Annotated in this window: 36 protein-coding genes (2 of these 36 only partly in view); 11 read left to right on the top strand and 25 right to left on the bottom strand. The window is 34.5% G+C overall.

What is annotated here, in order from left to right:
• From E0F89_RS11820 to E0F89_RS11880, 13 genes are all read right to left on the bottom strand, one after another.
• Positions 1 to 244, bottom strand: the 5' end (the start) of a protein-coding gene (locus E0F89_RS11820; protein WP_131909981.1) for an RNA polymerase sigma factor. Its footprint begins 341 nt before the window's first position; the window shows 244 of its 585 coding nt (coding positions 1-244); the start codon lies at positions 242 to 244; its stop codon lies off the left edge, out of view.
• A 347-nt stretch (positions 245 to 591) separates the two neighbouring features.
• On the bottom strand, positions 592 to 1,347 hold the full coding sequence (locus E0F89_RS11825) for a glycoside hydrolase family 16 protein (RefSeq protein ID WP_131909982.1): 756 nt from the start codon (positions 1,345 to 1,347) through the stop codon (positions 592 to 594).
• A gap of 8 nt (positions 1,348 to 1,355) precedes the next feature.
• Positions 1,356 to 3,656, bottom strand: a complete 2,301-nt coding sequence (gene bglX, locus E0F89_RS11830; protein WP_131909983.1) for a beta-glucosidase BglX — start codon at positions 3,654 to 3,656, stop codon at positions 1,356 to 1,358.
• Between the two features lie 73 nt (positions 3,657 to 3,729).
• On the bottom strand, positions 3,730 to 5,373 hold the full coding sequence (locus E0F89_RS11835) for a family 16 glycosylhydrolase (protein WP_131909984.1): 1,644 nt from the start codon (positions 5,371 to 5,373) through the stop codon (positions 3,730 to 3,732).
• A gap of 90 nt (positions 5,374 to 5,463) precedes the next feature.
• Complete coding sequence (locus E0F89_RS11840; RefSeq protein ID WP_131909985.1) at positions 5,464 to 7,059, bottom strand: hypothetical protein; 1,596 nt, start codon at positions 7,057 to 7,059, stop codon at positions 5,464 to 5,466.
• A 19-nt stretch (positions 7,060 to 7,078) separates the two neighbouring features.
• A complete protein-coding gene (locus E0F89_RS11845; RefSeq protein WP_131909986.1) occupies positions 7,079 to 8,557 on the bottom strand; it encodes a RagB/SusD family nutrient uptake outer membrane protein in 1,479 nt (492 codons plus the stop codon).
• A gap of 11 nt (positions 8,558 to 8,568) precedes the next feature.
• Positions 8,569 to 11,628 (bottom strand): SusC/RagA family TonB-linked outer membrane protein, encoded by a 3,060-nt coding sequence (locus tag E0F89_RS11850; RefSeq protein WP_131909987.1) that lies wholly within the window; start codon positions 11,626 to 11,628, stop codon positions 8,569 to 8,571.
• Positions 11,629 to 12,924: 1,296 nt separating this feature from the next.
• On the bottom strand, positions 12,925 to 14,631 hold the full coding sequence (locus E0F89_RS11855; RefSeq protein ID WP_131909988.1) for a family 16 glycosylhydrolase: 1,707 nt from the start codon (positions 14,629 to 14,631) through the stop codon (positions 12,925 to 12,927).
• 218 nt (positions 14,632 to 14,849) lie between these two features.
• Complete coding sequence (locus tag E0F89_RS11860; RefSeq protein WP_131909989.1) at positions 14,850 to 16,712, bottom strand: carbohydrate binding domain-containing protein; 1,863 nt, start codon at positions 16,710 to 16,712, stop codon at positions 14,850 to 14,852.
• 25 nt (positions 16,713 to 16,737) lie between these two features.
• Positions 16,738 to 17,589 carry a glycoside hydrolase family 16 protein gene (locus E0F89_RS11865; protein WP_131909990.1) on the bottom strand — a complete coding sequence of 284 codons (852 nt, stop codon included), beginning with the start codon at positions 17,587 to 17,589 and terminating at the stop codon, positions 16,738 to 16,740.
• A gap of 32 nt (positions 17,590 to 17,621) precedes the next feature.
• Positions 17,622 to 19,058: a CIA30 family protein gene (locus tag E0F89_RS11870; protein ID WP_131909991.1), complete on the bottom strand. Its 1,437-nt coding sequence runs from the start codon at positions 19,056 to 19,058 to the stop codon at positions 17,622 to 17,624.
• 12 nt (positions 19,059 to 19,070) lie between these two features.
• Positions 19,071 to 22,196 (bottom strand): glycoside hydrolase family 2 TIM barrel-domain containing protein, encoded by a 3,126-nt coding sequence (locus tag E0F89_RS11875; RefSeq protein ID WP_131909992.1) that lies wholly within the window; start codon positions 22,194 to 22,196, stop codon positions 19,071 to 19,073.
• Positions 22,197 to 22,670: 474 nt separating this feature from the next.
• On the bottom strand, positions 22,671 to 25,472 hold the full coding sequence (locus E0F89_RS11880; RefSeq protein ID WP_317126098.1) for a triple tyrosine motif-containing protein: 2,802 nt from the start codon (positions 25,470 to 25,472) through the stop codon (positions 22,671 to 22,673).
• 185 nt (positions 25,473 to 25,657) lie between these two features.
• Between E0F89_RS11880 and uvrA the strand changes: the two genes are divergently transcribed.
• A complete protein-coding gene (gene uvrA, locus E0F89_RS11885) occupies positions 25,658 to 28,453 on the top strand; it encodes an excinuclease ABC subunit UvrA (protein ID WP_131909993.1) in 2,796 nt (931 codons plus the stop codon).
• A gap of 5 nt (positions 28,454 to 28,458) precedes the next feature.
• Here the strand turns inward: uvrA and E0F89_RS11890 are convergent, their stop codons facing one another.
• From E0F89_RS11890 to E0F89_RS11910, 5 genes are all read right to left on the bottom strand, one after another.
• Complete coding sequence (locus E0F89_RS11890) at positions 28,459 to 28,758, bottom strand: hypothetical protein (RefSeq protein ID WP_131909994.1); 300 nt, start codon at positions 28,756 to 28,758, stop codon at positions 28,459 to 28,461.
• A 203-nt stretch (positions 28,759 to 28,961) separates the two neighbouring features.
• The gene (locus E0F89_RS11895; RefSeq protein ID WP_131909995.1) at positions 28,962 to 30,422 is read right to left on the bottom strand and encodes a lipopolysaccharide biosynthesis protein; all 1,461 of its coding nucleotides are present in this window, start codon (positions 30,420 to 30,422) and stop codon (positions 28,962 to 28,964) included.
• A 41-nt stretch (positions 30,423 to 30,463) separates the two neighbouring features.
• On the bottom strand, positions 30,464 to 31,759 hold the full coding sequence (locus E0F89_RS11900; protein ID WP_131909996.1) for a glycosyltransferase family 4 protein: 1,296 nt from the start codon (positions 31,757 to 31,759) through the stop codon (positions 30,464 to 30,466).
• A 73-nt stretch (positions 31,760 to 31,832) separates the two neighbouring features.
• On the bottom strand, positions 31,833 to 34,241 hold the full coding sequence (locus tag E0F89_RS11905; RefSeq protein ID WP_131909997.1) for a YfhO family protein: 2,409 nt from the start codon (positions 34,239 to 34,241) through the stop codon (positions 31,833 to 31,835).
• A gap of 48 nt (positions 34,242 to 34,289) precedes the next feature.
• A complete protein-coding gene (locus tag E0F89_RS11910) occupies positions 34,290 to 34,571 on the bottom strand; it encodes a DUF4834 family protein (protein WP_131909998.1) in 282 nt (93 codons plus the stop codon).
• 127 nt (positions 34,572 to 34,698) lie between these two features.
• Here E0F89_RS11910 and E0F89_RS11915 point away from each other — a divergent pair, with 127 nt between their 5' ends.
• Complete coding sequence (locus E0F89_RS11915; RefSeq protein ID WP_165930018.1) at positions 34,699 to 35,637, top strand: transporter; 939 nt, start codon at positions 34,699 to 34,701, stop codon at positions 35,635 to 35,637.
• Between the two features lie 21 nt (positions 35,638 to 35,658).
• The gene (locus E0F89_RS11920) at positions 35,659 to 36,777 is read left to right on the top strand and encodes a GTP cyclohydrolase (protein ID WP_131909999.1); all 1,119 of its coding nucleotides are present in this window, start codon (positions 35,659 to 35,661) and stop codon (positions 36,775 to 36,777) included.
• A gap of 791 nt (positions 36,778 to 37,568) precedes the next feature.
• On the opposite strand, the gene E0F89_RS11925 is transcribed toward E0F89_RS11920, so the two are convergent.
• Positions 37,569 to 38,831, bottom strand: coding sequence for an aminotransferase class I/II-fold pyridoxal phosphate-dependent enzyme (locus E0F89_RS11925; RefSeq protein WP_131910000.1), 1,263 nt, complete (start codon positions 38,829 to 38,831; stop codon positions 37,569 to 37,571).
• Between the two features lie 251 nt (positions 38,832 to 39,082).
• On the opposite strand from E0F89_RS11925, the gene E0F89_RS11930 reads away from it, so the two are divergent.
• Entirely contained in the window at positions 39,083 to 39,868 is a 786-nt protein-coding gene (locus E0F89_RS11930) for an NYN domain-containing protein (RefSeq protein ID WP_131910001.1), read from the top strand.
• Here E0F89_RS11930 and E0F89_RS11935 read toward each other — a convergent pair.
• Complete coding sequence (locus tag E0F89_RS11935; protein ID WP_131910002.1) at positions 39,865 to 42,243, bottom strand: hybrid sensor histidine kinase/response regulator; 2,379 nt, start codon at positions 42,241 to 42,243, stop codon at positions 39,865 to 39,867. The two genes, E0F89_RS11930 and E0F89_RS11935, sit on opposite strands and share 4 nt — an antisense overlap.
• 2,666 nt (positions 42,244 to 44,909) lie before the next feature.
• Between E0F89_RS11935 and E0F89_RS11940 the strand changes: the two genes are divergently transcribed.
• From E0F89_RS11940 to E0F89_RS11950, 3 genes are all read left to right on the top strand, one after another.
• A complete protein-coding gene (locus E0F89_RS11940; protein ID WP_131910003.1) occupies positions 44,910 to 45,488 on the top strand; it encodes a non-canonical purine NTP diphosphatase in 579 nt (192 codons plus the stop codon).
• 198 nt (positions 45,489 to 45,686) lie between these two features.
• Positions 45,687 to 47,630, top strand: coding sequence for a DEAD/DEAH box helicase (locus tag E0F89_RS11945; RefSeq protein WP_131910004.1), 1,944 nt, complete (start codon positions 45,687 to 45,689; stop codon positions 47,628 to 47,630).
• An 88-nt stretch (positions 47,631 to 47,718) separates the two neighbouring features.
• A complete protein-coding gene (locus tag E0F89_RS11950; protein ID WP_131910005.1) occupies positions 47,719 to 48,486 on the top strand; it encodes a carboxypeptidase-like regulatory domain-containing protein in 768 nt (255 codons plus the stop codon).
• A 350-nt stretch (positions 48,487 to 48,836) separates the two neighbouring features.
• On the opposite strand, the gene E0F89_RS11960 is transcribed toward E0F89_RS11950, so the two are convergent.
• Positions 48,837 to 50,300, bottom strand: coding sequence for an aminoacyl-histidine dipeptidase (locus E0F89_RS11960; RefSeq protein WP_131910006.1), 1,464 nt, complete (start codon positions 50,298 to 50,300; stop codon positions 48,837 to 48,839).
• A gap of 110 nt (positions 50,301 to 50,410) precedes the next feature.
• On the opposite strand from E0F89_RS11960, the gene E0F89_RS11965 reads away from it, so the two are divergent.
• Positions 50,411 to 51,475 (top strand): DUF3810 domain-containing protein, encoded by a 1,065-nt coding sequence (locus tag E0F89_RS11965; protein ID WP_131910007.1) that lies wholly within the window; start codon positions 50,411 to 50,413, stop codon positions 51,473 to 51,475.
• Positions 51,476 to 51,510: 35 nt separating this feature from the next.
• Here E0F89_RS11965 and E0F89_RS11970 read toward each other — a convergent pair whose 3' ends face one another.
• Both E0F89_RS11970 and E0F89_RS11975 read right to left on the bottom strand, forming a co-directional pair.
• Positions 51,511 to 52,719: a 3-oxoacyl-[acyl-carrier-protein] synthase III C-terminal domain-containing protein gene (locus E0F89_RS11970; RefSeq protein WP_131910008.1), complete on the bottom strand. Its 1,209-nt coding sequence runs from the start codon at positions 52,717 to 52,719 to the stop codon at positions 51,511 to 51,513.
• Between the two features lie 270 nt (positions 52,720 to 52,989).
• Positions 52,990 to 54,294 carry an NAD(P)/FAD-dependent oxidoreductase gene (locus E0F89_RS11975; RefSeq protein ID WP_131910009.1) on the bottom strand — a complete coding sequence of 435 codons (1,305 nt, stop codon included), beginning with the start codon at positions 54,292 to 54,294 and terminating at the stop codon, positions 52,990 to 52,992.
• A gap of 305 nt (positions 54,295 to 54,599) precedes the next feature.
• Here E0F89_RS11975 and E0F89_RS11980 point away from each other — a divergent pair, with 305 nt between their 5' ends.
• Positions 54,600 to 55,103, top strand: a complete 504-nt coding sequence (locus E0F89_RS11980; protein WP_131910010.1) for an RNA polymerase sigma factor — start codon at positions 54,600 to 54,602, stop codon at positions 55,101 to 55,103.
• Positions 55,100 to 55,705 (top strand): hypothetical protein, encoded by a 606-nt coding sequence (locus E0F89_RS11985; RefSeq protein ID WP_131910011.1) that lies wholly within the window; start codon positions 55,100 to 55,102, stop codon positions 55,703 to 55,705. Before E0F89_RS11980 ends, E0F89_RS11985 begins: the two co-directional genes overlap by 4 nt.
• A gap of 55 nt (positions 55,706 to 55,760) precedes the next feature.
• Here E0F89_RS11985 and E0F89_RS11990 read toward each other — a convergent pair whose 3' ends face one another.
• Together E0F89_RS11990 and E0F89_RS11995 are read right to left on the bottom strand one after the other, a co-directional pair.
• The gene (locus tag E0F89_RS11990) at positions 55,761 to 56,570 is read right to left on the bottom strand and encodes a lysophospholipid acyltransferase family protein (protein ID WP_131910012.1); all 810 of its coding nucleotides are present in this window, start codon (positions 56,568 to 56,570) and stop codon (positions 55,761 to 55,763) included.
• Between the two features lie 137 nt (positions 56,571 to 56,707).
• Positions 56,708 to 57,349, bottom strand: a complete 642-nt coding sequence (locus E0F89_RS11995) for an NUDIX hydrolase (protein WP_131910013.1) — start codon at positions 57,347 to 57,349, stop codon at positions 56,708 to 56,710.
• A 92-nt stretch (positions 57,350 to 57,441) separates the two neighbouring features.
• On the opposite strand from E0F89_RS11995, the gene E0F89_RS12000 reads away from it, so the two are divergent.
• On the top strand, positions 57,442 to 57,671 hold the 5' portion of the coding sequence (locus E0F89_RS12000; protein WP_131910014.1) for a DUF4268 domain-containing protein. Its footprint extends 211 nt past the window's final position; the window shows 230 of its 441 coding nt (coding positions 1-230); its start codon is at positions 57,442 to 57,444; its stop codon lies off the right edge, out of view.

Consider the following 57,671-nt stretch of genomic DNA (forward strand, 5'->3'; position numbering starts at 1 on the left):
AGATACGCATAACCCAAGGTAAAAATTTACCTTCTTCGTTATAGGAGTTTGATTTTAAAGTTTTTATAACTTTAATAAAAGTGTCTTGAAAAATATCGTTGGTGATATCTCTATCAGGGATTTTAGAATAAATAAAACCATAAATTTTTGATTCATGCCTTTTTATTAGTTTAGCTAAGGCATCCTCATTACCTGCGACATAATCCTTTACTAACGACGCATCAGGGAGTTGTATATTAACCATAATAATACTTTTTAGTTTAATTAAAATTGAGAGGGGTCTCTAAAAAGTAGTTTTTTATTATAGGCTGATTTTATTTAGGTTTTTTTAAGTGGTCAAATTTAACTAATTATTATTTTAACATCCAAGTAAAATTAATAAAAATTAACATAAGAAGATTGAAATTTGTTAATTTATTTCTCCTTTTTTTCACATTTACCTTTCAAATAGCATGCCGTTGCAGTGAAAATAAAAGTTTATGTCAAGAAATTCTTAAAAATAAAAAAAAAACTAAAATAAAGACTGATTGTCAATGGATTACAATAACCTTTATTTTAGTTACATTCTGATATATTTATAAAATCAGATTATCATTGGTAAACTCTGATGTAATCAACGATGAAATCCTGAGGAAGTATGGTGTCGTCCACTTCGGGACCTCCAAAGTTTCCTCCTATCGCCATATTCACAATAAAGTAAAACGGCTGATTGTAAGGCCAGATTGCTTCTGTTTTATTTTCAGGCTGAAAAGTGTACACTAAAATGTCATCCACAAAAAAATCGATTTTGTCTTTCGTCCATTCCATCGCATAGATATGAAAGCCTTTCTCAATATTGTCAAATCTTGTTTTCTTTGTATTTATTGTATTTCCGTGGCTGTCTTGCGTATGCAGAGAAGTGAAAACCATATTGGGTTCTTTACCAACATATTCCAAAATATCGATTTCTCCGCATTTTGGCCATCCAACTTCACTGATATTCGAACCTAACATCCATAAAGCAGGCCACACTCCTTGACCAACAGGCAGTTTTGCTCTTGCCTCGAAACGACCATACTGAAACTCTTTTTTACCTTTTGTTGTAATCCTTGTCGACGAATATTTATTCCCTTCTTTCTTAGCGGTGATGACCAACTTATTTTTAGAAATCTTGTGATTTTGTTTTGTGTACAATTGTCTCTCATTGTTGCCCCAACCACAGTTAGGACAACCGTCACCAAGCTCAAAATTCCAATTCTTTTCGTTTAAAGTTTTACCTTTAAAATTTTCTTCCCACACCAGTTTTCGTTTATTCTGTTGTGCGAAAGAAAAATTGGCCACAAGAAGAAATATTATTATTTTTTTCATTTGAATTTTTAATTAGAATATTGAAAATCGCCTTCCAATTTTGTTACTGAACTACCTCCGAGGAATACTTTAAAGTCTCCAGTTTCTGCTTCCCACTTTCTATTGGCCGTAAAATATTCAATTGTTTTTTCGTCTATTGTAAATACTACTTTTTTGGTTTCATTAGGCTGTAATTCGATCATTTCAAATCCTTTCAGCTCTTTTACTGGACGTGTGACGCTGCCAATTAAATCTCTGATGTACAACTGAACAACCTCTTTTCCTGCAACTTTTCCAATATTTTTGATGTTTACAGAAACTTCAATTTTACCATTTTTAGCGAATGCATTGGAGGACAACTGTAAATTTGAGTATTCAAATTTAGAATAACTCAGACCGTGACCAAAAGGATATAAAGGCGTGTTCTCTTCGTCGATATAATGAGACCAAAATACACTTTCAGGCTCATTCATCACAGGTCTACCAGTGTTTTTATAATTGTAATAAATAGGAACCTGACCTACATTTCTGGGAAAAGTCATTGGTAATTTCCCACTTGGATTATAATCACCATACAAAACCTGCGCAATAGCGTTTCCACTTTGCGTTCCTAAATGCCAACCTTCAACAATTGCAGGAATGTTTTCATCTGCCCAAGGAATTGCTAATGGACGACCATTATTTAAAACCAAAACCACATTCGGATTGACTTTGTAAATTGCTTCCAATAATTCCTGTTGCACGCCCGGCAAACCAATATCAGTTCTACTTCTTCCCTCACCCGATTGCAAACCGTGTTCTCCCAAAACCATAACTACCACGTCAGCTTGTTTTGCAACGGCAATTGCTTCTGCAAATCCACTCTTGTCCGTCGTATTGATTTTAGTTTCCCAAATGAATTGGGTTCTTCCCTCGGTTACTTCAGCTCCTTTTGTATAAGTGAGCTGATTCCCAGAATACTTCTGCAAACCTTCTAAGACTGAAACAGCCGAATTATCGTCAGCAGCGATTCTCCAACTTCCCAACGGACTTGTTTTATCATTTGCCAATGCACCAATTAAGGCAATTTTCTGTCCTGATTTTTTAAGAGGCAATAATTCCTTTTCATTTTTCAAAAGCACAATCGATTTCTTTGCCATATCCAAAACTTCTTCTTGAAATTCCAGTTTTCCAACGGTTGCCAGTTCTCTATTTTCATCACAATATTTGTATGGATCGTCAAACAAACCCAATTCAAACTTTACTTTCAAAATCCTTCTTGCCGCATTGTCGATAATACTTTCTTTGACTTTGCCTTCCTTTACTAATGCCACCAAATGTTCCACATACGCACTAGATTCCATATCCATGTCTGAACCTGCATTGATGGCAATTTCAGCAGCATGTTTGCTGTCTTTAGCATAGCCATGCGGAATCATTTCATTGATCGAACCCCAATCCGAAACTACGAAGCCATCAAAGTTCCAGTCTCTTTTTAATACTTCTCTTTGCAAATATGCATTTCCTGTTGCTGGAATGCCATTCAATTCATTGAAAGAGTTCATAAATGTTCTTACACCTGCATCAACGACTGCTTTGAAAGGAGGAAAAATGGTATTTTGCAATACATTTTCGCTTACATCAACGGTATTGTAATCCCTTCCAGCTTCCGCAAAACCATAACCTGCAAAGTGTTTGGCACACGCCAAAATAGTATTTGTAGCGGCTAAATCTTCGCCTTGAAAACCTTGTACACGAGCTACGGCAATTTTACTTCCTAAAAATGAATCTTCGCCGGCTCCTTCCATAACACGTCCCCAACGGGCATCTCTGGAAATATCAATCATAGGAGCAAAAGTCCAGTTCAATCCTACGGCAGCTGCTTCTTCTGCCGCCATTGCAGCCGATTTTTTTATTGCTTCCAAATCCCAACTTGCTGCTTCTGCGAGTGGAATTGGACTGATTGTTTTATAACCGTGTATAACATCAAATCCAAAAAGCAACGGAATACCTAATCTTGTTTGTTCCACTGCTATTTTTTGCAATGCTTTTACGTCTTTTACCCCTTTTACATTTAACATTGAACCTACCAAGCCTTTCTTAAGATCTTCATATTTTTTGGCGGCCTGACCTTCCTTGGGAGTTGGACCGGTAATATCCCAAAAACCGTTATACTGATTCAGCTGCCCCACTTTTTCATCCAAAGTCATCAATTGCAGAACTGAATCAACTTTCGTATCAAAAATATTTTCTTTGGAGGAAGCAACAGGCAGTTTTAAAATTTTATTGCTGCAACTTGCAATTATTAGCGTTGCTATAGCAAATGATGCCAACAGGAATTTATTTTTCATTTTTGTCCTTTTTTTAACAATTAAAAGGCCGGAAAATAACCGACCTTTACATATTCATTACATGTTTTATGTTTTATTGGTAAATTCGAACGTAATCAATTTCCATGGATGATTGTGCAAAATTAGGATCAATTGTTCCTCCAAAAGTTCCTCCCATTGCCACATTCAATATCAAGAAAAAATCACTATTGAAAGGTACCGAAGAGCTATTAGCAAACGAATGAAATAATTTATCATCTACGTAAAACTGAATCAAAGTCGGACTCCAAATTGTTTTGTAAATATGAAACTCAGTAGAAGCATTTGCTATTGTAGTTGTTGCAGTGTTTGGGTTGCCACCAAAATTACCCGGATAATGTAAGGAACCGTGTATAACATTTTGATCATTTCCTCTGTGCTCCATAAAATCAATTTCACCACATTTAGGCCACTCGTTTGTTTTGTAATCTTGTCCTAAAGACCAAATTGCAGGCCAAGTTCCTCCACCAATTGGCAGTTTCGCTCTTACCTCAATTTTACCATAGGTAAATTCATACTTATCTTCTGTTTTTAATCTTGCAGAAGTGTAGCCTGTACCTGATTTTTTTGCAGTGATTTTAAGATTTCCACCTTGTACAATCACGTTATCAGCAGCACTAGTGTAGGTTTGGGCTTCTCCATTTCCCCAACCGCCAGCGCCTAGGTCATATCCCCATTTTGCAGCATCTGGAGCACCGTCGACATTAAATTCGTCAGCAAATTTCAAAACAGTATAATCAACCGTTGGTGTAGGAGTTACAGCTGATCCAGGAGCAGCTGTTGTAAAAGTATGATACCATGCCAAGAATGGATTTCCGGACTGAATCACTCGTACCACCATACGATTGTCGGTGATTGAAAGAATCTCATAGGAACTGGTTCCGACAAAATACCCCATAAAACCACCATCTGCAATATTTATCATAGTTCCCCTTGTTTGAGTAGCACTATCTGGATTCATGGTCACAAAAGATTCTGACTTGCTCAAAGTCACTGTTTTTGGGCCACTGGTATTTAAGTCATAACAAGCATCATCGCCGCCGCCTTTAAAGGCGCCATTGTAGTAGGTCTGTCCTTTGTTATCCAATTCAAATTTCATTTGATCTCCTACTAAAGAAAAAGTCATTACGCTATTGTACAAACAAGTAGCTGATTTTTCATTTGCTTTAGCAGCGTAGAAATCAGGGTAATAATTTTTTGTCCCAAAAGTAGGATCAGACCACGCTACGTTTGGACCAACGCCCAAATGCCCTTCTTCAGTTTGTGCCCAATACCATTTTCTGGCAGCACCACCGGTTAATAATTGTACGGCCTGCTCATCTTTAAAATTACTAAAAACAGTTACTTCAATCGTAACGTTAGTGGCAACTCCTCCCGCTCCAGAAGCGATAACAGTCACTGTATAAGTATTTACTCCTGGTTTTGCAAATGTATTTTCGAATACTCCGCTTGGGGAATTCTTTGAAGTCCCATCACTAAAAATGTACTTATACGAAATTGCATTTTCTGCCGTACTGGTAAATAAAACTTTTCCAGAACCATCCCCGTTTGGAAACGCTGCTGATTTACCTACTATTTCTGCCGTCACCTGAAGATTTGTTGGCGTGTCTAATGCTCCAAAACCCAAATTATCCTCCTGACAATTAACCATCAAAAGAAGGACAAAAACGGATACTATGTTTATTATTATTTTTTTCATTTTTACTCTTTTTTAAAAAATCTAGTTGTGATACTCGTTTTATACAAACTCATTTTAAATTCGTAATGTATTGATTTTATCTATTTTTTATTAATTATGAAAATAAACATTATCAACATAAACGGTGTTATTTCCAGCAGGTGCACCCACATAAATTAGCTGTGCAATGTGTGCTCGCGTTGTTAATCCTGTAAAAGAACTCAAAGGAATATCCAGACTTACCCAAGATCCTTTAGCCGGCGACGGAATAGTGATTTCATGCTCAACATCATCTCCTCCTCCAAAAGTTCCATTAGCTCCAAAATCGACTAATTTTATTTTGAATTCTGTAAAATCTGATGACCAAACATCAGTGTGAAAATGGGTCATTGCGGTAGCATTTATAGGAGTGGTAGTCGCTTCGATACCCACAAAATTCAATGCACTGTATTTTTTTGTCGCATTTCCATTAATACTTAAATCTGTAAGCGTAGCATCTGACCATGAAGTTCTCCAAGTGTCTACAGCTACATTGGTATAAGCATCACTGAACATAGAAATCACTTTGGAAGGTGCTACATTTGGTGTTGGTGCCGCTGTAATTGAACCTGCTTGATTGTAAAAGAAAACGTTATCCACATAAACCGTCGTATTTCCAGAAGGTGCACCAACAAAGATTATTTGAGCAATATGAGAACGAGTGGTCAGTCCGGTGAAGTCACTCAAAGGAAGATCTAAACTTACCCATTTTTCCTTATCAGGATTTGAAATCGTGATTTCATGTTCTTTATCATCTCCACCGCCAAAAGCTCCATTAGCTCCAAAATCGACTAATTTCACTTTAAATTCTGTCAAATCTGCTGACCAAATATCCACATGAAAAAAGGTCATTGCAGAGGCATTAATCGGTGTGGTAGTCGCTTCGATACCAACAAAATTTAAAGCACTGTATTTTTTAGTTTTGTTACCACTAATATCAATATCTTCCAAATTTGCCTGTGACCAAGAAGTTCTCCAAGTATCAACAGCTACATTTGTATAACTATCACTAAACATAGAAATCACGTTCGCAGCCGGGATTGTAGGAACTGGTGCGGCAAATAAATTAGTTACAGTAATAGCTTGCGTTTTCTCTGTTTTTGCAACTCCGCCGCTTAATGCAACCACTCTGACCTGATAGGTTCCCGGATTTGCATACGTATGTATGATCTCTTCACCTTCCATGAAATCCACAGGAACTTCATTAGCGACATCGCCGAAATACACTTGAAAGAACGTCTCTAATTCCGCTTTAGCAGTTACTTTAATCGACAGATTACTACCAATAGTAATCGTAGGTTCAAAACTTGTTGGTGCTAAAAAAGAAACGGTAACTTCTTGAATAGTTTCAGTTCTTTTACCATTGATGGTTGTTGCTACAATTTTTGCCTGAAATTTACCTTCTGAATATTTATGGGTAACTGTTCCGCCCGGATTTACAAAAGCAGGCGTTGTAGTTGCGTCACCAAAATAAATTTCAAATTGGGTGACCCCTTCCCCACGTGGCAGAAAAGTAACATTTCCTGAATTATCCTGCGTAATTGTAGTCAGTGCAGATACATTGGAAGGAGCGTTAACTCCATCCAGATCCACATCATTATTTTCGTCTGAACATCCCAAAAAGATAGTTAGAGCAAAAAGACTTAGTATTAATTTTAAGTTTTTCATATTTAAATAATATTAGTTTTTAGTATCCAGGATTTTGTTGCCAATTTCCATTTGCGAATTGAATTTCCTCGATAGGGATTGGAAACAATTCATTTTTGTTGATAGTAAACCCAGTAATTTCCTGCGCTGCTTTACCTGTTCTTACTAAATCGAAAAAACGGTGTCCTTCGCCTACTAATTCCACTCTTCTTTCTGCCAAAATAAAGTCAGTCAAAGCTGGTCCAGAAGAAGAAATATCATGATTCAAATCACCAAAAGCGCGTCTTCTAACCTGGTTTAGATAACCTCTTGCTTTAGCATCGTCTATTCCGCCGCGATTGTAAGCCTCCGCGGCCATTAATAGCACATCTGCATAACGAATGGCTCTGTAATTATTTGGATTTGTAAGATTTAAATCTCCTTGTGCATCGGCTCTTCTTTTTCTTGGAATATATTTTCTGTTGAAAAAACCGGTGTGTTCGTATCCTTTTCCAAAAGTGGCACCTGTAGCTGCTGCCCAAGCTTCGATATCCAATATCGCCACTGCTTCTCTGCTGTCTCCTGCTTCAAATGCGTTTACAACTTTCTGAGTTGGAACATTAAAACTAAAACCTGACGTAAATAAATCGCCTGAATAATTTCTTGGTCCACTAAAACCAACCGCTACATTTCCTTCACTACATTGGAGACAACCAAAACCTGCACCTTCCACATCCGTGTACTGCACTTCGAAAACTGATTCTGGGCCATTTTCTCCAGCATTTTCAAAAATACTATTGTAATCCGAAACCAATGAATAGGAAGAAGTCGTAATTAGACTTTCAAGGGTTGATGCTGCTTGCGGGTATTTATTTTGGTACAAATATGCTTTTCCCAATAATGCCAAAGCAGCGCCTTTAGTTGCTCTTCCTTTTTGTGCTGCTGTTGCAGACAAATTTTCAGAAGCAAAAATTAAATCAGCTTCAATCGAAGCATATACTTCTGAAACGGATGAACGCGGAATTATTTTATCGTCACCAGAGCTGAATCTTGCATCCCCTTTCAATGGGATTCCACCAAACCATTTTACTAATTCAAAGTGATAATAGGCTCTAAGAAAACGAGCTTCACCAATCACTTGATTTTTACCTTCAAAATCTGTTTTGTCTTTGAATTCTAAAATGTAATTGGTTCTTTGAACTCCTGCGAACATCCAGTCCCACAAGTTTTTTAGATTACTGTTCACAGGCGTGTGAATCATATCATCAATTTGCTGAAAACCTGGAGTATCCGACTGGCTTTCGCCTCCGGCCAAAGTATTATCTGAGGCAATTTCGCCCAATAATGCATTTAGATACGTGGTTTGTAGCAAATCATATGCTGCAATTAGCGCATTGTCATAATCTGATTTTGAATTAAAATAATTCTCAGAATCAATCGAATATTCGATAGGTCGGTCAACAAAATCATCAGTACAAGAAATAGTTACAGTTGAAAATATTGTTATCGTTATAAGGGTAATAAATAGATACTTTTTCATTTTAATATGAATTAAAAATTAATGTTTAAACCTAACAAATAGGTTCTTGGGATTGGATAAAAACCATAGTCAATTCCGCCGCCAATTGGAGCTCCATTAGAAGCGCCCGGATCAAAACCTTTGTATTTTGTAAATGTGTACAGATTATTTACACCCGCATACAATCGTAGTTTTGTGATGCCTGCCTTTTCAGAATATTTAGAATTTACTGAATATCCCAATTGCATATTTTGTATTCTTAAATAAGAAGCATCTTCAACAAAATAGCTCGAAAAAGTAGAATTTCCCGTAGCACTTGTGGTCACTCTTGGAGTAGAATTAGTACTTCCTTCGCCAGTCCATCTGTCCAAAACATAATTTAGACGATTGACATCCGTAAGGTTTCTTTCGTAATTTCTAACCATGTCATTCCCTACAGAAGCAAAAGTATAAACTGCAAAATCAAAGTCTTTATAATTCATTTGTAAATTGAAACCCATTGTTGCAGCTGGAATAGGATCTCCAATATTCGTTCTGTCATTAGCATCCAATATTCCATCTCCATTTACATCAACAAAACGAAGATCTCCGGGATTGGCTTCAGCACCTAAAGCTAATTGAGAAGGATGCGCATCAACTTCTGTTTGATTTTGAAAAATTCCGTCTGTTTGATATCCATAAAAATAACCAATTGGCTTACCCACTTCCATTCTTGAAGGTGCTTGTTGGCCTACGCCAAATGAACCACCTTCAATATATCCTATACCATTGTCAACGGCTAAAACTTTGTTTTTAAGAAACGTCACATTGTATCCCGCACTCATCGAAAAATTTTCTGAGAATTGGTTTTTGTAATCTATCGCAAACTCTAACCCTGAATTCCTAATCGTTCCTGCATTTATCGTTGGAGAACCTGCGCCTGGGGCTGCAGTTCCGTTGATCCCGGAAACTGGAATAAATGGGATTAACAAGTCGGCTCTCGTATCAATAAAATAATCCGCAACAATCGAAACTTTATTTTCAAATAACTTAAGGTCTAATCCAACATCAAATTTTCTGGCTTCCTCCCATTTTAAATTTGGATTTGGAACTTGTCCCGTTGCTAAACCATTCACCAAAGCATCATCAAAAACATAAGTAGCTTCTCCGTTTAACTGGGAAACATAACCATTATTTGGAATTTGGTCATTACCTAAAGTACCATAACTCCCTCTCAATTTCATGAAATTTACAAATTTGTCTTCTCCAAAAAAACCTTCGTCAGAAATTATCCAACCTGCTGTAAAGGATGGAAAATAACCTACTTTGTTTCCAGGTCCGAATTTTGTCGAAGCATCACGGCGAATCATCGCAGAAAAAAGATATTTCCCTTTGTAATCGTATTGTCCTCTTGCAAAATAAGAAAGCCTTCTTTCGTCATAATTGTAGGAACCGTTAGGTACGAATTCAGAAACTCCTCTGGTCAATGAAATGTCTGCAAATTCCCATGAATTGTACGGAACATCAAATCCAGTTGCAAACAATCCATTTCCGTATTGTTTGAAAATAGTATTTCCCACTGTAGCTACTACATTATGATCATCTGCAATTTTCTTCGTGTAAGTTCCAAATAAATCAAATGAATAATCATTATCATTAATGGCACTTTGGGAAACTGAACTTCTCAAAACATCAAATACTTTATCTGAAGGATTTATCCAATACAAAATTTGCTTTGCAAACGATTTGGACTCGCTATTTGACGTATTGAAACCAATAGAACTAGAAATCGTAAAATCTTTGAAAACCTTGTAATCCAATCCAAAATTACCGTTTACTTTTTTGAAGTTATAGTCATTATAGGTATTGGCCATTTGAGCTAATGGATTTATAATTTCTATTCCCAATCCTGTATTTGTTGGCACTTTTGTAAAATCACCGTTTGCATCGTAAGGTGCAAGCGTTGACGGCGTATTCAAAGCATTGAACAAAACAGAACCCAAACCACTTTCGTTCAATGATTTTCTATTAAAATAAGTATAGATTACGTTTGTTTTCAGTTTCAATTTATCGGTAACATCCGCCCCTACAGAAACTCTTGCTGTATTTCTTAAAAATCCAGATTTACTTTCTCCAATAATTCCTTCTTGATCCAAATGAGAACCACTCACCGCGTAGGTAATTTTATCAGATCCACCAGAAAATGAGATGTCATGATTGATAATAGGAACACTAGTACTGAAAACTTCATTTTGCCAGTTTGTACCTTTACCTAAACCTGAAACATTAGGAAAAGGAATTGGATTCCCGCCATTTGCATAGCTTTCATTCAATAATAAAGCATATTCCGTAGCATTCAACATTGGTAATGTTCTCGATGTTTCCTGAAAACCAGTATACGTATTGTAACTAATTTGTGATTTGGAATTCTTTTTACCCGATTTTGTCGTGATAAGAATAATTCCATTAGCACCGATAGTTCCGTAAATAGCCGCCTGAGCATCTTTCAAAACGGTGATAGACTCAACATCATTTGGATTCAATAATCCAAGTTCTCCTATATATCCATCGATAATTGTTGTAGGTCTATTTTCACCATTAGTTGCAATACCCCTGATACGAATATCCAAAGCAGCACCCGGAGCACCTGAAGTAGTCGTAACATTAACCCCAGAAACAGTTCCTTGTAGGGCTTGTTCAATTTTTACTGGTTTTAAAGCTTCCAAAGTTTTGCTGTCCACAACAGAAACTGCTCCTGTTACTTCTCGCTTTCTCTGAGTACCATATCCAATAACTACAACTTCGTCTAATACTTTAGAATCTTCCTGTAATGAAATAGAAAGAGTATTACTACTGGAAACTACTTGATATTCTAAACTTTTAAAGCCTAGATATGAAAAAACTAAAGTCGAACCGGATGAAACTCCTTTTAGAGAAAAACGACCATCCATATCCGACGCGGTTCCAATAGTTGAATTTTTGACTTGAACATTTACTCCTGGTATCGGTAACCCAGAACCTGCTTCTTTAACGACTCCTCCAACATCATATCCTTGGGCATAGCCAATAGAGGATAGAAAGAGAAAAAGGATTAGTAGATAGTTTGACTTCATAATTTGTGTTTTTTGTGAAGGATAAAATTAGTAGGAAGAAGTAATAATAAATCAAAAAGAACCTCAACAAAAAACATACACTGCAAAAATTTACATATAAAATCTACAATTCTGAAAAAAGGATTGAAAATTAAGAAGAAATTAAGAAAATCTGCTTCTCTAAAAAATTAAAAAATCACAACAATAACGTTAATGTTGTGGTAATGTATGGTTCAAAGTGTCTAATTCATACAAAACTATACAGCTAAAAGGTACTCAACAAATCCCTGTTAGCGCAGTAATTCCATTTTTCTACGCAAACGATATCGTTTTATCTCAACGCTTCGGACAGAGTTATTGAGTAAAGGTGCGACCTCTTTCGAAGAAAGGTTTAATCTAAATTTGCACATATTCTCTGATTTTTGGCGTCAGCGCTGGATGAGTTGATCTTATTTAATTCCACCTTCCACAAAACGCATACTTTTCAAAAAACTTAAAAATGGGACTTAGAAAGCATGAATTTTATTGATTTATAAAGATTTAAATCTTGCTATACATTCAAGTTTAAAAATCGAAGCTAATCAGTTTATTCTTTACAATCTGTGTACCGATTATCTGGATTTAAAAATTAAAGTTGATGAAATTAGTGGATATCCATACAAAAAATGACATTATTATGTAGTGCCTATAGTTCTATAAAACTTTGCAATAATGAAAAAATCGGACTAAATCTGAAAGGATTCAGCCCGATACAATATAGTGATATTATTATCGAAAATAATTATAACATTATCTAACCTTTTGGGTGTAGTTTATTCGCCCATCAACAGCATTTTTTCGCAATGCTTTTCCATCTGTAATGCCTTTTCCGTTGACTATAAAACCCACCAATCCCTTTTAAAATCATTGTGTCTTTTAGCTGCCTGACCATCTTTTGGAGTTGATCAGTTTATTACGAATCCCACTGTACTGATTGAGCTGTCCCCCTTTTTTCAAGTCGATACTTGCACCTTCGACTTCTTTGTTCTAATGGTTAATTTTTGTCCATTCGTAAGTTGTTTTTATTTAGTCATAATTGCTGCAAATTGCCGAAATAAAACAGAATCATCCAAATTTTTTTAATGACATTGAATATTGATAAATTACTATTAATCAGCATAATAGCTGATATTCACTATTTTTAGTTTGCGCGATTTTCAGTAAATTTTTAGAATTTCAGAAGACGAAAAGTCTTTAAGGCATTAGTTTTATTGACACTTTACTATTTCTGAATCATTCCCTTGAGGATTTAAAATGTAACTGATTTTAGTCAAATAATTATTTCTTTAAAATTTTAAAATTTTGTATCCCATGTGAGTTCTCTACTTTTAAAAAGTAGATTCCCGATTTAAAAGGACTTAAATCTAATGAATGGGATGATTTTACGGTATCTTCAACTAGTTTCTGTCCTAAAATATTTGTCAAAACGATATGGTTTGTATCATCTAATAGCTGTAAGTTCAATTTATTTTCTACCGGATTCGGATAGAAAAATTGCGTTAATTCAAGTGGAACTTGTGTTCCTAATGTACAATTGCTTCCTACTACATAAGAAAAGTATTTAGTAACCGACAATCCGCCTGCATAAGCAAATTTCACAGCATAATTAATGGTTGATCCAATAGTTTGCCCAGTAATAGTTTTAGTAAAAATATTTCCTGAGACATTTGACATTTGCGATTCTGAAAAAGGAGTTTGTTTCCATAAATAAGCAACAACTCCCACTTTGTCTTTATCTAATAATTCAAAAGTGATTTTAACATCTGTACCAGTAGTTTGAAAAGCATACTTGTAACCAACAGAGAATGCATTTTGCGATGCCTCCGAAGAAGTTCCAGCACATTCCGTGGTAGTATTTTCCGTAGTTGTAGCTTTTATAGTAATTGGATTATTTAGATAAGCATTGCCTGAAGCATCTTTGGCTAAAACATCAAAGCTATAGTTTGTATTAGGCGATAATCCCTGAATAATTATTGATTTTTGTACCCCAGAAGGGAATGAAGTTGAAGTTGTACCAGACCCATAATCAACAATATAAGTCACCGTACCTGAGTTATCATTAGCATTTAACAATAATTCAACAGAAGTTCCCGTAATTGCTCCAACTGTGGCAGTGAAATTTGTTGGGGCTTGAGTATCTACGGTCGTGTTTTGATAGACTCTGACATAATCAATTACCATTGAAGTTTTTGTAAAATTAGATGCTATTGGCCCAGCTACACCTCCCATGGCAATATTCAACAAGAGATATTGTTCTTTGTCAAATGGCCAGGTGCTTGCATTTTTGACCGCTGGGTTGTAGGTATAGTAAATTTCATCATCTAGTAGAAATGAAATTTCATTTGGTGACCAATTCATTGAGTAAACATGATAATTACTGTCTATGTTAGAGCGAGCCTCAATACCACCTATATCCTTTGTATTTCCATAAGAAGAAGGCGTGTGCATGGCACTTTGAATATAATTGATAGGATGTGATCGCGTTATTCCATGTTCCATAATATCAATTTCTCCGCATGCCGGCCAATTACTTGTACCATATGCCGCATCAAAATAACCGCCATCTTCATTTATGTTTTTGCCCAACATCCATAATGCCGGCCAAGTCCCTAATTCAACAGGTACTTTTGCCCGAATATCTATGCGACCATATTTAAAAGCAAATTTAGAGTTTAACCTTGCCGAAGTATATCCTTTTGTTACTCCTTGATCCGTGAAATTTTCTTTTATTGCCACTATGTTTAACGAGCCCGCATCAACAAAAGAGTTTTTTTCTAAATTGGTATAATGTTGTAGTTCATTATTATACCAATTACCTCCAGCAGGCAACTGAGTTTGATGAAACCAATTAGTGCTATTTAAAGCTCCATTAGAATCAAATTCATCTGACCAAACCAAATCTTTATAAACGACATCAACTTGTCCAAAACAACATTGAGCTGCCAGAAAAAATGCAAATAAAATTTGAAGAATATTTTTATTCATTATATTATTTTTATTACGACTACTTTTAATTTTGAATTACTGATTTTGATTTTTTTTTCAAAAGTTAACCAAAGTTCCTCTTCTACCAATTGACAGCCCTCCTATTGATAAAAAAAAGGTTAACTAATATAAAATATTATTATGTTAACCTTTTTTTTTATCATCAATAAAATAACTGGCTAAAAGCCTATTCCAATGGCGTTAGCCAGTTTATAAAACTATGGATTTATTATTACCGAAACATTATCTATGTAAAGAGTTGAACTACAGCCTTGTACACCACCACAGATAGCTACAAATTCTAATGTAATACCTCCACTTACATCGCCAGCAGCTACCGTGTAAGTTGTAGTAAAGGTTTGCCATGTAGCTGTTGGGGTAACTGCAATATTTACGACTTGGTTAACCCCATTTGCAGCCTCTACAAAAGATTGTATAGAATAAGCACCACTTATACCTGTTAATGATCCCAAATAGTCAAAGGTAATTTTAACCTTATCTCCTACTTTAATTCCACCTGCCCCTTTTCTTTCTTGTTTAAGAGTTGGGTTTAATCCTGATGGACTAGCAAATAATTTAGCCGAATAAGTTCCCGTTTTACTTTGTGTGTTATCGACCTCAATAACACCACCATTTTTATAAACAGCCCAACCAGTAAAGTCTCCTGTTTCAAAACCACCATTAGCAGCAATATCCCCTGTAGCTGGAGTTCCTCCGCCTGTTCCTCCGCCAGAACCACTACCTGTTCCATAAAATGTAAGGTCATCAAAATAATAAGTGTCAGAATCTTTATTTTCAAGATCAAAGAAAATAACTATTTTATTAAACTTACCACTTGCACTACTTGGAAAAGGAATTGATAGTTCTTCCCACTCATTTGTTTTAGTTCTTGCAACCCCTACCTCTGTGCTATTCCCTGAATTTCCTATCTCTTCTAATTTTATAGTCACTTTAGTTCCCGCTTTGGCAGAGTAAACTTTAATTTTCAAACCAGAATGAGTGGTGAAATCTAATTTTGCATCTAAATCAATTTGGATATTATCCCAAGGTGCAATACCTAAATTGGTTACTTTTCCAACTTTGCATGAAGTATTGATACCGGTATCGGATTTTGGGTTTGTTTCATAAGCAAAAGTAGTTCCGTCATTTTTAATTTTTGCAGTTTGGTCAGATTTAAAAGTCACGTTTAAACTTGCTGCACTCATGGATTCGACAGTTTCTGTCGTACATGCAGCAGTACCGCCACCACCAGTTCCATAAAGTGCAAGGTCATCAAAATAATACGTATTAGTATTTTTTGTTGCCAAATCGAAAATTAATACTATTTTATCATATTTACCAGTTTGAGAACTTGCAAAAGGGAAACTTAACTCTTCCCATTCATTGGTTTTAGTGGTTGCAACTTCTAATTCTGTATTGGTTCCAGCATTTGCTTTGTCCTCTAATTTTATTATAAGTTTAAATCCAGGTACAGCTGAAAATACTTTTATTTTTAACCCTGTATTAGAGTTAAAATTTAATTTTGCATCTAAATTAAATTGAACGTTATCCCACGGGTTAGTTCCTGTCTTAGTAACCTTTCCAACATAACATGAAGTATTGATACCAGCATCAGTTTTTGGATTAGCGACCCATTGAAAACCAGCACCATCACTAATAACTTTTGAAGTTTGGTCAGTTTTAAAGGTCACATTTAAGCTTGCCGCACTCATGGATTCAACCGTCTCCGAAGTACATGCAGGACCAGTAGTAGTTCCATCGATTACAATAGTGTCCTCATACGTATCAGTTGCTCCTGCTACATTTGTAATTTTTAATGTTACTGTGTATGTACCTTTAGCATAAGTTTTTATAGGATTAATTTCCGTAGAAGTCGTTCCGTCACCAAAAGTCCATAAGTAATATCTAACTTCTGTTGACGTGTTGATAAATGTTACCGTTCCAGTACTTGCATTTATAGTGTGCGTAAATCCTGCAAAAATTTCGGGTAAATTATCATCGTTATTTTCGCATCCGCTAAATGACACAAGCAAGATCAGTATCGCAATAATGGCCTTAACATTTTTTTGTAATTGTTTCATAATTTTTATTTATTAGATTATTCTACTATTTTTTATACACTCTCACATAGTCAACCAACATGGTTTGTGGGAAAACTGTTTCGCTATTTGGAGCACCTACAAAATTACCTCCAACAGCAAGATTAATAATGATATAGAAAGGATGGTCAAAGACCCACTCTCCCTTAACATTAGATGGTGTTATCTGATTATATAAAACATCATCCACATAGTAATTGATATAGTCTGGACCCCATTCAATCCCAAATATGTGAAAGCCCGTATCAAAACGATCATTTAATAAGCTATAGCTTTTTGTGATTGCATTTGCACCAGAATATCCAGGACCGTGCACAGAACCTAGCACTGTTGTAGGTTCCTGCCCGCGATATTCCATAATGTCTATTTCACCGCATTGAGGCCAAGCAACTTCGTCGCAATTAGCACCTAGTAGCCAAAACGCAGGCCAAATTCCTTGACCATAAGGCACTCTTATGCGAGCTTCGAATCGTCCGTAAGCTTGCTCAAATAGACCTTTCGTTGTTAATCTTGCAGAAGTATAAGATGCTCCATTGAACGACTCTTTTTTAGCGGTAATTAACAAATATCCGTTTTCAACCTTTACATTTTCGGTGCGATTTGTATAGGATTGGAGCTCATTATTACCCCAGCCTGCTCCAGTATCACTGTTACCGGTTCCTAAGTCATAAGTCCAGATAGTACTATTTGGAGCACCGTCTGTAGTAAACTCATCTTGCATTACTAGTTCAGTAAATTGTGCTACCGTTTGCTTTTCATCAGATGAACAACTAGAAATTACAAATAATGGCAGTGCCAAAAAGAGAGACTTAAAACCTAGTCCTTTTATTAGCATTAAATTTATATTTATTTTTTTCATTTTTTTTCGTTTTAATATTTTCTCCATTACTATTACTCTTTATAGAAATACATATTATCTACATAAATAGTTTTAACGTTAGAAGATTTTATATTTTCAATAATGATTAAATTGACACCAGTTTTGTCTAGTGAAGTTTCTGAGGTTGGTCTAATTGGAATTTTTATCGTTGACCATACTCCTGCTTTAAAATTAGCACTTGGATAAACCACTGGAGCTCTTGGGTCTAGTTGATAACTTTGACCTATACGGTTCTGTTGAAAAGTAGTAGCAGCACTATTTTCATTTTTAAATGTGAGAAGAAGATCAATATCAGTAGGTAATTCTAGCATCATGATATCAACACTGAAATGTGTCATCTCTGAAATATTTAATGGAGTAGTAAGCTGAGTACCCACAAAATTAAATTCGGTATAGTTTAGTACATTTTGGCCGTCAATAATTGCTTGCTCACCTCTAGTAGTCTGGAAAGGAGCCCAATAGCCATTATAATAATTTACGGGTACGTTTGTATATTTGTCACTAAATATTGAAATCACCTTATTTTGATCCAAAGTAGGGACAGGAGCAACAGGAAAAGATCCAGGAACATTAACCGTTAAAGATCCAGTTGCTTTAACACCACCTATAGAAGCTGTTATTTTAGATGTACCCCTACCAACAAGAGTTACAATTCCTATATCACTAACTCTAGCCACTTCAATATTAGATGATTTAAAAGAAAAATAAGCGGGGGCTGCAGTAACTGTTTGATTTACTCCAGATTCCAAATTAAATGTTTGTGTCAATCCATAATCAGCCATACTTATTGAATTTCCTAAGAACTGAATTTCTACTTTATCCTCGCCTTTTAAAATAGATGGTCGAGGTTGTGCAATAGTTCCTAACTTTTCAAATTTCAATTCGTCAATCCAAAAAGTGTACCCTTTACCGTTTTCTGGTCCTTCAGCATACCAAAACATTCCTCTTTCTGCGATTAATTTAGTAGCGTCAGGAATTGGAATTATATATTTTTTCCAACCTGTAGTGAGTAGTAAATCTGTGGTTACTAAGTACTTGTTTTCTCCAAAATCTTGACCAAAGCCAATTTCGTTAATTAAACCTGCTTGAGTTCCCTTTGCCCAAAACGTCAATGCATCGTAACCCGATAAGTCACGCGCTGTTTCTGTACGAAAAATAGCACCTGCATAAGCGCCCAATGGATCACCCACGTTAGGCACGTCAAATCGCATAGCAGAAGTCCCCTTGTATTTTGTTTCTTGATCAACAGTAAAAGCCTGAAAATAAGAACCTTCAAACGGGAAGTAGTTTAATCCACCGGTAAAGCCGTCCATAAAAACTTCTGGAGAGTTTGGAAAAGTTGCAAACTGAACTTCATCGGAAATTTCTCTATCGCAACTTACAGAAGCGGCAAAAAACAATCCTAAAACGAAGCTGTTTTTTAAATATATATACTTTCTATTTTTCATTTTGTATCTTTTTTATTTTCCAATATTAATATGTACATATGTTCTAATTTCCCATTCATTTCCATTCGGAAATCCTATAGGACTTAAAATAGGCGATGTTGCAAATGGAAGTGTTTCATTAGGAGAATAACGTGGTGAATATTGATCAAGAGTACGCCACGTTCCACGAATACCAATTTTAGTGTCTGGTAATATAAACCAATTAGGCTTTCCTACTGAAGTAGATAAATCCAGCATTAACTGCATAGGATACGTCAAGTTGAAATCTCGATGGTAATCAAATGGACCCCAATCGTTAACTTTTACAGAACTTACTAATTTAGTCTTATTATAGACAACTCTGATATCACCTCCCAAACGCTCCACTAATCTAGCATCACCACCATTTGCTTGGGCATTACCAAAGTAAAAATTACCTATTAATCCAAAATATGGTGTTAATTTAGATACTATCCGTGTATTTGATTCCCATAAGTCATGTGCAGGAGCTGAATTAGGAAAAGCAAATGTTTGTCGCCCATCGGCAAGAATTCCAACAGCAGCATCTTGAGCAGTAGGTAAATGACGAAATACAAACCCACTACTGATGGCAAACTTAGCGTCCTCCGTCATGTCATTATCCCAATCATACATCCAAGTAGCAGGTGTTGGATCATAAGTCAATAATAATTCTCCTGCCAATGTTTCTCTATTCCCTCTTACAGCAAATGGATCATCCTGTATATTCCGCAATCTTCCTGGCGCTTGCACATCATTTGGCATAGCCGCTACAATAGGTTTTTGCCATAAAAAGTTTGGAGCAATTTGGAAATTACCAGTACTAAAGGTAAAACCGGAAAGAACATTAACCTGATTTCCACTTCCACTGTCTTTTAATCTCCACCCGGTAAATGTTTGAGTATAATCAGCACCACCATTAGCAACTAATCCCATAGCTGCAGCTTGTGAATACCAGTTAAATGAACCTTTGGAGTATGTTATTTTTGCTTTCCCCCCCCAATTATCTGTTGAATTAACCTTATCAGTAAAAATTACATAATTTCCTGATTGTCCTTCAGTGAATTGAAATACTCTTCCATTTAACGGTTGCCCACCCCATATAGCGCCAAGCTCAATTCCTAAATCTCCAAATTTTGTTTTTGAATAAATTGACAGTCTTCTTGTTTTAGGTAACGGAACTGCAATTGATGAAACAGCTCGCTGAGCATCAGCAATATCTTCATGATAAACACTTGCAAAATCGAACTTACCAATCTTTGTCGCGTATTTCAATAGAACTGCAGGGTTTGCTCCCCACCACAATTGTGGCCCAAAAGCAGCTTTAAAGCCTTTTAATGCTCTTTTACCATCAACTTCAAAACCAGAGGTTTCTCCATTATAAATATCTAAATTTGGTCCATAGTTAGCCTCAGGATATAACCCAAAAAAATCACCTTCATATCCCCAATGATAATGACCCGTCCTGTAGAAACCTCTTAATTCAAAATCTTTTGCATCCCAAGTGTAACTTGCATTATAAACTTTAACTCTATTAATGTCATCTAATAAAAGGGGACCGTTATCAGTTAAGACAGTTCTACTGCGGCCACGGTTTTCATAAAAAACTTCATCAATTGGATTTTCAGCAACATTGCCAAGTATACTGAAATTGACATTAGCACGCATGTTTGAAGATGGATTGCCTTCAACGCCTACAAAAAAGGACTGCATGTGGTCAAATCCAAGTTTATTAGGATAAACAGTCGATTCAGGATCTGCAGTTTTCGGGGTAGTAATTAAACTTCCACCGGTATTGAATGTAGTAAACTCAGCTCTCATATTACTGATACGAATTTTTTCGCTGCCGCTACCCAATAGCGCCGCTTTATCTCCACGAGCTTTTAAAACAGCATCCATTAACTGGATATTTGCAAAAGAATTTTGTATGCTCTCAAGATTTTCGCCTGGAGCGTATGGATTAACATTATGCGCTTGTTTCAATGCATAATAAGCTGCACGTGGATAAAGATCATATAAACCACGTTCATTTGTTGGTCCTTTGGCACAAATACCAAACCACTCTTCATTCATATTATTATTAGTACCCTCTAAATCATAGGAATATCCTCCATTTGACCAAGAAGCATTAGTATCATGAATGTCAAGATTTTTAGTTTGACCATATTTCCACCAGCCATCACTAAATTGAAATGTAAAACCTCCAAGTGAATTTCCTGCTTTACCAATTCCTGCTGCATTTTCATAAATTTCTTTCCAGTTTCCTACCATGTAATATGCTTGAGATTTTTGGTCCTCACTATTATTAATGGTATTAAATGCATCAGCACCAAATTCTGTAAACAAAATAGGCTTATTTATTTCATTTTTAACCTTTGTAAAAGCATCCCCAAAGGAAACACCACGATACATATTAGTTCCTAAAATATCAATGTCTGGACATTCCGTTTTAATGATATCTAAAAATAATAAATCTCCATTACAAATCGCTATTGGATGCGAGGCATCGATTTGTTTCATTTCTAAGGTTGCCTCATTGAAGAGCTTGTATAACGAACGTGCTCTGGCAGTAGATTTTCGATCCTCTAACGGAATGTTTTCCGTTTCAGCACCATCCCAAAAAAGACCATAGTTATTTTCATTTCCTAATAAAAATAATAAAAGTCCGGGAGTATTTTTATATTCTTGAACCATATCTCTTGTTTCTTTCAGAAGTAATTCACGAGTTCGGGAATCAGAATATTCGGTATTAGGCACCCAATTCCCATTTAGAGTTAGTCCGTAACGTCCAAAAGAATGGTTAAGCATAGTATAAATACCATATTTTTCATAAATGTATTGAACCCACTTTGGTTGTACACCGGTGTACTGCCGAATTACATTAACTCCCATGTTTTTCAACAAACCCATTTCAGCGTCAAGTGCAGCTTTAATAACGTCATCTGGCTGTTTCCATAAACTATAGGAAAAATTAGTCCCAATAGGGTAGTAATCCCAGTTCATACCGTTGATCATAAAATCTTTTCCATCAACAACTAATTTCATTCCCTTCTCGTTAGAAACGACCGAGACTTTATTAGGCTGTGCAAAAACAGTTGTTGTTATTAAGAAAAATAGTAATCTTAGAATATTCATTTTCATATTTTAATAAATTTAATTTGATTCTTTCAAAAGTTATTGAACAGTAATTATTTAAATGAGCTTAGCAGTTCGAGTTAAAATCTTTGTTGCTTATGGATTCTTATTTCCCTTTTCATTTTAATCTAAATTGCGAAAAGTCTTCAGTAATGCAATACTCCCCTTAGATTATAGTTTATGAAGACAATAGCTTGTCGTCAAGAATAAGTAAGTAGTGATGTAAATTGGTTTCTTTATTTTTTTTTGGTGATTTTTGATTTTATAAAATTAACAGAAACCACTATTAATAATTCAAAAAGAACCTCTACAAAAAACATACATTGCAAAAAATTATCTGTTTAATTTCCAATAATCAAAAAAAGTATTGAAAATTAAGAAGAAATTATGGAACCCGCTTTTTCTGTAAAACAAAAAAACCACAACAATAACGTTAATGTTGTGGTAATGTATGGTTTTATTTTACGGAATTAAAGTAAACTATACAGCTAAAATGTACTCAACAAGTCCTTGTTCGTGCAGTAATTCCATTTTTTTACGCAAACGATATCTTTTTATCTCAACGCTTCGGACAGAAATATTGAGTAAAGGTGCAACCTCTTTCGATGAAAGGTTTAATCTTAAATAGGCACACAATCTCAAATCGTTTGGCGTCAAAGATGGATGAGCCTGTTTCATTTTTTTCAAAAAGTCTTTGTCCGCATTATCAAAAGCTTCTTTGAAAACACTCCAACTATCACCTTCTGTTATGTTTTTATTAATTGTAGAGATGACTGATTTTATACTTCTGTTACCATCATCAGGAGTTTTCTTCAAGTCGGCTTTTATAAAAGCTAACAATTCATTTTTACTATTTAAAGTCATCGTGGAAACGGCTAATTCTCTGTTTTTAGTATCCACATCTTGAGAAAGTTGTTCGTTTCTAACTCGCATTAATTCTTGCTCATTTTCGAGCTCTTTAATCTCTAACAAAAGATTATTCTCGTCTATCAATTTCTCTTTTTGCTTTTGATAATAATTATTATAAGTTTTGTGAATAAATCGAGCTAAAACAATTAAAAAAATGAAGTACACAAAGAGAGCAATATTGGCTAAATACCAAGGTTTCGTTACCGTGAAAGAATATACAGCTGCATCCTCCAAAATAGAATTTGCAAATTTAGCTCTCACCCTGAATGTATAATCTCCTGGAGGCAAGTTTTTAAAATTTACCGTTGATTTGGCACTCCATTCGCTCCAATCGTCCTGAAATCCTTCTAATAAATATTGAAATTCAGCATTAATGTATTTATTAAACTCGGGAACCGTATAATTGATAGTTATATTGTTTTCATCATATTTAAAACTGCCTTCTTCCAGAATAGAACGGTTTACAGAACTTTCATTCAGCTTATTTGTTGAAATCTCCGATATTGAAACACTATGGTTGTTAAAACTCAAATCATTAAGATTTAAAATATAATATCCATCGGTGGTTCCTATCAAATAATTAGAATTAGAAATTTGAGTAATGTTTTCATAACCCAACATCGAATTAGTCAATGAAGCGGGAATAGGAATCACATTTTGTTTCAGTTGATTGCTTAATTTACTCAGTGAAAAATAATGAATGTAGTTTTTTGAAAAGAGCCATATTCTATTGGAGTTGTCGACAATCAATTTTCCTGAAGTGTATTCGTCTTTTTCGAAAACGGAACTTAATAAATCATCTTTGCTGAATTGTTTTGTCTTCTCATTCAGTTTAAAGATGCCTTCTTTATTCGCATAATAAATGATGTTATTAAACTTTGTTAAACTGGCATTTTTACCTTTTGTGGGCGTTTTATAGGTAACAAAAGGTTTTGTTTTCAATAAATTACTGTCTAATTCCAGTCTGTAAACGCCTTTGTATTCATGGCTTACGAACACATTCAAGTTGTTTGTAATTTCAAAATATTTAGAAGAATAATCAAATCCGGCTATTTTATTTCTAAAACCCCACTGATTATTCGTTTTTTCCAAAACTGAAATTCCGTAATAATTTCCTTGAAGCAAAAGTCCTTTTTTGTTAGGCACTGTTTCAAATTTCCATGTTCCTGATGCTGAAAATATATTTTTTGCGACAGCATTTTCAATGACAAATGTTCCCGAATCATGACCACAAAAAAGTGTCCCATCGTGCTCAAACAAAGACCAAACCTGTCCTTTCGTTCCCGTGACAAATTTGAATTCATCATTAGTCAGGTAATTTTTATAAAACAAACCTTGATTGGTGCCCACATACAAATTGCCATTATATAGTTTTGAAGTGTAAACTGTCCCAAGAATTCCGGTGTCATCAACAAAGTTTTGTATTGGTGACTGCAGGTTTATACAATTGATTCCGTTGTCCAACCCTACCCAAAGATTTTTTTCGACATCTTCATACAACGACAACGCCGTATTGTTACTCAATCCTTTGTTTTGAGTAATGTGATATTTAATTTTTCCGCTACTATCAATTATGAAAATCCCATTAGAAACAGTTCCCAAAGCAAAACTTCCATCCGAAAGCAACTGGCTGCTGTAAACACTACTGGCAGCCAATTGCGAATCAACTTCAGTAGAAAATTTAGTCAAAACACTTCCTATAAGCTTATAAAAACCATTCTGCTGTGTTTGGATTAAAAGTCCTTCATCAATGGCAAAAACATTGACAATTTTATTGCTTTGTAAAGTTGGATTGTTAGAAACCAAACGTCCTTTTCCACTTTCTATTTCAAAAAGTCCTTCATTGATTGTTTGAAAATAAATCGCATTTTTTGTTCGGAACGATTTGGTGATATTGTTTTTAGGAGCAATAATTTTGAAACCTCCAGTTTTAGTGTCGTAAATATAGATTCTATTAAGGGATTGAAAAATTACCCATTGATCATAATTTAATATGTTCCAAAACTGTTCATCATCAAGAATCTTATTTTTTAATGTTTTGCTTAGAGAAGTGTATTTTAATTTTCCATTTGCTTGTCGGGTCCAAAAACCAAATTCCATGTAGCAACCCGTAAAAATCTTATTTCCAATCACTTTAACAGAGCGAACAATAGTTTCATTTGGCGATGGATATAACTCCCAATCAGATCCATTAAATTCTAATAATCCTTCATTGTTTGCAAAGAAAACATAATGATTTTGATCTTGCGCAATCATCCAGTTCTGATTTCCTGCTCCATAAGTGTTAGACGTGTATTTTACAATTGGCGGTAACTCTTGCGAAAATGCACAGAAAGACATTAATAAAAGAAAAATGTATAGTTTTGTTTTCAATGGAATGATGATGTTAATTTTTTCAAAAATAAAACTAAAATAGTATTTATTTATTGGATAAAAAACATAAAAACTATACAATGATAAAAATCAATTTTCGACAGCGCTTTTAATGATTATTTGTGAGTTGTTCATTCCGTTTTCTCTGTTGAAAATTGATTACTTTTGTAAAAATTATAATTTTTATGCAAGTTGACCTTTCGAAATTAGATCCAAAGAAAAATATCATCATAAAAGGCGCTCAAGTTCACAACCTAAAAAATGTAGATGTCGCCATCCCCCGAAATAAATTAGTGGTTATTACCGGACTTTCTGGTTCTGGTAAATCAAGTTTGGCTTTTGATACTTTATATGCCGAAGGCCAACGCCGATATGTCGAAAGTTTATCCTCGTATGCTAGACAATTTCTTGGACGATTGGACAAACCAAAAGTGGAATATATTAAGGGAATTGCTCCAGCGATTGCTATCGAACAAAAGGTGAATACAACAAATGCGCGATCTACAGTAGGAACCTCTACCGAAATATACGATTATGTGAAATTGCTTTTTGCCAGAATTGGACGAACTTATTCCCCTGTTTCTGGTCGTGAAGTCAAAAAAAACACTGTTACAGATGTCGTTTCTGATGTGAAAACTTTTGAATTGGACAGCAAATGGTTACTGCTTGCTCCGATTCATTTGGAAGAGGGACGAAAACTGGAAGACAAACTAAAAGTACTTTTACAACAGGGATTTGCCCGAATATTGGTTAATAATGAAATGGTCCGTTTGGACGATTTACCGGATTCATTAGATAAAAAACAAATCTTTTTAATCGTTGATAGAATTGTAATTAATCACGACACTTCTGGCGAAGAAGAATTTTATAATCGCTTGGCCGATGCGGTACAAACTGCTTTCTTTGAAGGAAAAGGAATTTGCCATTTGCAGGAATTGAACTCCGATAAAAAGTATTCCTATTCTAATAATTTTGAATTAGACGGCATTACATTTCTGGAACCAAACGTTCATTTATTCAGTTTTAATAATCCATACGGAGCATGTCCAGTTTGCGAAGGCTATGGCAACATTATTGGGATTGATGCCGAATTAGTCGTTCCAAATACCACTTTATCCGTTTTTGAAAATGCTATTTTCCCTTGGCGAGGGGAAAGCATGAGTTGGTACAAAGATGAACTGGTTAACAAGGCATATAAATTTGATTTTCCAATACACAAACCATATTACCAACTATCGGAAGATCAAAAAGAGCTAATCTGGAATGGAAATAGCTATTTTCAAGGTTTGAATGATTTCTTCAAAGAGCTAGAACAAAAGAATTATAAAATACAAAACAGAGTGATGCTTTCTCGTTATAGAGGCAAAACCAAATGTCATTCCTGCAAAGGAAAACGTTTAAGGATTGAAGCTTCCTATGTGAAAATCAATGAAAAAACAGTTTCGGATTTAGTAGACTTACCGATAAAACATTTGGTTACATTTTTCAAAAACATTGATTTAGATGTATATGAAAAACAAATTGCGAAACGATTATTGGTGGAAATCAACAACCGTTTGGCCTTTTTAACCGAAGTAGGATTGGATTATCTGACATTAAACAGGAATTCAGCAACGCTTTCCGGAGGAGAATCGCAGCGTATCAATTTAGCGACTTCACTCGGAAGCAGTTTAGTGGGTTCTATGTATATTCTGGATGAACCAAGCATTGGTTTACACCCAAAGGATACAGAACGACTGATAAAAGTATTGCTTTCCTTACGCGATTTAGGAAATACGGTAATCGTGGTAGAACACGATGAAGACATCATGAAAGCCGCTGATATGATTATAGATATTGGACCGGAAGCGGGAACTTTAGGCGGACATTTAGTCGCTCAGGGAACCTACGACGAGATCTTAAAATCAACTTCACTTACAGCGAAATATTTGAACGGAGATTTAGAAATTACCGTCCCTAAAAAAAGAAGATTATTTAAGAATTTTATCGAAATAAAAGGAGCCAGAGAAAATAATCTTCAAAATATTGATGTTACTTTCCCCTTAGATGTATTAACGGTAATTACCGGAGTTTCGGGAAGTGGAAAAAGTACGCTTGTTAAGAAAATCCTTTTTCCGGCCATGCAAAAAAAGCTGGAAAATGTTGGTGAAAAAGCAGGACAATTTACTGAAATGAGTGGTTCATTCGCTCAAATTAAACACATCGAATATGTAGATCAAAACCCAATAGGAAGAAGTTCCCGTTCTAATCCTGTAACATATATTAAAGCATATGATGACATTCGGGAATTGTATGCCAAAGAAAAACTATCAAAAATAAGAGGATACCAGGCCAAACATTTTTCTTTTAATGTTGATGGCGGAAGATGTGAAACCTGTAAAGGAGAAGGTTCCATCAACGTAGAAATGGTTTTCATGGCCGATGTGCAATTGCCTTGTGAAACCTGTAATGGAAAACGATTTAAAAAAGAAGTTTTGGAAGTCGCTTTTGAAGGTAAAAACATTCATGATATTCTAACGATGACCATTGATGATGCCATTGCCTTTTTTATAGATAATAAACAAACTAAAATCACTCAGAAATTACAGCCTTTGCAAGATGTTGGATTGGGTTACGTGCAATTAGGACAATCGTCTTCTACACTTTCCGGTGGAGAAGCACAGCGCATAAAACTAGCTTCCTTCCTGGTAAAAGGAGCGACAAAAGATAAGGCTTTGTTTGTTTTTGATGAACCTACAACGGGATTGCATTTTCATGACATCAAGAAACTATTGGCTTCCTTTGATGCATTAATTGACAAAGGCCATTCGATTATTGTTATTGAACACAACCTTGATTTAATAAAGTGTGCCGATTGGATTATAGATTTGGGTCCCGAAGGCGGAGAAAATGGTGGAAAATTATTAGCAGTAGGAACTCCGGAACAAGTCGTGAAAATAAAAGAATCTGTTACTGGGATCTATCTGAAAGATAAATTATAACAAAATTAACCCATATAGCATTTTTCTTCAAAAGGATTTCCGTCTTCATCAATTGCTATTAAAATCTTTTTAGCTTTTGACGAAACTTGTGTAATGTAAATCCAAGCTATTGACCAAAGTCCAAGGGTAGCACAAAAGATCCAAAAATTAAAAAGATGATCCACCTTTTTTTTCTTTTTTAATAAAACGGCATACGGTAATTTATCATTTCGTTCTAAAACTATAAATCCGTTATTTGTTTTATCTTTTAAAATAGATGAAAATTTTATCAAATTGTCATTATTTATATTCGTTTTGCTTTTCATAATTATTGGAGGTTAATCATCTTAACTAATTGGCTTCGTAGTCAAGTAGAATAATTATGGCAAAAATAATGTCATTTTTAAAACAATGCAATACCCACTTTTAGTGATATTTTATAACCTAATAATTATCGTTTATGAATTTAAAAATATGCTGAAAAAGATTTTATTTGAAATAAATTTATCTCAAAAAAACAAAAAACTAGCTACTTTAACCTTTTTAAAACAGTATCGATGGCTTGATTTATTTCGACAGAAATAACAAATCTGTAATTCACATAAACGTATAACAGCGCAATTAATACTGATTTCAAAATAATATTAATTGTAGGGCTAAAAGGAAATTCCCAGAAATAAAACAGTAGAAATAATATTAATGTTATTCCCAGGGAATATAAAGTCTGATTAGTAAATGGATATAAATGCAAACGCTTTACCACAAAAAGCAATTTGGCAATGCTGTAAAAAGTTATCGATAATAATGTTGCAAAAGCAGAGCCCATGATTCCGTACAAAGGAATAAAAATCATATTCAGACCAATGGCTACAATTACTAAAAACACACCTAAAAACAGCACAGCTCTGTAATATTTCGTATTAAAGATAATAGCATTGTTATTGCCTAATATCAAATCAAAATATTTAGACAATCCGATCATAAACACAACTAAAATTCCACCACTATATTCTTTTGGAATGATTTCATACAACTGGTTGATGTTGACAAAAATTCCCAACATCACGAAACCACCCACTACTTGCAGGTTAATGGAAGTTTTTTTATACAAAGCATTTAATTCATCATGCTTATTATCATGCATCAGTCTGGCTGTAATGGGATAGACAATTTGGTGCATGGCGCGACTGGGAACTGAAATTACCAAAGCAATAAATGTGGCAATCGAATAATAGGCAATGTTTTCAATAACCATATACTGGTTTAGCATAATTTTATCTCCATCCAGCAACAAATTAGCCACACTTCCTGATAATATAATATAAAAAGTATACTCCATTATACCTTTTACATTAAGTGGTATCGCAAACTGAAAACGTGGTCTTTTGATATAAAACGCATATCCCATCGTGATAATTAGAGCTAAAAAATATATTCCGGCAGTAATATAAACAAAATCGACAACGGTTATCCATCCATAATAGACGCCAATCAACGCAAACAGAGAAAACAACCTGAGTCCTACTTCTTTGATAAAATTTCCAAAAACGGAATGCATATGCACTCGCGCCCAAGCGTAAAAAATTTCGAAATAAGCCATGCACAATCCTATAAATGGAATAAGCCAAATAAAATCCTTAACTACTGGGTTTTTCTTTGACACAAAAAATATAATATCATCAAAGAAAATAAAACCAATAAAAATTAAAGGAATGGATAAAAGCAAAGGGAACAATACTGTAAAGGATAAAAATCGGGATCTTTCTTCATCATTTTCACATTGGGAATAAAATTTTACTAATGTATTTTGCATCCCGATTGCAAATAATGGCATGATTACATTAGCAACAGAAAGTATATAATTGGTTACTGCGTAATAAGTGGCCCCAAGAAAAATTGGATATAAATAAAGCGTGTTAATTGCACCTATACCAAAACCAAAATAGGTTATTATTGTATTCTTTAAAGATTGATTTAATACTATTCCCATTATTTTATCATTGCGAGGCATAAAGCAGTCTCACTTTTAATTTACATTTTGTTAAGCAATTGAACTAAATCTTTCGTCAAGTTTTTTCTGGAATAGTTTTGCAAGCCAACTCCATTTGATTGTAATTTTCCTTCCAAAAATTGATTATAAAAATCCAAAATTACACTTTTAAGTTTCATTTTTTCTGAATAATCAAAAAATACGCCTGTGTTGGTATTCGTAATAATTTCGGAAAAGTCAGAATCTTTGGGTCCAATTGCAATTATAGGTCTGTTTGAAACCATATATTCGAATAATTTTCCCGGAATAATGCTTTTAGTATCTTCTGAATTAATTTCAATAAGCAATAAAACCTGGGACTTTCGTTGGTGCGCAATCGCTTCTCTATGCGAGACATAACCCAAATTATTCAAGTAGGAATTAAGTCCAAATTGAGAAATGGTTTCCAAAACTTCCTGACTAACGGCTCCGATAAGTTTTATTTCTAAATGCGATTTGAAGTCTGCAATTTCTTCAATCAATTCAACTAGACTCTCCCATAAAATCAAAGGATTTCGCTCCGAAAGAAAAGAACCTATATGTGCTAAAGAAAATTTAGAATCTAGAGTTTGTTTTTCAACTTCTTCCGTATCATAACCATTGGTGATAACTTCAATAGGTTTATTGGTAATCTCCTGAAATTCGGTTTTGGTAGTTTTGCTCGTTACAATAATGGTATCGGCTGTATTCAAAACCTGATGTTCTAAAGCTTTGTGTTTTTTGGCAGCAAAACTGGACAATCGCAAAGATTTGTGATAGCCAATTGTCGTCCATGGATCACGGAAATCAGCAAACCATTTTAAATCTAATTTTTGTTTTAATTTTAATCCAATAAGGTGCAAACTATGCGGCGGTCCAGAAGTTATAATCGTATCAATATTATTATCCAAAATGTATTTCTCCAAAAAAGCAACCGATGGTTTTACCCAAAAAACACGTGCATCGGGAATAAAAAGATTTCCTCGAATCCAAAGGAAAGTTTTATCCAGAAAAGATTGTTTTTTCTGATTGGGAATAATTCCTGAACTGATTTTTTTAGTTTTGTTTTTCGAAAGAAAAGAAGCCAGTTGATACGGTTCAAAAATGGTCTGTTTCACAATAATCGCTTTATCCGAAACTTCTTTAACTAAATTTTCATCCACAATTGGATACGTAGGATTCTCCGGAATATAAACTATCGGCTGAACGCCAAAATCCGGCAAATACTTGACAAACTTAAGCCAACGTTGCACTCCAGGTCCTCCAGCAGGCGGCCAATAATAGGTAATTATTAAAGTTTTTTTGGGTTCTGGTTTCAATTTAATTGTTTTATGATAGAGACGCACTGTAAAGACGCACTGCAGTGCGTCTCTACAGTGCGTCTCTACCTAATTACACGGATTTTTTCCTTTCAAAATAAATCCCACCAATCAAAAGCAACAGCATTCCTATGGAACTAATTAACGTTATCGTACTTCCGGTTTTTACGACTTGAGGCTCAAACTTGAATTCTATTTTATGTTTTCCTGCCGGAATTTGCAATCCCCGTAAAACATAATTAACTCTAATGTGATCCACAATTTTTCCATCGACATAAGCATTCCATCCTTTTCCATAATACATTTCTGAGAAAACGGCTAATCCTTCCAGTGAATTGTTGGATGTATATGTCAAGTGATTAGGTTTATAATTTTCTAAAGTTACAGTCGCTGAACTGTCTTTGGCGAAAGCCGTCTTTTTAATTTCAAAATCTTTAGTATTTACGATTGCCACATTTTTAGAATCCAAACTATCTAGCGCTTTCATCTCTTCATCAGCAGAATTCACCAATTTTACTTGACTTACAAACCAAGCATTGCCGTTAGCATTAGGATTAGACGTTGGAAATTCTTGTCCTTCTTTATCGGTTTGAATCACGTACTTCACATCAAGCATATTCAGTATTTCCATATTGCTATTCGCGATTTGGTAATCAAATAACTGTTGCATTCTTCGTGGTTTCACTGCGCTATAACCGCCAATTGATTTATGAAAATAAGATGCTCTGGCACTGGACAAATTCCCTGAAACTTCGAAAACTCTGTAATGCGTAGTATCTTTTAAAATTTCAACATCGGAAGGAGATTCTTGAAAAGGAACTTCTACATCTCTGCCGCTGACGAAATCTTTTCCTGAAACATAATTTTTATCCACAAAAAACAAATCGGAAACCATTAACAATCCTACGATTATAATAGCCGTATTTTGCGCAAATCGATCTTTAATAGCCATCCACAAAACGCCTGCTGTTATTAGGATAAAGAAGCCAGATCGCAATAAATCAGCACTGTACAAAGTCATCCTGTCTTGTTTCAATGCATTTACAAAATCCGGACCGTACGTTTGTTGGAAATAAGCATCATTTCCACCTGAGAAACTGAATAAGCTTTTGCTTAAAAACAAAATCACAATAATTCCAAGACCCAAAATTGCCGATTCATACAACGCTTTCCATTGCAGTTTTTTATCCAATTGGAAAAAAGTCTGCAATCCCATAATCGCCAACACAGGGAAACACAATTCAAGAATAACTTGTATCGAAGAAACTGCTCGGAATTTATTATACATTGGAACATAATCAATAAAAAAGTCTGTCAGTAAAGGGAAGTTTTTCCCCCATGAAAGTACTAATGCAACCACAGCTCCCGAAAGGAATACATATTTTATTTTACGTTTATCGATGAACAAAGCCATAATTCCTAAAAAGAAAACCACAACACCTATGTACGCAGGAGCGGCAACAATAGGCTGGTCTCCCCAATAGGTTGGCATTCCGGAAACAAAATCAGTTGCCTGATCTTCCGGCACACCCTGACCAATCATGAATTCAAACATATTGCTGTCTTTTCCAACCGCTTCATTATTTGAACCACCAAAAAGTCTAGGTGCAATCAGATTGAAACTTTCGGTAATTCCGTAACTGTATTCCGTGATGTAGTCGTGAGTCAGCGCACTGCTACTGGTGTTTTTTGAACCATCGGGATTATAAGTCAATTCGCTTTTTCCACGCGTACTGAAATCTGCATATTCGACTGTTGCCAGTAAATTGGTTGCATTTGCACCAAGAGCAAAAATTCCGGCTACCGCCAAAATCCCGAAAGAATAAAGCATTGATCTATAATCCTTTTCTTTGATTTGCTGATAGATAAAATACCCAGAAAGAAGTAATAGAAAAATCAATAAATAATACGTCATTTGGAAGTGATTCGCATTGATTTCCAGTGCTGTCGCAAAAAGCGTAATCAAACCTCCCAGAATATATTTTTTTTGAAAAACCAGAATAAATCCGGCAATAACCAGCGGCATATAAGCGATTGCATGTGCTTTGGCATTATGACCAACGCCAAGAATGATAATTAAATAGGTAGATAAACCAAAGGCTAACGCTCCAAAAAATGCTTTTAAAGGATCTACTTTTAAAACAAGCATCAAACCGTAAAATCCAAGAAAATATAAAAATAAATAATCTGCAGGACGCGGTAAAAATCGCAACGCATCATCTAAAGCACCAATGTAATCATGTGGATATTTAGCACCTAATTGATAGGTTGGCATTCCTCCAAACGCTGAATTTGTCCAATAAGGTTCCGCATTTTGCGTGTTTCTAAAGTCATTTTGCTCTTTAGCCATTCCGGTATATTGAACAATATCAGACTGGAAAATTTGTTTTCCTTGAAGTACAGGATAAAAATAGATTAAAGAAACGAGCACAAAACCAAGTATTGCCAGCGCGTGTGGGTAGAACTTATTTATTATTTTCAATTTAAAAAAGTTTGGATTAGAGTAAAAAGCTTGTTAATTACGACAAATTTAATCTATTTCTTCGTAATCAACATACTCTCCCACTTTTTTGGTTTCGCGCGGATTTTTGGTGTTCGCTGTATTATAAATTACTTCATCTTTGGCAGTCGTTTTATTCCAGGGATTTTCCTGAGAATGTTGCTGTTGTTGCTGAAATTTTTGCCCAGCTTTTTCAACTACTTTTTTTACCAATAACGGTAAAAATAATTTTGCTAAAAATCGAAAAATATAGTAGAAAGCAATCATATAAAAAATTGCTTTTAGAATACCAGTAAAAGAAGCTGCTTGCATAAATGTATAATTTTTTTCAAAATTAATAAATCAACGGTTCAAAATTAAAATATCTCTCTTAAATAAATAATAAAATATAGTACATTTGAAAAAACGTTATTACTTTTTAACCGAAAAAAAAAATAAGATGTTCAAAATCAAAAACGTAATTGCCACAGTTCTTTTGATGATTCCTTGTGTTCATTATGGCCAACATACGGATCAAATTAATTCTAACAGACCCGGTGAAACTATGTCGGCTTTTGCAGTCGGAAAGTCTGTAATTCAAATAGAAACAGGAATTTATGGCATCAAGCAAAACCACAGTTTATTGAAATATGACGCCAATGGTTTTGGTGTAGATGCAACATTGCGCTGGGGATTGTTCATGGAAAAGTTAGAGTTGATAGCCGATATACAATACCAAAATGAAGAATACACTCAATTATTCACTAAAACAAAGCGAGCGGACTTCAAGCAAACTGTTTTAGGAGCCAAATATTTAATTTACGATCCTTTTAAAAATTACGAGAAAAAGGTTAATATATACAGTTGGAAAGCCAATCGTAGTTTTAACTGGCGACAATTAGTACCTGCCGTTTCGGTATTTGCAGGAGCTAATTTTACAATGGCAGATAATCCGTATTCTTTTTCTCGGGAATCCAGCATTTCTCCCAAGATTATGTTGATTACACAAAACCATTTAGGTGACGGAAGTTGGGTTTTCGTAACCAATATAATAGGAGATTATGTAACGACTGATTTTCCAAGTTATGGTTATGTATTGACTTTAACTAAAGGAATCAGTGATAAATGGTCCGGATTTATAGAGAATCAGGGTTTCAAAAGTGATTTTTACAGTGATGCCATTGTTCGCGGAGGCGCTGCTTTTTTGATAAATAAAGACATGCAAATAGATGCATCAGTAAGTACAAGCCTAAAAAACACACCGTCAATTCTCTACGGCGGAATAGGAGTTTCATGGCGTTATGACGCAAATTATGAAGAAGTGCGGGTAAATATCGACTCTGGCGGAGATTCCGGAAAAAAAGCAGACAAAAGAGCGAAAAAGACAAAAAAAGGATAAACATAGAATTTCAAAAACAGAATGATTACAATTCAAGAAGCCAAAACTAAAAGTGAATTAACCGATTTCATTAAATTCCCTTTTTCTTTATATAAAAACAATAAAAACTGGGTTCCTCCATTAATTGCAGATGAACTGGAGAGCTTTGACAAAACAAAAAATCCTGCTTTCGAAAAGGCAGAAGCCTATTTTTATATCGCAAAAAGAAACAATGAAATTGTCGGAAGGATCACTGCAATTATCAATTGGAGTGAAGTAAATGAACAGCAAAAAAAGAAAGTCCGTTTTGGTTGGTTTGATGTAATCGACGATATTGAGGTTACCAGAGTACTTTTAGAAAAAGTATATGAATTAGGAAGAAAAAATAATTTAGAATATGTTGAAGGTCCTATGGGGTTTTCAAATCTGGACAAAGTTGGAGTACTTACCGAGGGCTTTGACGAGATGGGAACCATGATTACTTGGTACAATAATCCATATTACGCGACACATTTTGAACAATTGGGTTACGTTAAAGAAAAAGAATACATTGAAAGTAAATTTCCTTTTTCAAACGTAAAACCGGAATTTTTTGAAAAGGCAAATGATCTGGTAAAAAGAAGATACCAATTATCACCTTTAAATTTCAAAACAACCAAAGAAGTAATGCCACATGTGGATAAAATGTTTGATTTATTCAATGAATCGTATGCTTCATTATCCTCTTTTGTCGCCATTTCAGACACCGAAAAAGAATATTTCAAGAAAAAATATATCAGTTTCATCAATCCTGAATATATTAAATTTGTAGAAGACAAAGACCATAATATTGTCGCTTTTAGCATTGTGATGCCTTCTTTTTCTGAAGCGATGAAAAAAGCAAAAGGAAAATTATTCCCTTTTGGTTTTCTTCATTTACTTCTAGCTAAAAAACATACTAAAGACGTTATTTTCTATTTGATAGGCGTGCATCCGGATTATCAAAATAAGGCAGTAACGGCAATCATTTTTAAAGAATATTACGAGACTTTTAAAGAGAAAGGCATTATCAATTGCTTTAGAACACCCGAACTGGCAGATAATGCAGCCAGTATTAATTTATGGAAACATTTTGATACTGTTGTACATAAAAGACGGTGTACTTATCGCATCGATTTATAAAAAAAACGGCTCATTTCTGAGCCGTTTTCGATTTAAATTTCACAATCCTCTTTTAACAAAACCACATTTCCATCAAATTCTTATTGTTTTTCTATCTTTAAAAAATCGTTTTCCCTTTATTGTAATCAATCAAATCACAAAAACCTTCAACTTAAGAATCACCTTTTTTCAACAAAGCAACCTCGCCAGCAGATGAATTGCCTTCGGAGATGAAAGCATGATTCGCGTAAATCGTGTCTCCTTTTATTTCTCACTCTGGTGTTCCTATACTTTTATCTTTCTCAAAAAAATTATAGCTCAAATTTCCTGAGGAAAGCTGACCCTTTTTTATATTCAAAATCCATGAAATACAGTCCTTTTTAAGGATTGTCCGGTAATATTCTTTAAATTCTCGTTCTTCTACAATATTTTTTTTCTGAAGCAGCAGAAACTTTTTCCTTTTCTTTTTTACAAGAAGCAAAAGCACTTATAAAAATGACACCCAATAATATTACTTTTTTAATAAATTTTCTATTTAATTAGCTAGAAAGATATATTGTCGCGATTATTAAAAAGTTTTTTTGCCAGTGTTTGTGCGGATTAAAAAGATTTTTAAAGTTAAGTGACGAATTATTCTGTGCTAATCTGTGAAATCTATGGCAAAGAAATTTAATGCTTTATTAAAATACGGCATTAAATTTTAACCATTGCTTAGTTTTATAAATACACTATTTCCTAGAACACTAAAATTCAAAAAAAAAAATCCATCATTCCGAAGAATGATGGATTAATATGTAAAACTTTATTACTTATTATGCATCTAAATCAACCGTAGTTCTAGCAGCTATCTCTTTATATGTTCCATTTTCTAGTTTCTCACGAATCGCTTCAAAAGCAGTTAATGTTTCTTCAACATCTGATAAAGTATGAGACGTAGTAGGAATCATTCTCAATAAAATGATGCCTTTTGGAATAACAGGATAAATCACAATCGATAAGAAAATCCCATAATTTTCTCTTAAATCGTTTACCATAATCATTGCTTCCGGCACACTTCCTTCAAGATATACTGGAGTCACACAAGTGTTCGTGTCACCAATATTAAAATTACGCTCTCTTAATCCGTTTTGCAACGCATTTACATTTTCCCACAATTTATCTTTCAATTCCGGGTGGTTACGCAATAATTCCAATCGTTTTAAGGAACCGATTGTTTGTATCATTGGCAAAGCTTTCGCAAACATTTGAGAACGCAAGTTGTATTTCAAATAATCAATAATGTCTTTGTCAGCGGCTATAAAAGCACCAATATTAGCCATCGATTTTGCAAAAGTAGAGAAATATACATCAATTCCGTCTTGACAACCTTGCTCCTCACCTGCTCCGGCACCTGTTTTTCCTAGTGTTCCAAAACCATGTGCATCATCAACCAACAAACGGAAATTAAATCTTTCCTTCATGGCAACAATTTCCTTCAATTTTCCTTGTTGTCCGCGCATTCCAAAAACACCTTCGGTAATAAAAAGAATTCCTCCTCCTGTTACTTCCGCTAACTTTGTAGCACGCTCCAAGTTTTTTTCCATACTTGCAAGATCATTGTGACGGTATGTAAAACGTTTGCCCATGTGCAATCGAACGCCATCAATAATACAAGCATGTGCATCAACATCATATACAATTACGTCATTTTTTGTAACCAAAGCGTCAATTGTTGACATAATTCCCTGGTATCCAAAATTCAACAAATATGCCGATTCTTTCATTACAAAAGCTGCCAATTCATTCTCTAATTGCTCATGATATTTAGTGTGACCACTCATCATACGCGCTCCCATCGGGTAAGCGGCACCATATTGTGCTGCTGCCTCCGTATCTGCCTGACGCACTTCCGGGTGATTAGCAAGACCTAAATAGTCATTCAAACTCCAGTTCAAAATATCTTTTCCACCAAACTGCATTCTTGGACCCAACTCACCTTCCAATTTAGGAAAAACAAAGTAACCTTCTGCTTGTGAAGCCCATTTTCCTAAAGGTCCTTTATTGTTTTGAATCCTTTCGAATAAATCTTTTACCATAATATATCAAGTAATAATTTTAATTTTAAGAAGTTGCAAAAATAATTATTTAAATTTTATAAAGGACTTGAAAGTAAATTTATTTTTCAAGCATTAACTTAATGATTATTTGCAGCTATCTCCTGCTCTACACTATATCTTTTGCGCCGAAGAAAAATCGGCGCAAAAGGATGCCGTTTCGATCAGGTCTAAAAAACATATTCAGGAATAAACTTTGTATATTTGAATAAATATTTCAACATTAGAAATTTATGTCACAAGATACAAAAGAATTAAAATTAGCCGTTCTCATTGATGCTGACAATGTTCCGTACAGCAATGTAAAAGGAATGATGGAAGAAATTGCTAAATTTGGAACACCCACCACCAAACGTATTTATGCCGACTGGACTAAACCGAATGCCGGAGGCTGGAAAAGTGTTTTATTAGAACATGCGATTACTCCAATTCAACAATACAGTTATACGGTTGGTAAAAACTCTTCCGATTCAGCGATGATTATTGATGCCATGGATTTATTGTACTCCGATAAAGTGGATGGTTTTTGTATCGTATCCAGTGATTCTGATTTTACACGTTTAGCTATACGACTGAGAGAATCGGGAATGAAAGTCATTGGAATCGGTGAACAAAAAACGCCAAACTCATTCATTGTAGCTTGCGACCGTTTCATTTATATCGAAGTTTTGGATGGCGCTATTAAGAAAAAAGCAAAAAAACGAACATCAGACAGTAAGAAACCCGTTGAAAAACCAATTGAAAAACCAACTGAGAAATCATTAAATAAAATTGATGTACAGACAATAGAACTTATTGAAACCACGATAGAAGATATTTGTGATGATGACGGCTGGGCTTTTCTTGGTGATGTAGGAAACTTTATCGTTAAGAGAAAACCTGAATTTGACCCTAGAAATTATGGCTTTTCAAAACTAACTCCTATGCTGAAATCGCTGACTGATATACTTGAAATCGATGAAAGAGAATCGGATAAAAAAGGTATTAAACACGTTTATGTTCGTTTGCGTTACAGTTAAACTAATTTTTTAACCGCCTCATATAACGTTTCTTTCTTTATTGGTTTAGACAAATAATCATTCATTCCTATTTCCTTGGCACGCTCTTTTGTGGTTTCCATCACATCGGCGGTTACTGCAATAATGGGAATGTTACTGTTTTGCGCTCCAGCTTCGCCATTTCTAATGGCAATTGTTGCCTCATACCCATCCATGATTGGCATTTGCAGATCCATTAATACGATATCAAATTGATTTGTTTTAAATGCATCCAGTGCTTCCTCACCATTATTAGCATAAATTACAGTAGTGTTTAACCATTTTTTTGTTATCATTTTTATCACCATTTGGTTGATTGGATTATCCTCTACCACTAAAATGGATTTTCCTGCCAAATCATCAATAACAGCTTTAGGGGAAGCTTCCAGCTTTCTCTTTTCTGTTGAAATGTCAAAATCAATTGTAATAACGCAAGTCGTCCCTTCGTTTATTTTACTTTCCATTTGGATGGTTCCGTTTTGCATATCGACTAAAGTTTTGACGATATAAAGCCCCAAACCAAGTCCACCAAATTTTCGCTTATTATCAATATTATTTTGAGAAAAGGAATCAAAAATACTTTCCATTTTATCTTTTGGAATACCTACACCGGAATCTGAAACAGTCAAAATCAACCTGGCTTTATTTCCACCTTTCAACTGGCAATCCACATGAAATTTGACAAATCCTTTTGTTGTAAATTTGATGGCATTATTTAGTACATTATTTACTATCTGAACCAATCGATTAACATCCCCGATTATTAAATCCGGAAAAGTACCTGATTTAGAAAACTGAAATGTTAATCCTTTATCTTCGGCCCTGTTAATGGCATTATTCTTTAAATTTTCAAAAACCTGAACGGGATCAAATTGATTCTTTTCGAGCTTTAATTCTCCTTTTTCGATTTTAGAAAAGTCTAAAATATCATTCACCGAGCTCAATAAACTATGAGAAGAGTACTTTATAATTTGGCAATTTTTTCTGATTTTATCATCCTGTACCTCATTAGAGATAGAATCAATTAAATTCATAATCGCATTCAACGGTGTCCGCAATTCATGACTGATATTCGATAAGAAATAGGATTTTAAATCATTCATTTCTTCCGAGCGAATCAAAGCCAGTCGATTGAGTTCATTTTTCTCATTTTTTAAATTCCGAATCAAATTCGACATCGAAAGTGAAAGAAAAACAACTTCTAATCCAGTCCCTAATTTTGAACTGTTTTGAGTAAAAAAAGTATTCGGTAATAATCCGAAATTATATAATATAAAAATTCCGAATCCGATGATCAGAAACGAAATACCAGCTGTGAAAAAGGGATCTATGGATTTTTTTTTATAGTATAAATAAATTATCGAGCAGACAATTAACATCAAAAACACCAGCGTAAGAACATTTACTAAAACGTAGGAAAATAATAAAGTCGAGGGAATAAAAATGATACAAAATAATAATAAAAACAGTAATGCGTAAGCTATATTAAACAGAATATAAATTTTCTTACTGTTCGTTTTAATCTTCAAAAATAATTCACTGTATTTTCCCGACAAAAAAACGGCAATTATCGCAATAAATAATACACTATGATTTGAAAACCATCCTGCATGCGGTGTGATGTACTTGTAGAAAAAACCATCTAAAGCAAATTGTAGTAAACCAACAAATAAAACGTACAAACTATAGTATAAAAATATTTTTTCATTTAAAGCAAAAAAGAAGAAAAAATAGATAATAGCTGTGATAGACAAAATGCCATAAAAAATTCCAAAAAATAATTGCTCGTCTGAAATCATTTGGATAAACCTTTCCGACGAATAGAGCAGCATGGGAATTTTTATTACCTCACCGTCACTCTTCAAATGCATAAACAACTGCAGATTGGATTTTGGTGCTATTTCAATTTCAAAAATAGTTTTGCGATTATCAAAACTCCGTTTGGAATAGAGCAGATTATCCCCACTAATCTTGGTAGTTATTTTTCCAGAGGCATCAACAATAAATAATTCTACTAAATCTGTTATAGGACGTGCTGTTTCCAAATAAAAATTCAGTTTTGAATTTGTTAGATTTTTAATTTCTGTTTTTGACCAAAAATGATTTTGTGTAAATCCTAAATCATCATTTTCACTAAGAAGTTTTTTCGGACGCAAAGTGTTATAATTAGCAACAACATAGTCGATTTCCAGTTCTCTCTGTCCAACATCTGCAATTATGGTGTGATTATGCAAAGAAATTTCTTTAGGAATTGTATCACTGCTAAAGACATATTGTGAATAAGTGTTTGAAAAAAACAAGATAAAAAATAGTAATTTCAAAATAACCGAAAATTGTAGTTGCTTTTTTTTATCCATGTTTAGTAAATTACTTTCAAATCTATATACCTACGAAATAAAGAGTTTCTTAGTTTTAAAAAACCCTTTTCAAATCATGTTTTTCTATTTTTTTAAATAAAACATTTCATTTTAAAAAAAGTACGGAAAGTATAAAAAATTTATTGATCTGTTTGGGTAATTACTAGAACTTTTGCGATAATAATAAAAAATATATCAGAAATTACGTTTTGATTTTAATTCTAAATTCTATTCATTAAAACTGAAACTACATAAAAAAAGGAGGCCTTTTAAAGGACCTCCTATGTAATTCTGAATTACCGATATTAACTCTTACCGTTACTGGTATAGTCTATTGTGAGTAATCAATCTCATTATAAGATTGACATTCCCAAGTATTCAATCAGAATCACACCTAAAGGTATTATTTATTTTAATATTAATCAATTGTAAATCAGCATTTAACCAATATTTAACGCCATTCGACCGTTTTAAAAATCTCAGCCATATCTATTTAATGCCGTTAATAGTAGTTTCGCAATCTGTAATATTTAATGGGAGAGATTACCCAAAAAAATGCATTAAAAAAACAAAATTATAAAAGTGCCATATTTGTGTTATGCCCAAAAAAAAAGGAGGTCTTTTTATAGACCTCCAGTTTAGATTTTGATTTGTTGTTATCAGATTTTATCTTTCGATAAAACTAATTATCAAATACGCTACTCTTTGCAGATGGCAATATTCAAGAACAAAGCGAAATCATACTCAAAGATACCACTAATTTCATTTTGAAAAACTCTAAAAAAGCACTTTAACCAATATTTAACTAATTGATCATTAGAGTATTAAAACAATTGTCCAATGATTAATCTAACTCTTTTGTGCCGCCCGATTACTTAAATTTAAAATGAATTGAAATTCCTAAAACGGACCAAAACATCCGTTAAGTTCCACTTGCATAACCCACAAAAAAGGAGGCCTTTTAAAGGGCCTCCGATTCAGATTTTGATTTGTTATTATCAACTTATATCTTTCGATACAACTAACTATCAAATACGCTACTCTTTGCAGATGGCCATATTCAAGAACAAAGCAAAATCATACTCAAAGATACCAATAATTTCATTTTAAAAAACTCTAAAAAAGCACTTTAACCAATATTTAACTAATTGATCGTTAGAGTATTAAAACAATTGTCCAATGATTAATCTAACTCTTTTGTGACGCCCGATTACTTAAATTTAAAATGAATTGAAATTCCTAAAACGGACCAAAACATCCGTTAAGCTCCACTTAGCATAACCCACAAAAAAGGAGGCCTTTGAAAGGGCCTCCGATTTAGATTTTGATTTGTTATTATTAACTTATATCTTTCGATACAACTAACTATCAAATACGCTACTCTTTGCAGATGGGCATATTCAAGAAGAAAGCAAAATTATACTCAAAGATACCACTAATTTCATTTTAAAAAACTCTAAAAAAGCACTTTAACCAATATTTAACTAATTGATCATTAGAGTATTAAAACAATTGCCCAATGATTAATCTAACTCTTTTGTGCCGCCCGATTACTTAATTTTAGAATAACTTGAAATTCTTAAAACGGACCATTATGTTCATTAGGTTCCATTTGGGATAATCCACAAAAAAGGAGGCCTTTTAAAGGGCCTCCGATTTAGATTTTGATTTGTTATTATCAACTTATATCTTTCGATACAACTAACTATCAAATACGCTACTCTTTGCAGATGGCCATATTCAAGAACAAAGCAAAATCATACTCAAAGATACCACTAATTTCATTTTAAGCAACTCTAAAAAAACACTTTAACCAATATTTAACTAATTGATCATTAGCTTATTAAAATATTTGTATGTTACTTAAACTAACTCTTTTATGCCGATCCAATTGCTTAATTTTAGAATAACTTGAAATTCGTAAAACGGACCATTATCTTCATTAGGTTCCATTTGGGATAAGCCACAAAAAAAGGAGGCCTTTTTAAAGGGCCTCCGATTTAGATTTTGATTTGTTATTATCAACTTATATCTTTCGATACAGCTAACTATCAAATACGCTACTCTTTGCAGATGGCCATATTCAAGAACAAAGCAAAATCATACTCAAAGATACCACTAGTTTAATTTTAAACAACTCTAAAAAAGCACTTTAACCAATAATTAACTAATTGATCATTAGCTTATTAAAATATTTGTATGTTACTTAAACTAACTCTTTTGTGCCGACCGATTACTTAAATTTAAAATGACTTGAAATTCTTAAAATGGACCAAAACATCCGTCAAAGTCCACATAGTATAAGCCATAAAAAAGGAGGCCTTTTTAAAGGGCCTCCGATTGTAGATTCTGATTTATCATTTATCAATTCATACCGTTCAGCATGAAATGACTATTTGAATAAGTTTCTCCTTGCAGATGAATTTACTCAAGTGATTAATCAAAACCACATGATAAAGATACAACTTATGTTGGTTAAAAAAATAGAATTGAACATTTTAACTATTAATTAACCTATTGTTTTATAGTTATTTACAGTCTATTTTTCTTGAAATTGATAAATAAGATACAATAAAGAAAAAAGGCACTTGTCCTAGTTTTGTCACCTCACATGACAGAGTATTATAAAAAATGTATCTTTGAAAAATCAAATTAAAACCGACTAAATGCAACTTGTTTTCGCCTCTAATAACAAAAATAAAATTCTGGAAATACAAAGTATGCTTCCTGAAATCATTAAGATCCTAAGCCTGGAAGATATTGGATGTCTGGAAGACATTCCAGAAACTGCCGATACCATTGAAGGAAATGCTATTTTAAAAGCCAACTATGTAACCCAGAGATATGGTTTCGATTGTTTTGCCGATGATACCGGATTAGAAGTAGCCTTTTTAAATGGAGATCCTGGTGTTTACTCCGCAAGATATGCAGGAGAACAGCGCAGTGCCGATGACAATATGGATAAATTATTGAGCGCCTTGTCCGATCAAAACAATAGAAATGCACAGTTTAAAACGGTAATTGCATTAAATATAAAGGGCACACAACATCTTTTTACCGGAATTGCAAAAGGTGAAATCACTTCACAAAAAACAGGAAATAAAGGTTTTGGCTACGACCCAATCTTCCAGCCCATTGGATACAAAGAAACATTCGCTGAATTATCATTAGAAATTAAAAATAAAATCAGTCATAGAGGAAAAGCAACACAAGAATTAATCAACTATTTATTAAAGAACTCTTAATTTAGATTCCATTTTATTAACAAAAAATGGAATTGAACATCCTGCTTTAAGCCTTAATTATTTAATTTGAAATTCCAGATTTCAAACTAATTCTATAACATTCTGACAGTCAAATGGTAATAAATCATTAAATCTCAAAATAGCATTAGTTTATATGGATTATAAACAGTAGTTTTGCACCCTATTTTAAAAATACATATGAATAAATTTGAACAATTAGGATTGAGTGAATCGTTACTGAAGGCGATTTTAGATCTAGGATTTGAAAATCCGACCGAAGTACAGGAGAAAGCGATTCCCCTATTATTGGAAAAAGACACAGATATGGTTGCGTTGGCTCAGACAGGGACAGGGAAAACGGCAGCTTTTGGTTTTCCAGTTATTCAGAAAATTGATGCCAACAACAGAAACACACAAGCATTAATTTTATCTCCAACACGCGAACTTTGTTTGCAGATTACCAACGAAATTAAAAACTACTCTAAATACGAAAAAGGTATTAATGTGGTAGCAGTTTACGGTGGAGCTAGCATAACAGACCAAGCGAGAGACATAAAGAGAGGCGCACAAATTATCGTGGCCACTCCGGGAAGGATGCAAGATATGATTAATAGAGGTTTGGTAAACATTTCTCAAATCAACTATTGTATTCTTGACGAAGCTGACGAAATGTTGAACATGGGTTTCTACGAAGATATCGTAAACATCCTTTCAACCACGCCAGACGAAAAAAACACATGGTTATTCTCTGCAACAATGCCTGCTGAAGTAGCACGTATTGGAAAACAATTCATGACCGACCCAATTGAAATTACAGTTGGAGCTAAAAACTCAGGATCTGCTACAGTTTCTCACGAATTTTACCTTGTAAATGCACGTGACCGTTACGAAGCTTTGAAACGTTTAGCAGATGCTAATCCAGACATTTTCTCGGTAGTTTTCTGTCGTACAAAAAGAGACACACAAGCTGTTGCTGAAAAACTAGTTGAAGATGGATACAGCGCTGCTGCATTGCACGGAGATTTATCTCAAGCGCAACGTGATGGTGTAATGAAATCTTTCCGCGGAAGACAAATTCAAATGCTTGTGGCTACTGACGTTGCCGCACGTGGAATTGACGTTGATAACATTACTCACGTAGTAAACTATCAATTACCTGATGAAATCGAAACTTACAATCACCGTTCAGGTCGTACTGGTCGTGCTGGTAAATTAGGTACATCTATTGTAATTGTTACTAAAAGTGAATTGCGTAAGATTTCTTCAATCGAAAGAATCATCAAACAAAAATTCGAAGAAAAAACGATTCCTTCCGGAATTGAAATCTGCGAGATCCAATTGTTACACTTAGCCACTAAGATTAAGGATACTGAAGTTGATCATGAAATTGACACTTACCTTCCTGCAATTAACAGTGTCCTTGAAGGTTTATCAAAAGAGGAATTAATCAAGAAAATGGTATCGGTTGAATTTAACCGTTTTATCAATTACTATAAGAAAACAAGAGATCTTTCTAATCAAACTTCAGGTTCTGAAAGACGTGAGCGTGATGACAGAGATGGTGCTCCAAGAGAAAATAACAATGGTGGTGCAACAAGATATTTCGTGAACATCGGTTCAAGAGATAATTTTGATTGGATGTCATTGAAAGATTACTTGAAAGAAACCTTAGACTTAGGTCGTGATGACGTTTTCAAAGTAGATGTAAAAGAAGGTTTCTCTTTCTTTAACACTGATCCGGAACATACTGATAAAGTAATGGAAATATTGAATAACGTACAATTAGAAGGACGTAGAATCAATGTTGAAATTTCTAAAAACGATGGTGGCGGAAGACGTGACCATAACGGAAGAAGTTCTGGTGGTGGTTTTGGAGGAAGCCGCTCTGGTGGCGAAAGAAGTTCAGCTCCAAGAAGAGAAGGTAGTTTTGCACCAAGAAGAGAAGGTTCTGGCGGTGGTGGTTTCAGAAGCGACAGAAATTCAACTCCAAGAGAAGGTGGATTTGGCGGAAGAAGTTCAGCACCTAGAGAAGGTGGTTTTTCATCGGACAGATCAAGAACTGAAGGTTCCTCCGATAGAGCTCCAAGACGTTCTGAAAGCTTTGGAGATTCACCAAGACCAAGAAGACCAAGAAAAGACTAACATTCATTGTTAATATTCTTATAATTATATCCGGAAACTACAAAATATTTAATCCTGTTTTATTACTTTTAAAGTCTTAAATCAGTTTATGAAATATTTTGTAGTTTTCTTTTTTTTAGTAGTATCTGCATACACTTTTGCGCAAGTAAAAGAACCCTCTCAAAAAGTTGATGGCATCATCATCAGTAATACGAACAGACTACCCTTGTCTGGCGTAAACATCATTAACATCAATAAAGTAAGAGGCGCAACTACTGATTCGAGAGGCTATTTCGAAATTGATGTTCAACTAAATGATACACTTCATTTTACTAGTTTGGGGTTTCAATCACTTCGCGTTCGCGTAACTAATGATTGGATCAAAAATAAAAGCACCAAAATCCAACTTACCGAGAAAGCCATTGCCCTGGAGGAAGTGGTTATCAGACCTTTTAATTTAACGGGATATCTTGAAGTTGATACCAAAATAATCCCCACAAAAGAGAATTATCGGTATAGTATTTCCGGATTAACACAAGGATATGAAGCAGGTCAATATTCTCCAAATGCATTTGGAAGAGTATTGGGTTCTATTTTCAATCCCGCCGATATGCTCTACAATTTCTTTGGTAAGAAACCCAAAGAGCTTAAAAAGCTTAAAGAAATGAAAAAAGATGATACCGTCCGAAGTCTTTTAGAGTCAAAATTTGACAGAGAAACTATATCAGTTCTTTTAGGAGTAGAAAAAAATGAAATTGCCGAGATTTTACAGCGCTGTAACTACTCCGAATCTTTCATCCAAAACGCAAATGACTTGCAAATTATGGATGCTATAAGTGGCTGTTATGAGGAATATAAGATTTTAAAGAAAAAATAAATTTCACTTTAGTCACTTCATTATAAAGCTAATTGAAATAAAAAAGTCCTCAATTTCGAAACTACCTGAGGATTTTTAAAATATTACTTTTAAAGAAATCAAAAATATTATATACATTTACTTATATCAAAATTATAAAAACCTAAATTCCTATATCATGGCAAAAAGTCAAGACGCAAAAAAAACCGCGAAAAAAGAGCCTTTAAAAACGGCTAAAGAAAAGAAAGAAGAAAAAAGAGATAAGAAAAACACTCCTAAAAGAGACTAAAAATTAGTGTTCAGTATTCAGATTACAGTGTTCAGTTCCTATTGTTACTGAAGACTATTTTTTAAATACTGAACACTGAATACTATTTCACCGGGATATTTGCTAAAATTTCCAATACAAATTTCCAGAATTTCTGAGAAGAGGAAATACTCGCTCTTTCATCAGGGGAATGCGCACCATGAATCGTTGGTCCAAAAGAAATCATATCCATTTCCGGATAATTAGTTCCCAGAATCCCACATTCTAATCCTGCGTGACATGCCACCACCTTTGGCTTTTCACCGTTTTGTTTTTCGTAAATTGGAACTAAAACATCCAAAATCTCTGATTTAGAATTTGGTGTCCAACCCGGATAAGAACCAGAAAATTCTACTTCACAACCCATCAATTCAAATGCGGAACGCAATGCATTAGCCAAATCAAATTTAGCCGTTTCAACAGAAGAACGCGTTAAACATTGTACCGAAAGTTGTCCTTCCCCTACAATCACTTTGGCAATATTGTTCGATGTTTCTACTAAATCGTCAAAATCAGCACTCATTCTAAACACTCCGTTGTGTGCAGTATACATGGACCTCACAAAGTAAAACTGAGCAATTGTCGGCATTACTTTAGCAGGAGTTACCTTCATTTTTTCAAAAACAACTTCTAAATCTGGCTCTGTTGTTTTTAACTCTGTTTTAATTTCGTTTACAATTTGCTGCATGTCAAAAACAAATGCTTCGTCATACACTTCAGCAATGATAACTTTTGCATGACTTTCACGCGGAATCGCATTGCGTAAACTTCCTCCTTTGATTTCTGAAATTTGCAAACCAAAATTATCAAAACCATCAAATAATAATCGGTTCATGATTTTATTGGCATTGCCCAAACCTTTGTGGATATCCATTCCTGAATGCCCGCCTTTCAGGCCTTTTACAGTAATCTCATATCCTACAGAACCATCAGGGGTTTCCTCTTCATCATATTCCGCAGTAGCCGTAACATCAATTCCTCCCGCGCAGCCAATATCTATTTCATCATCTTCTTCGGTGTCCATATTCAAAAGAATTTGACCTTGAAGAATTCCTCCTTTTAAGTTTAGCGCACCTGTCATTCCTGTTTCTTCGTCAATGGTAAACAAAGCTTCAATGGCAGGATGGGGGATATCAGTGCTTTCCAGAATGGCCATAATAGCTGCAACTCCAAGACCGTTATCAGCACCAAGGGTTGTTCCGCGGGCACGAACCCAATCTCCATCCACATACATATCGATTCCTTGTGTATCAAAATCAAAAACGGTATCAGTATTTTTTTGATGCACCATATCCAAATGCCCTTGAAGTACAATCGCTTTTCGGTTTTCCATTCCAGCGGTTGCCGGTTTTCGAATAATTATATTGCGAATTTCATCTTCAAAAGTTTCTAATCCGAGACTATTTCCGAAGTTTTTCATAAACTCGATTACACGCTCTTCTTTTTTAGAAGGACGAGGCACGGCATTTAAATCGGCAAACTTATTCCAAAGTGCTTTTGGTTCCAGATTTCTTATTTCTTGACTCATTTATTATTGTTTGAGGGTTAACGTTTATAAGGCCCAAAGTTACAAAGTTTAAATACTTTATTGATACTAATTGATATTGTAATTATATTTACATTTCCAAAAATCAAACATTGAAAACAAAATATTTCCTTTCCTTTTTTCTATTTATCCAAATATTGCTTCTGCAAATTATTCCCTTTTACCCGGAATATGTCGAAGATTGGTATAGTAATGGTTTCTATCCGATACTTTCGTCATTTTCGAGGACTATTTTGGGTGAAATTCCTTTTTCAGTAGGTGACTGTCTCTATTTTATCCTCATTTTATTCATTTTTAAATGGCTTTGGACCAAACGAAAAACATGGAAATCCGAATGGAAAGAAACTGTTTTAAGCATCTTGAGTTTTGTTTCCGTTTTTTACTTTTTGTTTCATGTACTTTGGGCACTCAATTATTACCGTGAACCGCTTTTTGAAAAAATGGAAATTCAAAAAGACTATTCGGATGCCGATTTGTTGGCTTTCACCAAAAAAATAATTGCCAAAACCAATGCTATTCAATACCAACTCACAAAAAACGACAGCTTGAAAGTAGTAATTCCGTATTCTCAAGAACAAGTTTTTGAAATGAGTCTGAATGGATATAAAAACTTAGCTGAGCAACATTCTTATCTTTCTTATACCAAGCTAAGTGCCAAGAAATCACTGATCAGCTTGCCATTGACTTATATGGGATTTGGAGGCTATTTAAATCCGTTTACCAATGAAGCGCAGGTTAATTATCTTGGACCAATGTACAGTTTTCCGATGACAACAAATCATGAAATGGCACACCAGATAGGTTATGCAAGTGAAAGTGAATGCAACTTTATCGGATTTTTAGCTTCTGTGAAAAATGAAGATTTATACATTCAATATTCGGGATATAGCATGGCATTGCGTTATTGTCTAGGCAATTGGCAAGCCCGAGACGAGGCTGTTTTTAAACAATTATTAAAAACTGTAAATCCCGGTATTTTGAAAAACTACAAAGAAAGCGAGCGTTTCTGGAAACAATACGACACGATTATCGACAAAGGTTTTCATGCTTTTTACGATCAATTTCTAAAAATAAACCAGCAAAAAGATGGAATGGAAAGCTACAGTAAATTTGTGGATTTGATGGTGAATTTTTATAAGGACAAAGATAAATGGTAAACATCATCATTTTGCTCTGTAATAAAGGATCTTTATTATAATTTCTCAAGCAACAATCCTGTTGCTGTAAGACCTGGACCAAACGCCATTGCAACAATTTTGGTTCCGGATGCTATATTTGGATCATCTACTATTTCTCCGAAAATATGCGGTATGGTCGCCGAAGACATATTTCCATATCGACGTAATATCTCATAAGACCATTTAGCTTGCTCTTTTTTTAATCCAACAGCATCTATAACATAATCTATAATTTTTGGTCCTCCTGGATGAATTGCAAAATGCATATCGGCTTTATGTTCATCAAGATCTACATTAACTTTTTTACAAAGTGTAGTCAAAAAAGGTTTGATATTTTTACGAATAAAAACAGGCACTCGTTTAGACAAAGTCATCAAAAAATTATATTCTCCCAAATCCCATGACATATCCTCTAATGAATCCGGGATAATGACCTCATGTGCGGCTAAAATCCGAAGTCCTTTCTTTTGCGGAAAGGAATCATCTTTCAAAAAAGTTTCTTCATCAAATAGGGAATAGCCAATAAATCCATCCGCAAAAAGGGAGCAAATCATGGTATTTGAATTAGAAAATTCAACTAAATTTAAATGTGCGGACAATAATTCAGTGTGAACCACATCAACTCTACCTTTGGTTGAACTGGCACATAGAAGGCTACTGCCGGTGCGAATTGCTGGAAAAGCGCCATAACAGCCCATATGATACGAATGCGTAACTTGAACTGTCTCCCATTTCCTTTCTATTACCGCTTCCTGAGCAACACTTGGTGAGGAATACCCAGAGCAGGTCACATGAATAAGATTTTCCGGACTCGAAGTTGTTTTTGAATAAAACTCATCAAAAACATATCCCATTTTCTTTTTGAACCAATCCATCCGAACTTCAATTTTAGGACCGGAATGATTTTCCCGTTGCACTTCAAAACCAGCAGGAAAATGATATTCATTCGGTAGAGCGCTATCCATTTCATTTTCAATAAAATGTTCAACTTCTTCAAATATTAAAATCTGTCTGCTATTGATACTTTCCGAAGAAACAGAATACTTATCTACGTGATCTGATATCGTCTCAAAACTTAAGCGTTCCGGAATTAGTAAATCATCCGATTCCGAGAAATTTTGAAAATGATAATAAAGGAATTTTGTGTACTGATTGAGCTTGTTTTGATCTAATAATTTCCCCCCTAAGATGGGATGAAAATTGGAGAGTATAACGCTTTTCATTGGCTTCCTGACTTTGATTGAAAGATAAATTTAAAAAAAATATCATTTCAAAATCAATGCTAAAAAACATATTGAATTTAAAAAAAGCTAAATACTTGATTTACAATACTTTATAGTTGTGTTATGTATGTTAAAATACTGTTAATCAGCTAATTATAAGAATTAATTTACGGTAACAATATATACTGATTATGAGGTAAATACGAATAAAAATATTTTATAATACTAAAGTATTAGTATTGAATTTGTTACTGAATTCGAAAAAAAAACCTAAACCTCATCGCTTGTAAAAGTCGTGAAACTTTTCTTTTTGTAAGGACGAATAATCAGGCGTCCTTCACGATCAAAACGAATATAATTATACACCCAATTCAAGAAAACCACTGCTTTATTTTTGAAACCAATAAGTGAAAATAAGTGTACAAACATCCAAACAAACCAAGCAAAAACGCCACTGAAATGGTATTTAGGCAAATCCACGACCGCTTTATTTCTTCCTATCGTTGCCATGGAACCTTTGTCATTGTAGCGAAAAGCTACCATTTTTTGGTTTCGAATTAGTCTTACTAAATTTTCTCCTAACAATTCTCCTTGTTGCATTGCAGGTTGCGCCATCATGGGATGCCCTTGCGGAAAAATTTCGGATTCCATTGACGCGACATCACCAATGGCAAAAATAGTATCATACCCTGCTACTTGATTGTATTCATTTACTCGAATACGTTCAACTTTTTCAACGAGTGCTTTTCCGTCTAATCCGGCAACAAGAGCACCTTGTACGCCAGCAGTCCAGATTACGGTGGCGGTTTCAAATGTCAAATCGGAATTTGTGGTGATGGTGCGACCGTCGTAATTCGTAACGCGCACGTTTTTCCAAATTTTCACACCCAAGTTGCTGAGAAACTTTTCAGCGGCCTCCGAGGATTTCTCACTCATGGTATTCAGTATTCGATCGCCACTTTGAATGAGATTGATTTCCATTTTTGCAATATCAAGATCGGGATAATCTTTTTGCAAGATTGCTTTTTTCATCTCGGCCAAGGCACCGGCAAGTTCTACTCCAGTTGGTCCGCCACCCACAAGTACAAAGTTGATCAAACTGTTTTGGTCCGCAACATCGGTTGTGAGGACTGCTTGCTCAAAATTTTCAAGAATAAGGCTGCGGATGTTTAGCGATTGCGGTATGGTTTTCATGGACATACTGTTGCGCTCGATTTCTTTATTTCCAAAATAGTTGGTCTTGGAGCCTGTTGCGATTACAAGATAATCATAACTCAAATCCCCTATTTCGGCGATAACTTTTTGGTTTTTAGTGTCGATTTCCTGAACATTAGTAAGCCTAAAGTAAACGTCATCGTATTCCTGAATTACTTTTCGGATTGGGTAGGCTATGGAACCGGCTTCAAGTCCGCCTGTAGCTACTTGATACAACAAAGGTTGGAAAGTGTGGTAATTGTGTTTGTCTAACAGGACGACCTGAACTTTTTTATTTTTGAGTTTTTTGGCTAATGCGATTCCTGCAAAGCCACCTCCAATAATTACTATTCTGGGTAAAGTTGAATTTGGGATGTTCATGCTTCAAAAAGTGCTGATTTGTTGGTACTCAAAGATACAATGTTTTTTTCCGATGGATTCGATCAATTAACATCATAATTTTTGTTTTTTGGAAACGCAGTTTTGAAAGAATAAACGTGTAAATTAGCCCCGATGGAAATAAAAATCCTTTCCAGTGCTGAACTTTTTCAGGCTGCTGAAAAAGTTCAGCACTGGAAAGATTGAAATGTACAGCGGGACGAATAGTGCTTATAAATGAAATATATTGTGCTCCCAAAAATGGATCGCTTTGTAACAAAAACTAATAATGGCTTACTAACTTTAATATGAGTGATAATTTAGAACATTCTTTTGTAAAACAGCTTCAGGAAAATCAGAATATAATCCACAAGATTTGTAGGTTGTACACTAATGGTGATGACGCGCACAAGGATTTGTTTCAGGAAATCACTATTCAATTGTGGAAAGCGTTCCCGAAATTCCGGGGAGACAGCAAATTTTCTACTTGGGCTTATCGAGTCGCATTGAACACCGCTATTACTTTATACCGAAAAACAAAACGATCCATAAACACTATAGAGTTTGAAGGTCGGCACCATTTCCTGAATGATGTTGAATATGATTATGAGGAGGAGGAACAATTAAAGTTAATGTACAAAGCGGTTTATCAACTTAATGATATTGAAAAAGCGCTGATATTTATGTATTTGGAAGACAAAGATTATCAGGAAATATCAGAAACTTTGGGAATTAGCGAAGTCAATGCCAGAGTAAAAATGAACAGAATAAAAGGGAAATTAAAAAAAATATTAAATCCATTAGGAATATGAAAGAGCTGGATTTATTAAAAAAAGACTGGCAAAAGAACGTGAATTCTTTTGAACAAGTATCAGAAAGCGAGATTTATAAAATGATTCATAAAAGATCATCTTCAATTGTGAAGTGGATTTTTATCATTAGCATTATTGAATTTGTGTTATTGAATTCTTTGAGTTTTTTATTTCCAGATGAGCAAATGAGCAAGTCGGGTGTAATTGATGCTTTTATTGATGTTTTAGATTACCTTAGTTACGGGGTAGCGCTATTTTTTATGTACTTGTTTTACAAAAATTACCGCTCTATTTCGGTTACTTCTAATACTAAAAAATTGATGGAGTGTATTATAAATACAAGGAAAACGGTGAAGTATTATATAGCTTATAACTTATCTCTCATTCTATTTATTTCACTGCTTTTAGTGTTTTACAGAGTGCAACATTCTCCGATTTGGACGAGTGCTGATACTCCAAAAATAATTTTCACCTGTCTTATTTCTGTTTTTCTTATTCTTGTATTACTGGTTTTCGTTTGGTTATTTTACCAATTGATTTATGGTATTTTGCTAAAAAAACTAAACAGAAATTATGTAGAACTAAAGAAAATTGATTTGTAATTTTGGAGTATAAAAAAGCGGCTTCCTTATAGAGGAAGCCGCTTTTTTAGTTCTGTTAGTATTCCCATCTCCGGGTTTTGTTTAATTCTTCTTGTTCTTTTATAATTTCCGCAGGAATTACCTTTAAGAAAGAAGCATGTTGTTCTATTGCATATTCAACTTTTTCGACAATTTCTTCGATGGTATCGTTATCATAATCAATATCCAACGGTTCTTTGATAATAAAGGACTGTAAAATCCCTTTCTTTTTCATGCGCAATCCTTTTTTGTCAAATGAACGGCGAAAACCATCTATCACAATAGGCACTACAATTGGCCTGTGCTGTTTTATAATATGGGCTGTTCCTTTACGAACGGGTTTAAATGATTTTGTTGTCCCTTGCGGAAAAGTGATTACCCAACCATCAGCCAGCGCAATTTTAATGTTTTCAGTATCGTTGGGATTTATATCCTTTTTCTGTTCTACATCAATCCCTTTCGCACGCCAGGTACGCTCAACAGAAATTGCCCCGGCGTACGCCATAATCCTTGGCAATAATCCCGCCTGCATCGTTTCTTTGGCAGCAACATAATAAATATTCATTTTGGGTTGCCAAAGGTAACAAACATTTTTAATCGTATCATCCCGACCGCTCAAGCTCGCATTAAAAACATGAAACATAGCCACGACATCGGCAAAATAGGTTTGGTGATTTGATATAAATAGGACATTAGAATCCGGCAAATTTCTGATGATTTCTGAACCTTCTATCTGCAATTCATTAAATCCCCTGTAACGCCTGTGAGTCATAGCTCCAAAGATTCGTATTAACCATTTTTTTATAAATAATATATGTCCGAAAGGATTTCTCTTCAACAATCCCATAAAATTGTGTATTTTGTTGTGAATTTGGATTACAAACTTACGAAATTAATATTTGAATTGTGCTGCTGAATTCAACAGAACGAACTGAATAATTTAAACAATTAAAAGCCACTTTTCTTATAAAAAATTTTAAAAGATCAACGTAGAACTTCTTTAAGAACTTCTTTTAATTCACTTAACATCATCGCTGTAGCGCCCCAAACTATGTGCTCCTCAATTTTAAAAGCCGGCACAGTGATATTGTCAGCGTAAGAAGTCGATAAATTCGTAGCAATTACAATCGCATCGTCTAAAAAAGTCGTCAAGGGTAACTCTATAATATTTGCCACCTCGGCAGGTTCCGGTACAAACACAAGTTCTTCTTTACTGATGCCTAAAAAAGGATGTACCATAAAATTACTCGGCGGGATATACAATTCCGTAAATGGTTTCAGAATTTCTATTTTGTCCGGATGAACTCCGACCTCTTCATGCGTTTCACGAAGCGCAGTTACAGCAAAATTCTCGTCTTCCAGTTCGTATTTACCTCCCGGAAATGCAATTTGTGCCGAATGAATTCCTTTATAAGAATTGCGGACAATCAGTACCAAATGTGCTTTGTCATTTTTAGGATAAAAAAGCATCAATACGGAGGCCATTCTCGGTTGATTATCCTCAGCATTGCTATTTTTTAAACGTTCCAATCGCTCTAAAGGCGCCATTTTCAAATGTGCATTAAATGCCGGAAGCTCGGCTTCAATTAATTTGGGAACATACCGTAAAAATTCTTGAAAATCCATAATCAAAGTCTATTTTTGCACTCAGAACAGCACATAAATATAAGTTAGAAAATACAATTTCACAAATTTTCTAATGCCAAAAAGTCATTATAATGTACAGCAAAGAAGAAACCCAAAGATTAAAGCGAGAATTCTGGATTGCATTCGCTGAAAAATATCCTCGAAAATGGGTATTATACGATACCAAAATCAAGGACTTTTCTTTTAAATTTTATGTAGACAACAAAAAAGCACAGATCTTAGTTGACATTGAGCACCGAAGTGACGAAAAACGCATCGCTTATTTTGAGAAATTAGAAGCGCTAAAAAGTATTCTGGAAGA

The sequence above is a fragment of the Flavobacterium caseinilyticum genome (assembly GCF_004349085.1).
Taxonomy (GTDB): Bacteria; Bacteroidota; Bacteroidia; order Flavobacteriales; family Flavobacteriaceae; genus Flavobacterium; species Flavobacterium caseinilyticum.

Coding starts and splice junctions, on each gene's coding strand:
- E0F89_RS11845 (WP_131909986.1), bottom strand. CDS start 8,557: ATGAAAAAGTATCTATTTATTACCCTTATAACGATAACAATATTTTCA.
- E0F89_RS11925 (WP_131910000.1), bottom strand. CDS start 38,831: ATGGTAAAAGATTTATTCGAAAGGATTCAAAACAATAAAGGACCTTTA.
- E0F89_RS11835 (WP_131909984.1), bottom strand. CDS start 5,373: ATGAAAAAAATAATAATAAACATAGTATCCGTTTTTGTCCTTCTTTTG.
- E0F89_RS11920 (WP_131909999.1), top strand. CDS start 35,659: ATGATTACAATTCAAGAAGCCAAAACTAAAAGTGAATTAACCGATTTC.
- E0F89_RS11985 (WP_131910011.1), top strand. CDS start 55,100: ATGAAAGAGCTGGATTTATTAAAAAAAGACTGGCAAAAGAACGTGAAT.
- E0F89_RS11960 (WP_131910006.1), bottom strand. CDS start 50,300: ATGAGTCAAGAAATAAGAAATCTGGAACCAAAAGCACTTTGGAATAAG.
- E0F89_RS11850 (WP_131909987.1), bottom strand. CDS start 11,628: ATGAAGTCAAACTATCTACTAATCCTTTTTCTCTTTCTATCCTCTATT.
- E0F89_RS11995 (WP_131910013.1), bottom strand. CDS start 57,349: ATGGATTTTCAAGAATTTTTACGGTATGTTCCCAAATTAATTGAAGCC.
- E0F89_RS11915 (WP_165930018.1), top strand. CDS start 34,699: ATGTTCAAAATCAAAAACGTAATTGCCACAGTTCTTTTGATGATTCCT.
- uvrA (WP_131909993.1), top strand. CDS start 25,658: ATGCAAGTTGACCTTTCGAAATTAGATCCAAAGAAAAATATCATCATA.
- E0F89_RS11895 (WP_131909995.1), bottom strand. CDS start 30,422: ATGGGAATAGTATTAAATCAATCTTTAAAGAATACAATAATAACCTAT.
- E0F89_RS11970 (WP_131910008.1), bottom strand. CDS start 52,719: ATGAAAAGCGTTATACTCTCCAATTTTCATCCCATCTTAGGGGGGAAA.
- E0F89_RS11940 (WP_131910003.1), top strand. CDS start 44,910: ATGCAACTTGTTTTCGCCTCTAATAACAAAAATAAAATTCTGGAAATA.
- E0F89_RS11875 (WP_131909992.1), bottom strand. CDS start 22,196: ATGAAAATGAATATTCTAAGATTACTATTTTTCTTAATAACAACAACT.
- E0F89_RS11910 (WP_131909998.1), bottom strand. CDS start 34,571: ATGCAAGCAGCTTCTTTTACTGGTATTCTAAAAGCAATTTTTTATATG.
- E0F89_RS11865 (WP_131909990.1), bottom strand. CDS start 17,589: ATGAAAAAAATAAATATAAATTTAATGCTAATAAAAGGACTAGGTTTT.
- E0F89_RS11870 (WP_131909991.1), bottom strand. CDS start 19,058: ATGAAAAATAGAAAGTATATATATTTAAAAAACAGCTTCGTTTTAGGA.
- E0F89_RS11840 (WP_131909985.1), bottom strand. CDS start 7,059: ATGAAAAACTTAAAATTAATACTAAGTCTTTTTGCTCTAACTATCTTT.
- E0F89_RS11930 (WP_131910001.1), top strand. CDS start 39,083: ATGTCACAAGATACAAAAGAATTAAAATTAGCCGTTCTCATTGATGCT.
- E0F89_RS11935 (WP_131910002.1), bottom strand. CDS start 42,243: ATGGATAAAAAAAAGCAACTACAATTTTCGGTTATTTTGAAATTACTA.
- E0F89_RS11950 (WP_131910005.1), top strand. CDS start 47,719: ATGAAATATTTTGTAGTTTTCTTTTTTTTAGTAGTATCTGCATACACT.
- E0F89_RS11990 (WP_131910012.1), bottom strand. CDS start 56,570: ATGGGATTGTTGAAGAGAAATCCTTTCGGACATATATTATTTATAAAA.
- E0F89_RS11890 (WP_131909994.1), bottom strand. CDS start 28,758: ATGAAAAGCAAAACGAATATAAATAATGACAATTTGATAAAATTTTCA.
- E0F89_RS11975 (WP_131910009.1), bottom strand. CDS start 54,294: ATGAACATCCCAAATTCAACTTTACCCAGAATAGTAATTATTGGAGGT.
- E0F89_RS11855 (WP_131909988.1), bottom strand. CDS start 14,631: ATGAATAAAAATATTCTTCAAATTTTATTTGCATTTTTTCTGGCAGCT.
- E0F89_RS11860 (WP_131909989.1), bottom strand. CDS start 16,712: ATGAAACAATTACAAAAAAATGTTAAGGCCATTATTGCGATACTGATC.
- E0F89_RS11945 (WP_131910004.1), top strand. CDS start 45,687: ATGAATAAATTTGAACAATTAGGATTGAGTGAATCGTTACTGAAGGCG.
- E0F89_RS11980 (WP_131910010.1), top strand. CDS start 54,600: ATGAGTGATAATTTAGAACATTCTTTTGTAAAACAGCTTCAGGAAAAT.
- E0F89_RS11825 (WP_131909982.1), bottom strand. CDS start 1,347: ATGAAAAAAATAATAATATTTCTTCTTGTGGCCAATTTTTCTTTCGCA.
- bglX (WP_131909983.1), bottom strand. CDS start 3,656: ATGAAAAATAAATTCCTGTTGGCATCATTTGCTATAGCAACGCTAATA.